Annotated in this window: 41 protein-coding genes, 1 tRNA gene and 2 pseudogenes (1 of these 44 running past the window's edge); 24 read left to right on the top strand and 20 right to left on the bottom strand. The window is 43.7% G+C overall.

What is annotated here, in order from left to right; translation table 11 throughout:
* A protein-coding gene (locus F6K52_RS02710; protein ID WP_293073678.1) for an AAA-like domain-containing protein crosses the window boundary here: on the bottom strand, positions 1-1,214 show its 5' portion. Its footprint begins 265 nt before the window's first position; only the first 1,214 of its 1,479 coding nucleotides appear in the window; it begins with the start codon at positions 1,212-1,214; the stop codon falls past the left edge of the window.
* A 408-nt stretch (positions 1,215-1,622) separates the two neighbouring features.
* Entirely contained in the window at positions 1,623-2,372 is a 750-nt protein-coding gene (locus tag F6K52_RS02705; protein ID WP_293073675.1) for a PEP-CTERM sorting domain-containing protein, read from the bottom strand.
* Between the two features lie 873 nt (positions 2,373-3,245).
* On the opposite strand from F6K52_RS02705, the gene F6K52_RS02700 reads away from it, so the two are divergent.
* Positions 3,246-3,458, top strand: coding sequence for a hypothetical protein (locus tag F6K52_RS02700; protein ID WP_071103629.1), 213 nt, complete (start codon positions 3,246-3,248; stop codon positions 3,456-3,458).
* Positions 3,459-3,801: 343 nt separating this feature from the next.
* Here F6K52_RS02700 and F6K52_RS02695 read toward each other — a convergent pair whose 3' ends face one another.
* Positions 3,802-5,877, bottom strand: coding sequence for an elongation factor G (locus F6K52_RS02695; RefSeq protein WP_293073670.1), 2,076 nt, complete (start codon positions 5,875-5,877; stop codon positions 3,802-3,804).
* A gap of 374 nt (positions 5,878-6,251) precedes the next feature.
* Here F6K52_RS02695 and F6K52_RS02690 point away from each other — a divergent pair, with 374 nt between their 5' ends.
* Positions 6,252-7,265 (top strand): tetratricopeptide repeat protein, encoded by a 1,014-nt coding sequence (locus F6K52_RS02690; protein WP_293073667.1) that lies wholly within the window; start codon positions 6,252-6,254, stop codon positions 7,263-7,265.
* 991 nt (positions 7,266-8,256) lie between these two features.
* Here the strand turns inward: F6K52_RS02690 and F6K52_RS02685 are convergent.
* Positions 8,257-8,436 (bottom strand): hypothetical protein, encoded by a 180-nt coding sequence (locus F6K52_RS02685; protein ID WP_293073665.1) that lies wholly within the window; start codon positions 8,434-8,436, stop codon positions 8,257-8,259.
* A 180-nt stretch (positions 8,437-8,616) separates the two neighbouring features.
* Positions 8,617-8,814 carry a hypothetical protein gene (locus F6K52_RS02680; protein WP_293073662.1) on the bottom strand — a complete coding sequence of 66 codons (198 nt, stop codon included), beginning with the start codon at positions 8,812-8,814 and terminating at the stop codon, positions 8,617-8,619.
* On the opposite strand from F6K52_RS02680, the gene F6K52_RS02675 reads away from it, so the two are divergent.
* Positions 8,790-10,742, top strand: coding sequence for a hypothetical protein (locus tag F6K52_RS02675; RefSeq protein WP_293073660.1), 1,953 nt, complete (start codon positions 8,790-8,792; stop codon positions 10,740-10,742). The two genes, F6K52_RS02680 and F6K52_RS02675, sit on opposite strands and share 25 nt — an antisense overlap.
* Positions 10,743-11,011: 269 nt before the next feature.
* Here the strand turns inward: F6K52_RS02675 and F6K52_RS02670 are convergent, their stop codons facing one another.
* The 3 genes from F6K52_RS02670 to psaA form a co-directional block, all read right to left on the bottom strand.
* Positions 11,012-13,513, bottom strand: coding sequence for a bifunctional serine/threonine-protein kinase/ABC transporter substrate-binding protein (locus tag F6K52_RS02670; RefSeq protein WP_293073657.1), 2,502 nt, complete (start codon positions 13,511-13,513; stop codon positions 11,012-11,014).
* 651 nt (positions 13,514-14,164) lie between these two features.
* Positions 14,165-16,381: a photosystem I core protein PsaB gene (gene psaB / locus F6K52_RS02665; RefSeq protein WP_293073655.1), complete on the bottom strand. Its 2,217-nt coding sequence runs from the start codon at positions 16,379-16,381 to the stop codon at positions 14,165-14,167.
* Positions 16,382-16,556: 175 nt separating this feature from the next.
* On the bottom strand, positions 16,557-18,779 hold the full coding sequence (psaA, locus tag F6K52_RS02660) for a photosystem I core protein PsaA (RefSeq protein ID WP_293073653.1): 2,223 nt from the start codon (positions 18,777-18,779) through the stop codon (positions 16,557-16,559).
* 683 nt (positions 18,780-19,462) lie between these two features.
* Here psaA and F6K52_RS02655 point away from each other — a divergent pair.
* Entirely contained in the window at positions 19,463-21,139 is a 1,677-nt protein-coding gene (locus F6K52_RS02655; protein WP_293073651.1) for a hypothetical protein, read from the top strand.
* A gap of 516 nt (positions 21,140-21,655) precedes the next feature.
* The gene (locus tag F6K52_RS02650; RefSeq protein ID WP_293073648.1) at positions 21,656-22,192 is read left to right on the top strand and encodes a retropepsin-like aspartic protease; all 537 of its coding nucleotides are present in this window, start codon (positions 21,656-21,658) and stop codon (positions 22,190-22,192) included.
* On the opposite strand, the gene F6K52_RS02645 is transcribed toward F6K52_RS02650, so the two are convergent.
* On the bottom strand, positions 22,170-25,073 hold the full coding sequence (locus F6K52_RS02645; RefSeq protein ID WP_293073646.1) for a VIT domain-containing protein: 2,904 nt from the start codon (positions 25,071-25,073) through the stop codon (positions 22,170-22,172). The genes F6K52_RS02650 and F6K52_RS02645 overlap by 23 nt on opposite strands.
* Before the next feature lie 139 nt (positions 25,074-25,212).
* Positions 25,213-25,401 (bottom strand): CPXCG motif-containing cysteine-rich protein, encoded by a 189-nt coding sequence (locus F6K52_RS02640; RefSeq protein ID WP_293073643.1) that lies wholly within the window; start codon positions 25,399-25,401, stop codon positions 25,213-25,215.
* A 221-nt stretch (positions 25,402-25,622) separates the two neighbouring features.
* Here F6K52_RS02640 and F6K52_RS02635 point away from each other — a divergent pair, with 221 nt between their 5' ends.
* Positions 25,623-26,093: a GNAT family N-acetyltransferase gene (locus tag F6K52_RS02635; RefSeq protein WP_293073640.1), complete on the top strand. Its 471-nt coding sequence runs from the start codon at positions 25,623-25,625 to the stop codon at positions 26,091-26,093.
* Positions 26,094-26,139: 46 nt separating this feature from the next.
* Positions 26,140-26,322: a hypothetical protein gene (locus tag F6K52_RS02630; RefSeq protein WP_293073638.1), complete on the top strand. Its 183-nt coding sequence runs from the start codon at positions 26,140-26,142 to the stop codon at positions 26,320-26,322.
* A 202-nt stretch (positions 26,323-26,524) separates the two neighbouring features.
* Here F6K52_RS02630 and F6K52_RS02625 read toward each other — a convergent pair whose 3' ends face one another.
* Positions 26,525-28,042, bottom strand: coding sequence for a serine/threonine-protein kinase (locus F6K52_RS02625; protein WP_293073635.1), 1,518 nt, complete (start codon positions 28,040-28,042; stop codon positions 26,525-26,527).
* Between the two features lie 775 nt (positions 28,043-28,817).
* Between F6K52_RS02625 and F6K52_RS02620 the strand changes: the two are divergent.
* Positions 28,818-29,097, top strand: a pseudogene (locus F6K52_RS02620) (RNA-guided endonuclease TnpB family protein); the annotation flags it as partial.
* Between the two features lie 160 nt (positions 29,098-29,257).
* Here the strand turns inward: F6K52_RS02620 and F6K52_RS02615 are convergent.
* Positions 29,258-30,022 carry a cyclase family protein gene (locus F6K52_RS02615; protein WP_293073632.1) on the bottom strand — a complete coding sequence of 255 codons (765 nt, stop codon included), beginning with the start codon at positions 30,020-30,022 and terminating at the stop codon, positions 29,258-29,260.
* A gap of 317 nt (positions 30,023-30,339) precedes the next feature.
* Here F6K52_RS02615 and F6K52_RS02610 point away from each other — a divergent pair.
* Positions 30,340-31,597, top strand: a pseudogene (locus F6K52_RS02610) (transposase).
* A gap of 554 nt (positions 31,598-32,151) precedes the next feature.
* A complete protein-coding gene (locus F6K52_RS02605) occupies positions 32,152-33,219 on the top strand; it encodes an NAD-binding protein (protein ID WP_293073630.1) in 1,068 nt (355 codons plus the stop codon).
* Here F6K52_RS02605 and F6K52_RS02600 read toward each other — a convergent pair.
* Positions 33,208-33,330 carry a hypothetical protein gene (locus F6K52_RS02600; RefSeq protein WP_293073627.1) on the bottom strand — a complete coding sequence of 41 codons (123 nt, stop codon included), beginning with the start codon at positions 33,328-33,330 and terminating at the stop codon, positions 33,208-33,210. The genes F6K52_RS02605 and F6K52_RS02600 overlap by 12 nt on opposite strands.
* A gap of 101 nt (positions 33,331-33,431) precedes the next feature.
* Positions 33,432-33,779, bottom strand: coding sequence for a hypothetical protein (locus tag F6K52_RS02595; RefSeq protein ID WP_293073624.1), 348 nt, complete (start codon positions 33,777-33,779; stop codon positions 33,432-33,434).
* A 223-nt stretch (positions 33,780-34,002) separates the two neighbouring features.
* Here F6K52_RS02595 and F6K52_RS02590 point away from each other — a divergent pair, with 223 nt between their 5' ends.
* The gene (locus F6K52_RS02590; protein WP_364415746.1) at positions 34,003-34,272 is read left to right on the top strand and encodes an element excision factor XisH family protein; all 270 of its coding nucleotides are present in this window, start codon (positions 34,003-34,005) and stop codon (positions 34,270-34,272) included.
* A gap of 14 nt (positions 34,273-34,286) precedes the next feature.
* On the opposite strand, the gene F6K52_RS02585 is transcribed toward F6K52_RS02590, so the two are convergent.
* On the bottom strand, positions 34,287-35,294 hold the full coding sequence (locus tag F6K52_RS02585) for a glycosyltransferase (RefSeq protein ID WP_293073622.1): 1,008 nt from the start codon (positions 35,292-35,294) through the stop codon (positions 34,287-34,289).
* A 542-nt stretch (positions 35,295-35,836) separates the two neighbouring features.
* Here F6K52_RS02585 and F6K52_RS02580 point away from each other — a divergent pair.
* Positions 35,837-38,776, top strand: a complete 2,940-nt coding sequence (locus F6K52_RS02580; RefSeq protein ID WP_293073619.1) for a tetratricopeptide repeat protein — start codon at positions 35,837-35,839, stop codon at positions 38,774-38,776.
* 121 nt (positions 38,777-38,897) lie between these two features.
* On the top strand, positions 38,898-39,422 hold the full coding sequence (locus F6K52_RS02575) for a calcium-binding protein (RefSeq protein ID WP_293073617.1): 525 nt from the start codon (positions 38,898-38,900) through the stop codon (positions 39,420-39,422).
* Positions 39,423-39,554: 132 nt separating this feature from the next.
* Here the strand turns inward: F6K52_RS02575 and F6K52_RS02570 are convergent, their stop codons facing one another.
* Positions 39,555-44,723, bottom strand: a complete 5,169-nt coding sequence (locus F6K52_RS02570; RefSeq protein WP_293073614.1) for a tetratricopeptide repeat protein — start codon at positions 44,721-44,723, stop codon at positions 39,555-39,557.
* A 71-nt stretch (positions 44,724-44,794) separates the two neighbouring features.
* Here F6K52_RS02570 and F6K52_RS02565 point away from each other — a divergent pair, with 71 nt between their 5' ends.
* Both F6K52_RS02565 and F6K52_RS02560 read left to right on the top strand, forming a co-directional pair.
* Positions 44,795-45,121 carry an element excision factor XisI family protein gene (locus F6K52_RS02565; protein ID WP_293073611.1) on the top strand — a complete coding sequence of 109 codons (327 nt, stop codon included), beginning with the start codon at positions 44,795-44,797 and terminating at the stop codon, positions 45,119-45,121.
* A gap of 7 nt (positions 45,122-45,128) precedes the next feature.
* On the top strand, positions 45,129-46,469 hold the full coding sequence (locus tag F6K52_RS02560; protein WP_293073608.1) for an FAD-binding oxidoreductase: 1,341 nt from the start codon (positions 45,129-45,131) through the stop codon (positions 46,467-46,469).
* A 20-nt stretch (positions 46,470-46,489) separates the two neighbouring features.
* Here the strand turns inward: F6K52_RS02560 and F6K52_RS02555 are convergent.
* Positions 46,490-46,563, bottom strand: a tRNA-Val gene (locus F6K52_RS02555).
* A gap of 300 nt (positions 46,564-46,863) precedes the next feature.
* Between F6K52_RS02555 and F6K52_RS02550 the strand changes: the two genes are divergently transcribed.
* The 3 genes from F6K52_RS02550 to F6K52_RS02540 all read left to right on the top strand — a co-directional run bounded on the left by F6K52_RS02550 (position 46,864) and on the right by F6K52_RS02540 (position 48,553).
* Entirely contained in the window at positions 46,864-47,367 is a 504-nt protein-coding gene (locus F6K52_RS02550; protein WP_293073605.1) for a DNA recombination-mediator protein A, read from the top strand.
* 43 nt (positions 47,368-47,410) lie between these two features.
* A complete protein-coding gene (locus F6K52_RS02545; RefSeq protein ID WP_293073602.1) occupies positions 47,411-47,821 on the top strand; it encodes an MAPEG family protein in 411 nt (136 codons plus the stop codon).
* 240 nt (positions 47,822-48,061) lie between these two features.
* Positions 48,062-48,553, top strand: coding sequence for a YajQ family cyclic di-GMP-binding protein (locus tag F6K52_RS02540; protein WP_293073599.1), 492 nt, complete (start codon positions 48,062-48,064; stop codon positions 48,551-48,553).
* Positions 48,554-48,778: 225 nt separating this feature from the next.
* Here F6K52_RS02540 and hemL read toward each other — a convergent pair whose 3' ends face one another.
* On the bottom strand, positions 48,779-50,086 hold the full coding sequence (gene hemL / locus F6K52_RS02535) for a glutamate-1-semialdehyde 2,1-aminomutase (RefSeq protein ID WP_293073597.1): 1,308 nt from the start codon (positions 50,084-50,086) through the stop codon (positions 48,779-48,781).
* A 305-nt stretch (positions 50,087-50,391) separates the two neighbouring features.
* Between hemL and hisIE the strand changes: the two genes are divergently transcribed.
* The 3 genes from hisIE (at position 50,392) to F6K52_RS02520 (ending at position 52,278) form a co-directional block, all read left to right on the top strand.
* On the top strand, positions 50,392-51,042 hold the full coding sequence (hisIE, locus tag F6K52_RS02530) for a bifunctional phosphoribosyl-AMP cyclohydrolase/phosphoribosyl-ATP diphosphatase HisIE (RefSeq protein WP_293073594.1): 651 nt from the start codon (positions 50,392-50,394) through the stop codon (positions 51,040-51,042).
* 139 nt (positions 51,043-51,181) lie between these two features.
* Positions 51,182-52,075, top strand: a complete 894-nt coding sequence (locus F6K52_RS02525) for a DUF4351 domain-containing protein (RefSeq protein WP_293073591.1) — start codon at positions 51,182-51,184, stop codon at positions 52,073-52,075.
* Positions 52,076-52,146: 71 nt separating this feature from the next.
* Positions 52,147-52,278, top strand: coding sequence for a hypothetical protein (locus F6K52_RS02520; protein WP_293073588.1), 132 nt, complete (start codon positions 52,147-52,149; stop codon positions 52,276-52,278).
* Positions 52,279-52,339: 61 nt separating this feature from the next.
* Here F6K52_RS02520 and F6K52_RS02515 read toward each other — a convergent pair whose 3' ends face one another.
* Together F6K52_RS02515 and F6K52_RS02510 are read right to left on the bottom strand one after the other, a co-directional pair.
* Positions 52,340-53,125 carry an SDR family NAD(P)-dependent oxidoreductase gene (locus F6K52_RS02515; protein WP_293073585.1) on the bottom strand — a complete coding sequence of 262 codons (786 nt, stop codon included), beginning with the start codon at positions 53,123-53,125 and terminating at the stop codon, positions 52,340-52,342.
* Between the two features lie 27 nt (positions 53,126-53,152).
* Complete coding sequence (locus F6K52_RS02510; protein ID WP_293073582.1) at positions 53,153-54,133, bottom strand: SDR family NAD(P)-dependent oxidoreductase; 981 nt, start codon at positions 54,131-54,133, stop codon at positions 53,153-53,155.
* 157 nt (positions 54,134-54,290) lie between these two features.
* On the opposite strand from F6K52_RS02510, the gene F6K52_RS02505 reads away from it, so the two are divergent.
* The 3 genes from F6K52_RS02505 to F6K52_RS02495 form a co-directional block, all read left to right on the top strand.
* A complete protein-coding gene (locus F6K52_RS02505) occupies positions 54,291-55,733 on the top strand; it encodes an NAD(P)/FAD-dependent oxidoreductase (RefSeq protein ID WP_293073579.1) in 1,443 nt (480 codons plus the stop codon).
* A gap of 71 nt (positions 55,734-55,804) precedes the next feature.
* On the top strand, positions 55,805-56,674 hold the full coding sequence (locus F6K52_RS02500) for a DUF4351 domain-containing protein (protein WP_293073576.1): 870 nt from the start codon (positions 55,805-55,807) through the stop codon (positions 56,672-56,674).
* Between the two features lie 149 nt (positions 56,675-56,823).
* The coding region (locus tag F6K52_RS02495) for a DUF4351 domain-containing protein (RefSeq protein WP_293073573.1) at positions 56,824-57,671 on the top strand (848 nt) is incomplete at its 3' end.

Raw genomic sequence — 57,671 nt, 5'->3', positions numbered from 1 at the left:
AGTTCTTCTAGGGTCAAATCCTGTCGCGCCAGATAATATAACGCTAGACGTAGTAAATAGGGATGACCAGCTACTAACCACATCAGCTGGGCTAGATCTCCAATGGAGAGATTGAGTTCATGACGCTGGGCTAAATCCTGAACCTGCTCCCAACTAAATGAAGACAACTGAATCGGCAATCCTACGGTAAAAGGGGATTGATGGATAGTTAGGGGTAGATAAACTTCTGTGGAGTTAACCAGCACTAGCCGAAGTTTTTGCCAGATCTTGCTATCTTTGGCTTCTTCATACCAAGAGCGTAGCAGAGGTAAAAAGTCTTGAGCAATTTTGGGATACTTGAAAATCTCATTAACTTCATCTAATGCCAAAACAATAGGACTGTCTATTTGTTCGAGCAGATAGTCTTGGAAATAGGTGGTGCAGCTCACTTTACTACCCAAATCCTCATGCCAATAATCATCCAGCATAGGTTTTAGGTTCAGCTTGCGGGTGACATTGTAGGCTAGCCAGCGCAAAAATTTATCTAGGTTAGTGAGAATTTCAACATCCACTCGCTGAAGGTTCAAACGCACAGTTTGGTAACCCTGAGTTTCTGCATGAGCTAGAATCCTGACCATCAGGGATGTTTTACCCATCTGTCTGGGTGCTTTAATATGAATAAAAGCTCCTGGTTTAACAATCTCTTCGTAACACCTAAATTCATAGGGGACTCGCTCGACATAAAATCGGGAAGTTAAAGGAACTCTTCCTTCTGGTAATTCCAACTGCTGGGATTGGTTATTGAGGATTTGGGATTTGGGATGGTTCGCATCAGCAACATTTGATATCCGTTGCTTAGCTGTAAATTCTACCTTCCCTTTTTCATAAGGCTCTAGTCCCTGTTTTAATACGCCAATCCGCTCCTGATTATGACTCGATGCTTGATTGACCTGTCGTCTTTCAAGTACACTGCGGAAGTTGGTTTTACTGACTTTTTCCCCTAGTGCTTCTGAGAAAGTTTTCCATAATTTAGGGGCAACGGTCTGCTTGATATAACTTGCTGAATAGCCTAACTCTTGAGCGATCTGGTCATAGGTTTTTCGTTGCCCTTGCCAGGATTTTTGCAAAACTGCTCTTTGAATATCACTCAGATATTGCCCTGTGTTGGAAAACACTAATTGTTCAGCAAATCCTAATCCTTCCTGAATATCGATCAGGTATTGTAAGTTAAGCATGGCTATATACTTTGCACCCTAAATGATTCTTGGCGGCTAACCTGAGTGTGATATAACCATAGAAAACTGCTAGACTACCGGGTCAGTAATCAAAATTATGGGTAGAACCCAACCAAACGATCATTACCCTTTTGCTGAAATCCTAATTGCTTCGTTCTTTGGCTTCGCCTACTTCGTTATTCAAAATGATTAATGTCTCGATGGGGTAGGAGCTAGTCAAGAGTTCGGTGTGTTATATCAAATCCATTAGCCTACATTTTTAGTAAGGCTTACCAAAGTTTGCGATCGCGTTTGCAGAAGGTATGGCTTAGGTATAGATTATGTACACTATATAGCAGTTCTCAATACCCAATTGAGAACTGCTATAGAATAATTTTCTGAGATTGCTAATTTATTAAAACGGTGAGCTTAGGCTTGTTGTTTCTTCTTGCCCTTGAGGGTTGCACCAGCACCGAATGCACCCACTGCCAGCAGACCTAGCACTGAAGCCGGTTCAGGGACAGATGTACTGTCTAGATTTCTAGTTTCTACGTTTAATGTAAATTGTCCCACCATGTCCAAGTAACGATTTGAACCTATACTATACGGACTAACACGGTCTTTCTCTTGAACATCTGATGCTTGATAGATATAGTCAGTGAGTGTCACAGTTGTTAAACCATCGATAAAGGACAGAGTTCCTGAGCCTGGTACAATACTGCCATCCAGTCCCCGAGTTGAACCACTACTATTGGCTGAAAAGCCTGGATCAGAGTCAGTGGACTTGGCTAAGGCTCCAAATACTGAAATCCCTGGATTGGAGATTTCTCCATTGAAAAACAAATTCAAACCGTAATGACTAATATTAGCAAGAGAGCTTCTCCCATCACCATAAATTGTAAATGTATGGGTACCTTTTGTTAGTTCAAAGTCGATGTTGCGAGTACTTGGGTCATTAATGAATTCACCGTCTTCACCATCGCTGGTAACGAACAAGTCCCAATAGTTATCACCAGCACGGCTATTCCAAACAGCTAAACCTGTACTTCCTGATCCATTACTCGCAAATTCACTCAGTCCACTTAAGCTTATTGCTTGTGCGCTGCTGGTAGTTCCTAATGTGACTAAGGTTAGGCTGGTGGTAGCAACTGTTAATTTGGTAAGTAATTTTTTAGTCATTCTATTTTTATCAGTCTATTTTTATGAGTGTTTTTATCAGGCTAAGGGGAGAGAGAGGCTAATCTTAACGGGGCTTATTTGGGGACATTTAACTGAATTAGTTATTTTCAGTATGTCAATTCATATCAAAAAATAAAATATCTAAAAGTTCGTATAACTTCTTAAGTTGGTTCAATTTGGTAAATCTCGATAAATTACCAAATTTTAAATTAACGAGTTAGCGAATTAATAAATAAGATTAAAGTTGGCGTTTGCGTTAGCTAAAGGTATGATTTATGTATAGGTTGTGTATAATATTCCGTAAAGCCAAGCTAAACTCAATGGCACTCCAATTGCCCTGAGATTAAGCTTGATAGCTTGATAGCTTTAATAGCAAAATCAAGCGAACGCGCCCCGCGTGGCCTACGGCCAATCGCTCTACTCCGACTCCACAAGAGATTGGCTTCATCGTTGCCAGGGTTTGCTGCTGTAGCACCATGGGATGGGACCTAGAAGCCGCTACTTGAGGTGCATCTTGAGGTGAATCAAACCAACCCCAAGAACCCCAAGGTTGGAGAATTTAGGCAAGTATCCGAAAATCCCATTCTCGATCGTGTAGTCTCTAGGAGAAAAATCTGGGATCAAGTTCTGCTAATTGGCAGTTTTGGATAATGCTAGGTAAAAAATTGAGTTGACCTATATTGGTCAAAGGTTTGCACTAATTGCATCTATCTGTCTGACCCTACTCATGCACCAGCACCGATGTTTCGGTATATATCGAAAATTATCAAGAAAACTATCAAGAAAACTATCAAGAAAACTATAACTGCCATATTTTCCATAACCCTGATGCTAGGTTAGGCAATTATGGCGGAAAATGTTGAGGTAATCATTATGCTTATACCCTTATCTATGACTTTAATGATAGCCTCAGTAGCCATTTACCTTTGTGTTAAGACTACTGAGGAAATCGTCAAAGTTGCTGCAGCTATAACAGCCTTACTCTGTCTGTTTGTCAGCCTATTTTTTGTTCCTTGGCCAATCAAACTACTGATTTTGATAGTTCCGTTTATTATTGAAAAACTCCAGCGGGTAGCCTCTCGCTAGGGATTAGCCATGATAGGTAATGATTGGTTTAACCTTTAAGTACTATAGTAAGTATTCAGCCGTTGGCCTTTGGCCACGCGTGCGCGTTCAGCCGTTGGCCTTTGGCCACGCGTGCGCGTTCAGCCGTCAGCTAATCAACGGTCGGTAGTAAACAAGCTTACGGGCTGGTAAGGTTGGTTGAAGAAAATCTCTGCTTGTTTTACTCATCCGACTCCGTTCAGTTAAAGCGCCTGCTAGCTGATAGCTGATAGCTGACGGCTGAATGCTTACGTACTATAACTATTAACCATTAACCCAACACCATTAACCTAACTCCTAACAGCTAACCCCTAAAACTATTAACCTAGCTCCGACCATTACCATTACCATTACCATTGGCAGTGGTTGCCAGCACCCGATCAGCTAGCTTACCTGGCACTTCCTGGAGATGGTCATAGGTCCAATTAAAGAAACCGATCCCTAGAGTAAGCGATCGCAATTCCATGATCAAGTTTTGCATTTCTGCTTGGGGGATATAGCCAGAAACACAATCCCATCCTGTCCAATCAGAACAGGTCTCATAGCCGAGGATTTGACCCCGATGACCGGTGATCAATTGCAGCATTTTAGAGGTGAATTCCTGAGGTGCATAGACCGCAACAGACATAATTGGCTCAAGTAACATTGGCTCACAATTGGGCATGCCACCGGTCATAGCTAGCCGTGCTGCTTGTTTAAATGCCTGTTCCGAACTATCTACCGAGTGGTAAGAGCCATTGGTGAGAGTAACAGCCACATCTACCACTGGGAAGCCTAAGGGTCCGTGGGACAAGTACTCCTTTACTCCGATCTCCACACCAGGGATATATTGCTTTGGCACCACCCCACCGACAATGCTTTCGGAGAAATTAAACCCTTCACCCCGAGACAAGGGTTGGATATCAAGGTAGACATCACCATATTGCCCATGACCACCACTTTGGTGCTTGTAGCGCCCGTGAGAGGTAGTGGATTTGCGGATACTTTCTTTGTAAGGCACTCGCGGTAAGTGAGTGGTCATCGGTAAGTTGTATTTGCGGCTCATCCGGTCTAGAGCAACCTGAAGATGAATATCTCCCTGTCCCCATAGGATGATTTCGTGAGTGTCTCCATGTTGTTCCCACACCAGAGATGGGTCTTCTTCCAGGAGCTTGGTTAAGGCACCACTGAGCTTAACCTCATCTTTGCGCTTCTGAGGAGTAATGGCTAACGCATAGACTGGTTTGCTTGCCTCAGCTATTGGTAATTTCATCTCTGGATTACCCGTATCCGTGGTCAGGGTGTGACCAGTTTTAATACCCTCTAAGCGTCCCAGGGCAACGATGTCACCAGCAGATACTTGGGAAACTGACTGAGTGTGGTGACCAAACATACGGTATAAGCCTCCGGCGCGGACACCATTAAAGACCATGCCATCGGTTAGTGTACCTTGCCACACTCGCACTAGGGAGAGTTTTCCACCTTGGGGAGTGTAATAGGTTTTGAGTACCTGTGCCACCGTGCTTGATTCATCACCAGCAATGTCCCGACGCTCAGCGGTGCTTTCTGGAGTTGGTGCTTCCCGCAGTAGGGCATCGATCAAGGGGCGAACGCCGTAATCTTGCTGAGCAACACCCATAAATACAGGTACAATCAAGTCGGCACCCAATTCCATCTTCAGGTCTTGGACAATTTCTTCTTGGGGTGGCTCAATTTCTTCTAGTAGTTCTTCGAGGAGGTGGTCGTCAAAATCTGCTAAGGTTTCTAGTAATTCTGTGCGTGCTTGCTGTTCTGCCTCTTTCAATGACTCTGGCAGTGGTATCGGATCAGCTGGGGCATCAGGATGGTAAAGATAGGCTTGCTCGGTGACTAAATCAATAAATCCGGTGAGGTGTTCTCCCTTACCAATGGGGTATTGGTGCAGTACTAAGGGGCGAGTGGAAACTGAATTGAGGGCATCAAAGACGGATCGTAAGGAGTTACCATTAGCATCATCGGTCAACTCAAACCGATCCATTTTGTTAATAAAGAGTAAGTGGGGGATTTCCCAGTCGTCGAGAAATTTCAATAAGGGTGCTAAGGTCAGGACGCGATCGCTTACTGGTTCACAAACCACGACAGCCGCATCCACACCAACTAAGGCGTTGTAGGTTTCTTGAGCAAATTCAATGGAACCGGGACAGTCTATAAAATTGAAGCAGATATCTTGATACTCGGTGCTGGCGGCAGTTACCTCCACACTCATTTGGCGTTGCCTGGCCTCGGTGGCATTATCACCGACGGTGTTGCCTTCCTTTACTGTGCCTTTGCGAGAAATGGTACCAGTAACGGACAACAAACTTTCGAGTAGAGTGGTTTTCCCACTGAGATACGGACCAACAATAGCCACATTACGGGTGGCTTTACACACTTTGCCGTTCATAATTTACCCCCAAATTATTTCAATTGGACTTATGCATTGAAGCGGAGCATTAAGGGGATGGTCGGGTAGGGAGGTGAGTTTGTTAAAACATGCCATGTCAACGCTTCTCTTACCTAATCATTTTACCTAATTATCTCCTGACTACTGATTTATGCATAAGTTTTGTTGAGATGGGATCAACGTTATCTGGTTGTGAGATTAGCTTAATTTGGTCTGATCTAGATCGAACTTGCAATGTCTTGTAATGTAAACTACTAAAACTGTTAAGTAAGATAACTCTAGGTCACTAATTTTCAAAAAATATGAATACACGTAACAACTATAAAAAAAAATGTTTCAAAAATCTTAAGCGAAATTTGTTCCCACTCAACTTAATGTTTGTTAACAGAAAAGTCACTGCCAGAGGCTATTTCTGCCTAGGAGTTAGTTCGCTGTTGGTGCTGACACAGCCACTAGTTTCCTATGCTCTAGGGGTTAACCCAGATAACATCAATGATTCACCCGAGAGACTGAGTAGACATCATCCCCTTACTCGCCCTTTCGGTTACAGTACTAGACTAATCGCTCAGTCTCAGTATCTACCAGCACTCAAACCCACTCAACCGGCAGCCCTTGAGCAACTTAATCAAGGACTGGCATTAATTCAACAGAGTAAGGTACTTGAAGCGATTGTGGCGTTTGAAAAGGCAGCCCAACTGAATCCCAAGCTAGCACCAGCACACTACAACTTGGGTCTAGCATTGCGGCAGGTTGGTAAATTGCAGGCGTCAGCCGATGCCTTTTATCAGGCAACCCAGACCGATCCAGAATTTGCTCTAGCCTTTGCTAATTTAGGGGCTGCCCTGTTGGAAGGAAAGAATTTGTCTCAGGCACGGGAATACCTAGAAAGAGCTCTGGAACTAGACCCATTACTCGGTGTTGCTCACTATAACATGGGTCTAGTTATGTCCCAGTTGCGAACACCCCAACAAGCGATCGCGTCATTTAAACAAGCAATGCAATTTAGCCGTAATGCTCCCGAACCGGCATATCATTTGGGACTGATTTATAGGCAACAGGACAAGCTAGAGGAAGCAAAAAAGGCGTTTGAGCAAGCGATCAAAATCAATCCTAAATACCCCGAAGCCCACTACAATATCGGTGGAATTTTATTTAGTCAGAGAGATTTGGATGGTGCTCTGGCAGCCTTCCAGCAAGCAGCGGTAGCTAACTCGAATTACGCTAATGCGTATTATGCTGCTGGTGTAGTATTTCTGCGCCAAAACCGATTTAGTGATGCTCTGCAAGTCTTGCAGTATGCTAGAGACCTTTACAATAGCCAAGGTAATCCCCAGTGGGGACGTAGAGCTGAGCAATTGATGGAGCAAGCCCGTAATTCTGGTTTTTAGTGGGGTTTGTACCATCAGAACTGGTTAGCTTTGACGACTCCCCACAGATAAAACAGATAAATCGGGAGCGTTGCACCTGTAGAGAGATGATTTATGGAGATGGGGAAGATGAGGAATAATCCACCCATTCTCCTGCTGATTTTTATCACGTCTCAATTAGGATTTATTGAACCGATTTTTTCTTATTTATTGAACCGGTTTTTTTTTAGTGTTTTTTAGGGGGAGCTTTACAGAATATTTTTAATTATAAAAAAAACTTTAATAAAAATTAAACAAATATTTATTTATAGTAAAAGTATCCAAAAAATTAAAATTATTATTTCCTGAATTTATTATTAGTGGTATTTTAACGATTTTTAGAAAAATTTGATAGATATTGTTTTAGTTGCTAAAAAAAAATAAACAATATTATATCACCTTTGCATTTGACTGATAGGGCTACCAAACTTAAAAAGCTGAAAATTGATTTTCCTTTATATGGAAAACTTTAGGTATTTCCCAGGCCAATACTAGTATAGTTTGAATTTTTTACAGATTATTAAAAGTGTAGTAACCTTGGGAGACTTTGAGTTGAGTGGATAAGACTGGGTAGGGAGGGTTAGCCTAATCTAGATATTATCAAACCCCGATTCCTACTCCCCACTGCGCTCTCCTTCAATTACGGTTAAGACTACAGCATACTATAACTCATAAAATTTAGCCACACTGAATACAAAAAACCCCTGATGGGCGGTTGGGTGCCCCAGGGGGATGCAGCAAAAGGTTAAAACTACCATATACAAGAGTAATCGGAAATAATAGTAAACCGTATCCGCAAAATCTCGGAAATCTCTCAGCCACTCGCAATAATGGCCTACGAATAATTACGTACTTGCCTTATCCATGCTTACTATAGGTTTGTTGTCTACTAATATCCACAGCCATCTGAGAAACCAGTAACTTGGGTCGAACTAGGAAACTCGCTCCTATTCCACACCTAGTTCAGGGAATCTCAACGGAATTGAGTTGCTTTGAGGGCAAATCCGACTCGAAGGGCGTGTTGCATGTGCTTTACCCTTTGGGGTTTTCCAGCGTTTCGATCCTGGCGATACAACTTGTCTAAGCTAAGAATGAACAGAGTGAGTATGATTAATGTAGTGGCCAAATTGCGAGCAAATACTAAATCAAACATGACTATATCCTGAATTTATCAATCCCTGGGCGTTCTGAGCCCCATTGCCCATGATTAAAAATTGTGAAGTGCCGATGTTTAATTTAGGGTTGACGCTCAGGTGTACAGTGTTGGTTCTTGTGTAAGAATTGAGAGCAATCGCTACAATTGGTGAAATCTGGTGAAATCTCGGAAATCTCGTCACTTACTAGTAGCTTCTTTTGTCGGGTGGCTGAATCTTCCCATGAATAGCAGTAGAGTGGGCATCCTGCCTGCCCGAAAATAAGCATGAAACTGGCAAGATGCCAGTTCTACCCAAGATGCCAGTTCTACCCAAGATGCCAGTTCTACCCAAGATGCCAGTTCTACCCAAGATGCCAGTTCCACCAAGATGCCCATTCCACCTCACTGTTAAAATCATTCCATTATTAAGCAATGCTTTCTTTGTCGCTGGTGCTGTCTTGGGCTGTACCCACCAAGTTATATCGACCACACCAGCGCTACAAGCTAAACCAGTGATTAGCAGATCTGTTGCTGATCTAATTCAGATTGAACCCTTACCGATTGCGACCAAGTATAGGAATCAGTGGACTCCTGAATTGGAATCAGAATTCTGGGTGCGAGCTAACCAGGCGATTCAGTACTACGGTGGTAAAGGTTATGGCAACAACTATGGGGAAAATGAGAAGCGGTCTTATCCCTATGCCATGTTTGATTTTATTGTTGGCAATCGGGAGAAAGCCCTAGAGTTTCTGCAATCAGAAGATGCCCAAGCTAAAGATAACCAACACACTGAGGGTATTGACTACTATTACGCTTTCACCCTCAAGGGACAAATCCGAAAATACTTCTTCTTTGGGCAATTTCTCGACCCGAGCTACAAACAGCGAATGTTTGACGGTGCCAAAACCTGGACAGAAACAGACCCCAAGGGACGTCCTCACCCCATTTATGGTAAGGGAAAAGGTGGTGATGGTTGGGGACCGGATGTGCGAGGAGGTTGGGTGGATGGACGCAACACGGACAATCTCCGGGCAATGCGAGAGATTTCCGTTTATCTGATGGCGGAGGAAACCGGAAATGAACAGACTAGGCGTCTGTATAAAAAGAAAATTCAGCGCTATGTCTGGGCGCTCTACAACATTGGTATGGGAGAGTGGGATTCAGAGACTTACCATGGCCACACCTTTGCGGCTTACCTAAATCTCTACGACTTTGCGAAGGAGCCGGAGGTGAAACAACTGGCCAAAGCAGCTCTAGATTGGATGTCAGCGGCGGCAGCAGTGAAATATTATCGAGGTGGTTTTGGCGGACCGACCAAGCGGGATTACGGCAAAAGTAATGTAGTCTACGGGGCCAGTGCTGCCCGTCTATTCTGGCTTTATTTTGGAGATGTTACCTTAGTCAATCCTAAGCCAGAACGGGATGTAATTCACGTAATTACTAGCGCCTATCGACCTCCCCAGGCGGTGGTAAAGTTAGCTCGTAAGCAGTTTCAGAAACCTGTGGAAATCCTGGCTAGTAAACCGGTCTACGAAAATTGGAAACCTGGAGGTGAGGATAAACCAGGATATTGGGAAACGACCTTCTTTGGTCATACCTATCAGTTGGGGAGTTTGGCCGGTGAGTTCCCCGCTGGTGATGTCGGACCATTCAAGCTAATGGCATACAATCAAAAGCGGGGTGTGGATTATTTTGTTGCTAATACTGGTGGTGATTGGGTGAAACCAGGAAAACATCAGGGAGACCAAGTTGGGCAATACCGTAACCTAGTTTTGTGGTTAAGACCAGCAAAGGATAGACCATTCTTTTTCCAATTGCCTAAGACGGCTCAAGCAGAAATAGAAGACGGGATTTGGTTCTTTAAACTGGAGAAAACTTGGTTAGCGATTCGCTCGATTAATTTAGATACCTATACTGAGGTGGTTATACCGAACCAGAAATTTGCCAAGCTCTATAGTCAGGAAAAAACTCTGAAGGCAACACCCCTAGGCAATAGCTATGCTGGCTTTGCTCTAGAAGTGGGAGAAGAGGAATCTCATGGTAACTATGAGGATTTCAAACAGGCAGTTAAGAAAAAAAGTCAGTTAGATTTACGTGAAATTGACCTAGGTAAAGTGGAGTGGATTGGTAGCACTGGTGAGAGTATTGAACTGACCTACAATCCTAAAAATGACTTGCCAATTCTGACCCGAAATGGGAAAGAACATGACTGGTCAAAACACCTTGACCTGTACAAACCAGTTAATGGTAATGAACCGATTTCTCTAGGTTGGAAAATAGGTAATCTCCGGGTTGACGCAGGGGATTCGGTGTTTCAAAATTGAGTATTAAGTGTTGAGTGTTGATGGCTGAATATCCACTCAGAGGATGTCTGAAACCAATAGTCACCACTTCAATGGTCATACAAATCATTTTTGATTAACGGTTGATTATATAATTCATTATTCTGGAGTTTAGACTAACTGGATTTGAGTCTAAACTCCAGTTTAAATCGGTCTAATTTGTTCAATTCAATAAGTATTATACATTATACAATTAATACACAGTTATACTACAATAATAGTAAGCTATTAGCTAACTAAAACTCCTAAAACTAATTAGAGGGTATGGGCAGGAAATCGTAACCGCTGGAAGTGTTCTGATTCGGAATAATTTTTACTAGTTGGACTGAACCATTGCGATCGCCTGAACGCAAAAACCGAATTGAACCAGATACTCCAGGTGCTACAAAGTCTGAGGCTGAGAGGGCTTCTTGAACACCAGCACGAGTAGGATTACGTTTCAGGGCTTCTATCAAAGCCTGGGTTCCATCGTAAGCCATGGCTGTGCGCCAGTTAACCTCGGCATTCCAAAGGGCTTTGGATTTACGGACAAAGTCTGACTGAGGGTTGCTATCAATATCCCAAAAAACAGCTACCACCATTTCACCAGCGTTTTCTGAACCTTTCTCTAAAGTTTTGGGAGAATACATTACATCTCCTCCCAACAGACTTAGACGTTTACCATTGACCTTAACAACCTCCAAAGCTTGATCTAGAACTGCTGGGTTAGGAGCTAAAAATAGCACCTGTGCTCCCCGCTCAATCGCTTGTTCTACAAGTGTAGCAGGATTAAAATCTGGATTGGAGATGTCAATCTCATCAACAACTTGTGCTCCTCCTAGAGAAACCGCTGTGACAAATTCAGTTCTGAGAGACTTGCTGTAGTCACTCTTAGAATTATAGAAAACCGCTGCATTCTGCTTTTTCAACTGGGTGAGCATGTAGTTAGCTAAGGCTCTGGCTGAAAACGCATCATTTGGCACTGAGCGAAACACATAGGGGCTAAAGTTTGACAACTTTACGGAAGTACTAACAGCAGAGATAGCTGCTAGTTTACCGGAATTATATACTTCTCCTGCGGCTAAGGTTACACTGCTAGCGGAATGACCAATTACACCTAATATTTCCGGATTGTTGACCAATTCTGACGCAATTTTTTTAGCAGTATCGGGATTTTGATCATCACTGGTAATAGCTACTTTAAGGGGTACGCCATTAATTCCCCCAGTTTTATTTATTTCATCTTGAGCTTGAGCAACGCCACGCAAAATTGCTAATGTGCCATCGGGGTCAGTAGCAATCGGTCCAGCGACAGCAATAGTATAGGATTTCTGATTACCAATACGAGAATTATTGAGATAAATTAGAGTTTCAGGAGCGTTGGGATATTTCCGAATTGCTGCTTCAAAGTTATTCATGGCTTTGTCATAATCACGAGCAGCCATGGCTTTCATACCCTGTTGTTTGGCAGCTTGAAATTGCAGATTTGGAGTGCCTACCTCTTCTGTTTTAACTAGGGACTTTTCTCCAAAGCTAATTCGAGCTTGAATATTACTCTGATCAGGTATTGAAGTTGGAGTAATTTGAGGATTCGTAGCAAAAGGTGATGGGTTGGCTGACTCCGTAGTATTGGGAGTGTTATTAAATAAAAATAACCAGATTAAATAGATAAGGATGCCAATAAAAGTAGTGGCGACACCGATGGGGAGCAATAACCGACGAGGGTTTTGAGAGCCAACTCCCGAAGACTGAGACCCAGCAAACGGTTGCGCCGATGAGGCTGCTGTTGCCGAAAGTTGAGATGGTGGTAATGAAATATCTGTGGGTTGAGGTTGCCCAGACTGTGGTATCGATGGAATCCCTGTTGAGGGGACTGAAGAGTGCTGTTGCGGAACTAGTGTCGGTTGTATTATTGTCGGCTGTTGTACTGATTGCTGTTGTGGTAATGAGACTTGTGGGTATGACTCAAGAGCCTGTAGAACCTCTGTGGCAGACTGATAACGTTCCCTAAAATGGTAGCGCACCATCTTAGAGAGAATCCACTTTAAGTCATCGCTGATCTTTGCCCAAGGTTCCCAAATCACTTCTCCAGTATTAGGGTCTTCTTGAATTTGATTAATCGTTAAGCCAGTTACGGCCTGGATAGCAATCATGCCAAGACCATAAATATCACTGTTGGCACGAGGATTACCTCTACCTTGTTCTGTGGACATATAACCAGGGGTTCCAACGGCGATTGTGCCACTGACTTGATGGTTGGGTCCGCGAATTTGCTTGACTGTGCCGAAGTCAACTAAAACCAGCTTATTGTCCCGATGTCGTCGGATGATATTATCGGGCTTGATATCACGATGGATAACTCGATTTTGGTGGATAAAGCTGAGAGCTCTCAAGACTTCCTGAAGCATTTGACGAACTTGGCTTTCAGACCAGCTTTGACCAGGTTTTATTTCAGTGCTGAGGGTGTTTCCTTCAATAAACTCTTGAACCAGGTAAAACTCTTCATCTTCCTCGAAGTAAGCTAAAAGCATCGGAATTTGGTCATTCTTCCCCAGTCTCTCTAGAGTTTCGGCTTCAGTTCGGAACAAACGTCTGGCATTTTCCAAGGATTTGGGATGATTGGTAGGTGGCTTCAGTTGTTTGATAACGCACTGGGGATTAGTGGGTCGGCGAGTATCTTCGGCAATGTAAGTTTTTCCAAACCCACCTTGGGCTAAGGTATCAATTACTCGATAACGCCCATCAAGTAAATCATTGGGCTTTAGGTCTTTCATAAAAATTTTGAAGCTTCAAAAGGTGTCAATTCTGATATAACTTAATAGAACATATCCAGCTCAAACCAAGAATCAAGGTTTTAGCCAATAGGGAACTTCGGATCACCTACGGATCACAGAATTACATAGGTTTTACACTTCTGGATGGATAAGTCCTGTACTTATTTATCTATCTGCCAATCCTTTATCATTTATGAACAGTAGCAGCGACCCCCTGACGACCTCGCCCTCTCACTACTCAGTACTACGTAGGAGATTGCATGGCAGGATTTAAGTAGAGCAGAGTTACCTGATTCTGGGGGAATCAGTAACAGAGCCAGATAGTTGTTCATTTAAATGATTCACTAGTTGTCTTTTCTATACCACATTTTATAGTTTTTGTCAATACTATTTTCCCTGATAATCACTGATATGTGATATAGCGCTATAGTTTTGCTACTGCTAAGCCATGGAATTTTATTCAGTAGACCTAAAACTGACGAAATAATCAAGGTTTCAGCGGTTGTTTACCTGTTCCGAATCTGCGTTCCCGTAGCATGACAAGCAAGTCAATCGCTTTTGGTAGACAACAAAAAATCCCCCACCGGAAGGTAGGAGATTTAAATTAATTACCTACAATTTAAATACCTAAAAAGCTAGTTTCAGCAACCATTAGCCAAATGCACCAGCTGTCGAGGCAATCAAGAATGCGGCGTAGGTAAGTATATAACCTACCGTGAAGTGGGTTAAACCAACCAGACGAGCTTGAACGATGGACAGCGCAACAGGCTTATCCTTCCAACTAACCAAGTTAGCCAGAGGAGTACGCTCGTGTGCCCAGACCAAGGTTTCGATTAGCTCTTGCCAGTAACCACGCCACGAGATCAGGAACATGAAACCAGTTGCCCAAACTAGATGTGCGAAGAGGAACATCCAAGCCCAGACAGACAGGTTGTTGGTTCCAAACGGGCTGTAACCATTGATCAACGGAGCAGAGTTAGCCCACAGGTAATCCCGGAACCAGCCCATGAGATAAGTAGAGTTCTCATTGAACTGAGCCACGTTACCTTGCCAGACGCACAGATGCTTCCAGTGCCAGTAGAAGGTCAACCAGCCTAAGGTGTTGAGCATCCAGAACATGGCGAGGTAGAAGGCATCCCAAGCAGAGATGTCGCAAGTACCACCACGGCCAGGACCATCACAAGGGAAGGCATAACCGAAGTCCTTCTTGTCGGGCATTAGCTTGGAACCACGGGCATCCAGCGCACCCTTGACTAGAATCAGGGTGGTGGTGTGCAAACCTAGAGCGATCGCATGGTGTACCAAGAAATCGCCAGGACCAATGGTCAGGAACAGGGAGTTAGCTCCGCTGTTGATGGCATCCATCCAGCCAGGTAGGTAAGCTGCACCAGCGCCAGCAGCTAAGCTATCGGGATTGGACAGCAGAGTGTCAAAGCCGTATAGCAGTTTACCGTGAGCCGCTTGGATGAACTGAGCAAATACTGGCTCAACCAGGATTTGCTTCTCGGGGGTGCCGAAAGCAACCACGACGTCGTTGTGAACATAGAGTCCTAAGGTATGGAAACCTAAGAACAGAGTTACCCAGCTCAGGTGAGAAATCAGAGCTTCTTTGTGTTCCAGCATCCGGGCTAACACATTATTCTTATTAGCCTCTGGGTCATAATCCCGCACAAAGAAGATAGCACCATGAGCGAAGGCTCCAACCATCAAGAAACCAGCAATGTACTGATGGTGAGTATACAGTGCTGCCATCGTGGTGTGATCCTTGGCTATGAACGCATAGGACGGCAGCGCATACATATGTTGGGCTACCAAGGAACAGACCACACCCAAACAAGCCAGGGCTAACCCTAACTGGAAGTGGAGAGAGTTGTTGATGGTGTCATATAGACCCTTGTGACCCTCACCTAACATGCCTCCAAAGGGAGTACTTGCCGGGGGATTGTGGGCACTATGAATCTCCTTGATGCTGTGACCAATACCCCAGTTGGTGCGGTACATATGACCGGCAATGATGAAGATCACTGCGATCGCCAAGTGGTGATGGGCGATATCGGTCAACCACAAGGACTCAGTCTGGGGATGGAAGCCACCCAAGAAGGTCAGAATCGCTGTCCCTGCACCGTCAGAGGTACCAAAGATATGTCCAGCGGTATCTGGGTTCTGGGCATAGACTCCCCAATTCCCGGTAAAGAAAGGTCCTAATCCAGCTGCATGGGGTTTGACACTCAGGAAGTTATCCCAACCAACCCGCTGTCCGCGAGATGCGGGGATAGCCACGTGAATCAAGTGACCTGCCCAAGCTAAGGAGCTAACACCAAACAAACCTGCCAAGTGGTGATTCAGCCTAGACTCTGCATTCTTGAACCAGCTCAAGCTGGGGCGGAATTTAGGCTGTAAGTGCAACCAACCTGCAAACAGTAATAGGGATGACAACAATAACAAGAACATGGCACCACCATGCAGTTGGTTATTGGTTGTCATACCAATGGTGTAAAACCAGTGGTAAACACCGGAATAGGCGATATTTACCGGGCTAGAAGCACCAGCTTGGGTGAAGGCATCAATTGCCCCTGAGCCAAATTGGGGATCCCAAATCGCGTGGGCGATGGGCTTAACAGTTTCAGGATCTTTAATCCACTCTTCAAAGTTACCTTGCCAGGCTACGTGGAACAGGGTGCCAGACGTCCACAAGAAAATGATTGCAAGATGGCCGAAGTGAGAAGCAAAAATCTTTTGATATAGATTCTCCTCGGTCATGCCATCATGGCTTTCAAAGTCATGGGCTGTGGCAATCCCGTACCAGATTCGACGTGTTGTCGGATCTTGAGCGAGGTCCTGGCTAAATTTTGGAAATTTTGTTGCCATATGCTTTTAAGGAAATTCTCCTCGCTGACCTATGAGACTTATGCAATCATGCTGCTCATTGTTTTTTCTTAATTAACCCCCTGGAACCGAAGTTCCAGGTTGCTTAGGGTATCGACAGGCGAGACACAGGTTATGGTATCCCACTCAAGGTTTCGCATCGATTCCTGGTAAGCAGTTATCCCACTGACAGGATTCGTGCTATGAAGAATGACCAGGTAACGACGATTCCTCCCAGGAGGTAGTGAGCTACCCCTACAGCCCGACCCTGAGTGATGCTCAGAGCACGAGGCTGAATCGATGGGGCTACTTTCAATTTATTATGAGCCCAAACGATGGATTCGATCAGTTCTTGCCAGTAACCACGACCACTAAATAGGAACATCAGGCTAAAGGCAAAGACGAAGTGACCAGCTAGGAACATTATGCCGTATGCCGACAGAGCTGAGCCGTAAGATGTGATTACATTTGAGGCTTGTGCCCACAAAAAGTCCCGTAACCAGCCATTGATGGTGATTGCACTTTGGGCAAAGTTGCCATTGGTAATGTGAGACACAGTCCCATCTGGGAATACTGTTCCCCAGACATCAGATTGCATCTTCCAGCTGAAGTGGAAAATAACCACAGAGATGCAGTTATACATCCAGAACAAGCCTAGGAAAACATGATCCCAACCGGATACCTGGCAGGTACCGCCACGACCTGGACCATCGCAGGGGAAGCGGAAGCCTAAGTTAGCTTTATCGGGGATCAGACGTGACGAACGGGCAAACAGTACCCCTTTGAGCAGAATTAGTGCAGTGACATGGATGGTGAACGCATGGATATGGTGAACCATAAAGTCCGCAGTACCCAGCTCAATCGGCATCATTGCCACTTTACCGCCTACTTCTACCATGCCTCCGCCAAAGGCATAGCTAACTGTTTCCAAAGCATTGGGAGCAGTTCCTCCCGGCGCTACGTTGTGGATGTTTTGAATCCACTGGGCAAAGATTGGCTGTAGTTGAATCGCCGTATCAGAGAACATATCCTGAGGACGACCCAAAGCCCGCATTGTATCGTTGTGAATGTAAAGACCAAAGGAATGGAAACCTAACCAGATACACACCCAGTTCAGGTGAGAGATAATTGCATCGCGGTGACGGATCACCCGGTCTAGTAGGTTGTTCACATTCTTGGCTGGGTCATAGTCCCGCACCATGAAAATAGCACCATGGGCTGCGCCTCCGACAATACAGAAGGCACCAATCCACATATGGTGGGTGAATAGGCACAGCTGAGTACCATAGTCTGTGGCAAGGTACGGATACGGAGGCATCGCGTACATATGATGAGCCACAATTATGGTCAGGGAGCCTAGCATGGCTAGGTTAATCGCTAGCTGGGCATGCCAAGACGTAGTCAGGATTTCATAAAGACCTTTGTGTCCTTCGCCAGTGAACGGACCCTTATGAGCCTCTAGAATTTCCTTCATGCTATGACCAATACCGTAGGTATTACGGTACATGTGGCCAGCAATGATGAACAGTACTGCTAGAGCTAAGTGATGGTGAGCGGTATCTGACAACCACAATCCACCGGTTACTGGATTCAGACCACCATTGAAGGTGAGGAAGTCAGAGTAGACGCCCCAGTTCAGGGTGAAGAAGGGGGTTATGCCCTGAGCAAAACTGGGATAAAGATCTGCCATAAAGCTCTGATCGAATAAGAACTCATGGGGCAGTGGAATCTCACTAGGAGCCACCCCAGAATCCAAGAGCTTGTTGATGGGCAAAGACACATGGATCTGGTGACCTGCCCAACCCAGGCAGCCGCAGCCCAGCAGCACGGCTAAGTGGTGGTTCATCATCGACTCCACGCTCTGGAACCATGACAGTTTCGGAGCTTTCTTGTGGTAGTGGAACCAGCCAGCAAATAGCATCAGGGCTGCCATTACCAGACCACCAATAGCTGTTGCGTACAGTTGGGTGCTATTGGTGATACCGGAAGCACGCCACAGCTGGAAGAAACCAGAGGTGATTTGGATGCCGTGGAAGCCCCCACCAACATCGCCATTCAAAATGCCTTGACCAACCACAGGCCAAACCACTTGAGCACTGGGCTTAATAGTAGTGGGATCACTCAGCCATGCTTCGTAGTTGGAAAAACGAGCACCATGGAAGTACATGCCGCTCAACCAAACAAAGACAACGGCTAGGTGACCGAAGTGTGCACTAAAAATTTTCCGAGAAACGTCTTCTAAGTCACTGGTATGACTATCGAAATCATGAGCGTTAGCGTGAAGGTTCCAAATCCAAGTGGTGGTTTTGGGACCTCTCGCTAGGGTTCGATCAAAATGACCTGGCTTACCCCACTTCTCAAAAGAAGCTGGTACCGGGTCTTTATCGACCTCGAGTGGCATGAGGAATCTCCTCTCTAGACAAGGAACGACTAATACCCCTAGGGGAGTTTTATTTTTATGGGTAAGAAAGCATTTTTTTAATCACTGCTTTCTAACGGAAGCAAGGACCTGTTCTGAATTTACGTCAAAACGGATACCTCCCTTAGAAGATAATAGGTCTTGCTTCAGGCGCTTTTTGAATTCAGTTAAAAATAGTTAACAATTTTTTGGATAATCGTTAACTATTTTCAATTAGCAGTATCAATAGGTATACCACTGTTTGTGTCTAAGCCGCCATCACAACAAATCAAAACTAACTATAGAAAAAATCAATGATAATTTATTCAAAATGTTACAAAACGTAAAGAAATGCTAAATATTTTAAAAAAAGTGTCCCCAATCTATACAGACGACCCTCAAAGGTTGAACGTCTAGGGATATTGTTAATAGAGAAGCGGAATATTTATAAAAAAGCGGAAGACTTGAAACAGGGGTGCGACCCCTGGGAGATCCCCTAACCAAGAGAACGGGCACCAAGAGGGAAAAAGTTATAACAGACTTGATCATCCTGCCAATAGGTAACCCCAACGCTCATAGACCAACACCATTAGACAAGCAGCAAGACTAGAGGTCAACCTGTAAGTTAAGATTAAAGGCTGGTGATCAAAGGAGATGGCTTGTTGGGTAGGAACAGCCAGATAATCATGGTGAAAAGACTTTTTTTCTTCCTAATCACAACGATTTTAGTTTGGGGTCTGGTGGCCTGTGGAAGCGATCGCATCAAGACATCGAAGCGGTTTGGCATCGATGCCAGCTCCCAAACCAACCAAGTTAATCAGTTATCAGAAGTAGGGCCACCCCTAGCTATTCAAGAACTTAGTGAGAGCCTAGAGGCTTACCAGCCTCAAGTCATCATTGTCAGACCTGGTGATGACATGGTGCTTGAAGATACAACAGTATCAGTGAAATTTCAGGTTCAGGACTTGCCAATTTTCCAAGATCCCGATCTAGGCATAGGTCCTCATCTGAACGTCATCCTGGACAACCAACCTTTCCAAGCCATCTATGACCTAGACCAACCTCTAATCCTAGAGGATTTATCCCCTGGCACCCATACCTTGCGGGCATTTGCCTCTCGCCCCTGGGATGAGAGCTTTAAAAATGAAGGTGCCTATGCCCAGACCACATTTCATATCTTTACTAAAACTGACGAGAACAACCCAGATCCAGCCCTGCCACTGCTAACTTACAGCGTTCCAAAAGGGGAGTACGGAGCAGAGCCGATTTTGCTGGACTTCTATTTGACGAATACCCCCTTGAGTAATACCCCTCCCCAGCTAGTGGCTCAAGACAATCTCGATGATGATAGTGTTGATTGGCATATTCGGGTTACTGTGAACGGTAAAAGTTTCCTACTCGACCGTTGGGAATCGATTTATCTGACAGGGTTTAAAGAGGGCAAAAACTGGGTAGAGTTAGAGTTTCTCGATGAACAGGGCAACCCAGTCAAGAATGTTTTCAACAACAAAGTACAGGTGATTAACTACCAGCCTAATGGTGAAGACACCCTTTCCCAGCTAGTACTAGGTCAACTCTCAGCTGAGGAAGCTGGTGGTATTGTAGACCCGAACTATCAGCCACCGCCAACTCCAATACCTGTACCAGAAGAGACAGCAGCTCCAAGTCCATCACTGACTAATTCAAAAGAAACTACAGAGGAATACACTACATCACCAGGGGAATTAGCCCCTACTGAAACAGAGCAAATACCAGAACTAGAGGAATCTGTAACACCCAGTGAACTGCCAATAATTCTGGAGGAAGCAACCCCTGAGGTTGAGCCCAACCTACCTGAGCTGGAAACAACTTTGGAAGCAGAAGAGCTGGTTCCTGCCAGTGAAACCCCAGCACAAGTTGAGGAAGCAACTACTGGGACTGAATCAGTAAATCCTCTACCTGAACCGTCAGAAAAGCCAAAATTAAACATCTGGAGTCGCTTTGGCAGTTTCTTCGGAGGTTCCGCTGTCACCCCTAGCCCCTCACCTGAACCGCTAGAGGAACTGGACATTACATCAGAGGAAGCTGTGGTAGCACCAAGTGAATCTGAGTCCACTACTGTTGTTGATGAGATATCGGAACAAACCGCAGTAGAGACCGACGAGTCTGAGTCCACTACTGTGGTTGAAGATAGTTCTGAACAACCGGCGGTAACACCAAGTGAATCTGAGTCCACTACTGTTGTTGATGAGATATTGGAACAACCGGCGGTAGCACCAAGTGAATCTGAGTCCACTACTGTTGTTGATGAGATATTGGAAGAATCGGCAGTAGAGACCGGGGAGTTTGAGTCCACTACTGTGGTCGAAGATAGTTCTGAATAACCAATAGTGGCAACATTTGAGTGCGATCGCACTATCACAATAGACAGTTAGCCCATTGCTAGCTCAACTGTTTGAGCATCGGTCAGCAATCCCTAACCCAGTGGGGATTGCTGACCGATGCTCAATGTGCAGCTGGCGCTGGCTCCCCTGTTCCCTTCCTGCATCAATTTCAGTACTGAAATCGATTGTTATCACTTCCTTTATTAAGTTTTTTTGTACTGGTGCAAGCTCTCAGTTGTTATCACTTGCTTTATTAAGTTTTTTTGTATTTGTGCAAGCTCTAAGTATAACTCCCCAAACTTTTGCCGATAAGGAGCCAACAACGATTCCCTATCTGCTAGTTTATTTATTCGGTATTAGCTATAAACTCTATCTATAAACTCTATCTAAGAGTAGTTTCGGTTTAATAGTTTCCCTGGGTAATCTAGGATTAGGCGATAATTACCGATTCAGCCTTTATCCTTCATCTTTACTAAAAGTTTGTACTAATCAAAAATACTGGAGTATATAAATCAGGTGAAACCCTATTTACCAATCCAACTATTAACAACATTATTTGTAATCACAACCAGCACCATGACTCCTGCTGTTTCTAACGCTCAAATCGATTTACCCTGTTTCATGCGGGATGCCAATGGCAATCTGATTGACCTTGGCAAACTTTGTGGCATATCAAAACAAAACAGTTCAGGCGTGATTACAATCCCGATCAAACGCCGAGTCTATAACACTCCTGTAATTGATGTGACTTTTAATGGTAAACGAACCTTTGAAATGGTGGTTGATACAGGAGCATCCGTCGTGACAATTACCCCAAAAATGGCAAAAGCTTTGGCATTGAAGCCAGAAGGAACTGCCACGATGGATACAGCTAATGGTACAGTCGATGTACCCCTGGGTCGCTTGGGCTCCGCTGCCGCAGGAGGTATTGTGGCTAACAACCTACTGGTTGCTGTTAGTCCATCCCTGTCAATTGGACTGCTAGGACACAATTTCTATCAAGATTATGATCTGACGATTAAGCAAGATGTCATTGAGTTGCACCTTCGTTAATTCGTAAGGTTAAACACACGCTTTTGACAGAGGTTTCGGGAACTCGCCAACAAGAAAGCGATCGCTTAATCAAATCAATCATTTGGGATTCCGTCAGGGTAGAGGCTGCTTCATCCCACATCACCCTGATCACGCGACCTCTACGCACTAGGAACTCGAAGACAATTTCACCAGCTACCCCTAGGGGTAGGTTCAACCGTTGCAGATGTTGGGTTAAACAAGTTGTCCCTATTTCATCTAATCCCTTAACTCTGACCAACTGTAACCTGTGATGGCTGATTGCCGCTGAGCTTAATATCTCTGACTTCACCTTTTGAATCAATCTAGGACAGACCAAGGTCAATTCAAAGTTATCTGGTGATTGATTGGCTAAATAGTCCTCAGTGATAATTTTTGATGTCTGATGGCTATAACAGGGATTATCATTATGATTTTTTTTATTCTGAAGTGTCTTAGAAGTAATATAATCCTGAGGGATAATTTCTGATGCCTGATGGCCATAACAGGGATTATCATTATCATTAATTGGCTTAGATTCTTGGTACCTGTTTTGCCTATACTCTGACTGTTGAATCCAAGCTTTGGTTTTAACCCCCAATTTCCTATATTCACTTATTGGTAGGGCAGACCTTGGCATAGGAGAAGACCAGGCGTTGGGAGAAGACAAGGGAGAGAGGGAAAACAGTAAAGATCGGTTGATCTTAGAGTGCTTCCGTGTCGCCTTTGTCCCCTGGTCATCAGGCAATAATTTGGAATTGATGTCAATTCCTGCTTGTCTCCTGCTCTCCTTATCCCCTGCTCTCAACCCTGAACGCCACTTCTGTAGCCTGAGTTTATCTTCAATTGCACTAGCAAAAGTACTTTTGATCATGCCTTCCCAGTTAACTCCTTCTGGGATTGTTACTGGTACTTGCATGGAGATGAGGTGGCTTTCTCCTGCAACCGCTACCTGATCACTGACAGCCACAAAAGCGGTGTACTGGCACAATAGTTGATAACTCAACGCTGTTTCCGTAACTGCCTCTACCCCAGCTTTAGTTTCACAGCTCAACATTTGCTGCATCAGGTGTTTAATCCTTGCTCTACCCCACAGCTGGGCAATGGCTGGATTGTTGGCTTGATCAAAATTGAGGTTAAATCTTGTCTCGTAGTAACTACCATCCGCCCTAGTACCGGTAATCCTGAGAGTACCAGTAGGGGTTGTTGGCGTAGCGTAGCCTTTTGGCCAAGGTTGGTTTGGGGTTAAGGTTGAAAGTTGTTTGGTTGAAAGTTGTTGGCCTGTAGCCTTCGAGTCCGATAGGTTATTCTCCAAACCTTTAACCTTTAACTTACTAACCTGCAACTGTTCTGCCTGGAACTCTTGAATCGGAGAAATGCGTCCACAGATAACCAAAGGCTGCTGGGTAAATAGATCCGGAGTGGGATTGGGATAAATTATCGCTTCCCCTGCGCCTTCCCAAGTAACGTGAATATTGGTTAGCACTGGGTTATTAATTTGACGGAAAAACTGTTCCGCTACTGCTTCAGTTGGTTCATCTTGACGCACGATTCTAGCTATTCCCCGTCCAATTTCAGCTAAGCGATTGAGCAGAAAGCGGTTCGGAGAACTGCCGACACCAAAGCTATAGATGCGATTTCCAGGTTTAAGCTGTTGCTGTACTTCTGCTAGTACCTGATTCTCATTGCTAATGTAGCCATCACTTAGCAGTACAATACTCCGTAGTCGTCCCTCTGGTGCAGCCGGTAACTTGAGCAAGTTACGAATACCTTTGAGTAAATAAGTACCACCGTTGGCTTTTAATTGATTGATGTAGTTAATCGCCTTTCTACAGTTTTGGGGGGTATTCGATAAGGGTTTGGTGGATAGCTGAGTAGCAGTATCTGAAACATCAATAATGGTAAAGGTATCCTTGGGATTGAGTCCATTAATAAACCGACGCATCAATTCCTGAGACTTTAGCAGAGGATCCCCCATTTGAGAACCAGAAGTATCGATCACGAAGACCACATCCTTTGGCACAATCTCATCGGTGCTATAGTCCAACGCGGGGATAAGATACACAGCAAAATGATTGCCCCTTTGATCTGCGTGGGTAAGTACTGTTGTATGAGTATGCTCCTTGGCAATCCCATAGCGTAGAATCAGGTCTTTGTTGGGAATCGTATCTTCCTGACTCAGTTTGAGCTGCAGGATTTGCCCCTGTTGTTCAATGTTAATCTGATGGGAGGTAGAATAAACCTCTGTAATTGCTACTCCAGCGTCAATCTCGACGGTTACTCCAATGTCATGACCTGAGCGAATGTCTGGCGGAATCAAGGGTGGAGTGATCCGGGAAGCATCGGGAACGAAGTCAGTATCCCCACTCTCATCAATGGGAGTACCAGGGATGAAACGGGGGCCAACTACCATTGGGAAGACAAATTCATAATTACCCCCCTGGAACTGTAGCTGATCGGTATAGCGAAGGGTTACCTCAATTTGCTCCCCTGGTTTAATGTGAGCTAGAGATTGAGTAAAAATATTATCCCGTTCTTGCTCTAAGAGTCCCGCAGTCCGCCCCTGACTGCAAGCTTCCTCGTAGATAGTTTGAGCGTCTTCCCGTTTTTTGATATTGCCCTCAATTATGCGATCGCTTAATTTAATCTCCATCTCATCCACCGCCGCTTGATCCGGTAGTGGAAATATATAGACCGCTTCTAAGGGTTCGCTGAAAGGATTATCAAAGGTCTGTGTCACCTCTACCCGTGACAGGTGACCGGTAATTTTGGCGTAAACGTCTGTATGTTTGAGAGGAAATACCGAATGTTGCTCCTCTTCGTTAACGTATAGTCCCCCTAGCAACTGCTTGGAGCATAATAGTGCATGAGTGGGCATGGGCATTTACCTTAAGATTGAGCAAATGGGTGAGCTTCGCTACTGTCCCTATCAGTAGCAAGGTCTTGGGTAGACGCACCATGCTAGCCACAAATGTAATGATAAATCCTTACCAAGAGTGAACTTGGCTCAATCTGCTTTTTAGTTAGCCATCATAATCGCTGTCAATCTCAATATCGAGAGTTTCTTGATCCACCCTTACATACAAAATGTTTGGACGACAGCACACTTGACAATCTTCGATATAGGATTGCTGTTCACCAGCGCTTAGATCTACAAAGGTCAAAATGGTTTCACCACAATAGGCACAGGAATATTGAGCAGTATCTTGCATTCACTCACAATTTTCTTTGAGTGTAGCAATAATTGTATTGGGTCAGGGCTGACAGAGATCACAACTGACCTATGAAATCGGTAACTGATAAATTTACAGACTGACGGTCTGTTGTGGAGTGCTTTGTTTTTGACTGGTTTGTTGTTCAGGTTTGATGGTTGACGATTGAGGGTTGACGGTTGATGGTCAACCATGAACAAAAATTCAATTTACAGCAGCTGATGACTAAACCATCTCTATCGTTACCACCAGGATGTATTTTCCGCCCTGCCTGTGCCAAGGATACCTGGGCAATTCTTAAATTAATTCTGATTGCTAAACTAGAGCCTACCCAGTTACGTTGGACCCAGTTTCGGGTGATTGAATTTGAGGGGCGTGTGGTGGCTTGTGGACAATTGCGCAAGTTTCCCGATGCCCAAGAATTGGGGAGTTTGGTTGTGGCACCTAAGTGGCGCAATCAGGGCTTGGGGAGTTATCTAATGGAAAATCTCATCAAAGAGGCAACTCAGCCTCTTTATCTCGAATGTATGGGTTGGCTGACGCCATTTTACAACCGTTTCGGTTTTGTGTCAGTATCCTGGCAAGACTTACCAAAATCCCTTAAATTTAAGTTTGGCTTGTCCAAACTAGCCACTACAGTATTCCGTATTCCTCTATCCATCATGATCTACCAACCAAAGGATGAAGGATGAAGGCACCTTAAGTAGCTTGGCCAAAAGTTAAGGTTGTTGGCCTAGCGTGGCCAATGGTGGTTTCCTAGGCAAACCTGTCTCTAGTCGTCGCTATTTAATTGAACATACTCATGAACAGGTATCCGATGTACTCAATCCCATTGCCCACGTGGAGGTGATGCAAAATATTCCCTCTCAGGAAAAGCACGCTATTGTTCCCTACCTCTCACATTTTTTATGTCATCAATGAGCTGAGTCCTGAATTCTGAATTCCTGAATTTCGCTATTAATTGGTTTTTAATTTTGCCTTCAACCTTTAACATTGGCCTTAAGGCCGTAGGCCACGCTACGCGAACAACTTTCAACCTTTAACCTTTAACCTTTAACCTTTAACCTTTAACCTTTAACCTTTAACCTTTAACCTTTAACCTTTAACCTTTAACCTTTAACTTTCAACCTTCTGCATTTGGTGATGAATCACTAGATTTGATATCTAACCAAGCTCGGATTTCTTCAGCTAACCAATTTAATTCAGCTTCTGGTAATTGTTCGCCAAAGATGTAGGTTTGGGATTTTTGACCAAAGGGTGATGGTCTTTCTACCTGAGTAGTGATCGCAATCCCCCGATGGTATCTACCTTGTGCATCCCGATAGGCAGTAATATAAACTTCTTTAATTTGTGAGTTTTCTCCTCGATCCCATTTTTTGCGGCTCAAGGATGCCTTAGTAATTTCAAATTTTTTGTTATCAAAACAAATACGAACTGCCTCAGAAAAGTCTTTTTCTGAGTTTAATGATGTTATCCACATCACTAAAAAAATAGGGATAGCTAAAGGCAGTAATGATACTGGAATTGCTAATAAAATTACTAATATTTGAAGAATAAGGTGCTTAAATAAATCCAGTAAAATTGCGACAACTACTCCCAAACCAAGACCAACTAATAACCGGCGTTGCCTAGACTTTTCTAAGGTCTTGAAGCGCTGTAGTGAGTAAGAAAATACGCCCTTTACCACCCCTCTAGCTCGTTTTAGGGCATGTTTGAGGGGTTTCATCACTATCATTTCCCAGTGGGAGGGGATATCAATGATCAGTTGTTCTGCTGATTTATGGATACGGACAACAGTGTCTGGCAGACCAGTTGGGGGAGTGTTGTTTGATGGAACCACTGGGTTAGTGTATAGCGCTTCAGTAGCTTGTTTAGCATCACTAAAGCGGCGCTCCACAGCTGGTTCTGTAATTTTCTCTAGCCAGGTCACCAAGCCAGGCTCAACAGTAGAACCGAGTAGTTGACGAAATTGAATCCGCAAATTTTCCTGAGGTAACTCAGCAGGTGCCACTCCAGTGAGCAGTTCAATCAAGGTCACCCCTAAGGCATACAAATCAGAAGCAGGCACAGCTTGACCCCCGAACTGTTCCATGGGAGTATAACCATAGGTTCCCACCACTGTAAATGTGGCACCCGCAGTATTTGGTTTAGCCTGCACTGCTCCAAAATCGATTAAATATACCTGCTCGTCCTCACCCCAAATTAGATTGCTTGGCTTGATATCTCGGTGTAAGACTGGGGGGTTGAGCTGATGTAAGTACTGAAGAATTTCTAAAATATCAGCTGCGATAGTATTTACCTGCTGCTGAGAGAATCTAAACCCTTGGGACTGTTGCTGTTTCAGGGATAGACCAGGAATATACTCCTGAACCAGTCCAAACCACAGGATACTTTCATCGAGGGAAAAATAATCCCGATACTTGGGAATCCGAGGATGATCCAGTTGTTTGAGAACTTGGGCTTCCCGCTCAAATAGTTTCAAATCGTCCCATTGTACGGGACCACCTAAAGCCAAAAGCTTGACTACGACTTGCGTGTCAGATTCGGAATCCTGTGCTAGCCAAGTCTGGCGCACTGGATTATCATTCAGCTGCTGCTGGAGGTAATAGCGATTTTGGAGGACTTTCCCAGATTCTAGCATAGTTTAGTAGGCGTTGAAGCCAGTTCTTTTACTATAGCTTTTGGTGAATACAACTTACTATAAAGAAAAACCCTTGTGAATAAGAGCAATCAACCATGTCCTGTAGCAGTTACAGAAGTATCGGGGTTGTTGCTAATAGATTGTTTATCAAAAAATTATGATTCCCCTAAATCCCTCTGCCTGAGTAACCCCCTTGCGTCTTCTTTAAAAATGCAGAGCTGTTTCAAAGGGTGCTAGGGAGGATATAAAAGACAGGAAGATATCAGTTGTTAAAAATTGCTTTATACACAGTCTATATTAACTATAATAGTAAGTAGGTCATAGGTAACTTTATTATAAATCATAATTACAACAATAAATTTACCATTATTATTCATAAAAAATATTGCTTATAGTTTTTTATTGTCATTACAATAAAAAATAAAAAAATTGATTAAAATTTGCTATTGTCTTGAGAAGGCACAACAAAATTAATTGGCTTTAATAAAGCAAGTTTAGACTCTGGATAGTGTATTTATATAAACAAACCGTTTTGGGGATAAGTATGAAATTATAATGACAGGAACAGAAATCCATCAATCACCCTCACGGTTATTCAGTTTTTAAGGCGCGAAACCTTGCGACTTGTCGCTAAGTGTGATAATTTCCTTGAGTGCTTATCGATACTGATTTAAAGCGAGCAAATCCCACACCATTTACCCCAAAATAACCTCTGGGGAGTGTTGTAATTTGTTTTTACCTGGTAGTCGATGNAGGTGATGCGCGAGTGTTGGTTATGGAGTTCAAGGCTGTCCTAAAAGAGCCTCAAAAGTTAGCAATAAATGAAGCTATTAGAACAGCTCGCTTCGTCCGGAACAAAGTACTTCGGTACTGGATGGACAATCGCGGGACAGGGAAGAAAGAACTCTATCGCTACAACACTCAGTTAAGGGATGAATTTAAGTTTGTTAAAGACCTCAACAGCCATGCTTGTCAAGCCTAATCGCGAGAACGTAGAGCGTGCCATTAAACGTTTCTTTGACAACTGCAAGAAAAAGGTTCCCGGGAAGAAAGGGTAACCACCCTAACCGAAATCTTACGAGTTCTACCCCACAGTGCTTTATCCTGTAAGTCTCACGGTCAATTGGAGAAGCCAAGAGCTGCTAAAGTGAAATCCCTAGATCAGATGGCTCCAAATCGGAGATACGGTTGATTCACACTGCTGGTCTGATCAAATCAATTCTCGATAATGCCGACTACCCGAGCCGGTCCAGCAGAGCCATTTTTGATCTTAAGGGGGAAGGCTGCAACTTTGAAGCCATGAGATGGTAGTTGATCAAGATTCGTCAGCCGTTCCAGTTGGCAGTATTCTTTATCAATCCCAACAAAATGAGCCGCCCAGAAAATATCGTTCCGCCCACTAGCTTTGGCTTGCTTAGCTTGAACTGGTAGAGGTACATCCCAACCCCAAGAGTCAATCCCCATGACTTTGATTCCCTGATCAATCAGCCAGTGTGTGGCCTCAGCACTGACACCAGATCCATGGGTAAAATAATCCGGTGTTCCTAAGCGCCGATCGTTACCAGTGTGGATTAGCACGATATCGAACGGCTTGAGTGTATAGTTAATCTTGTCGAGAGCTAATTTGACATCCTCGACAGTAATCGCCTCACCATGGTTTTTGTGGCGCATATCCAAAACTACGCCATCACGGTAACACCAGTCCAAAGGGATCTGGTCAATGGTCTTGGCAGGCTTCCCCCCGCAAGTTGGTGCGTAGTGCCACGGCGCATCCATATGAGTTGTGCCATGGGTGGAAAGCTTAATCACGTCATTGGCCCAACCAAGTCCTCCCCGCAGGTATTTCGGTGTAATCCTGAACAGCATCCAGATGGCTAATCGTCCAAATTTATGATTGTGGTAAGTTACCGAATTACGTGCCCACCAGGGAGTCCAGTCCTTGTCATTTTGCAAGGTATCACTGAGATCAATTATGGGCATAAGACTTTCCCAAAATTAGTCAAAATACTGCTATAGCCTAACAATCATACCAATACTTACGTGACTCCTGAAGCTGAAAGCCCCGTGTTTTTAAACCGGGTCAGAAGTTACCGCAAAAATAAGGCAGCCTTTATGGTTGGTCGGCTATGGGTAAAAGGGTTAAAACTTTATGATTAAGGCTGCCTTATTTTAAGGTTTCGTCTCCGGGATGAAAGCTCGTAGCGACTTTAGTCGCCGTGAGAAAAATATCGATAAATACTTGACACTTTTATGTAATTTTAATAGTATAAATATATATCAAAATAGCTCGAAAATTGGTGATTATTATAGAGTTCAAAGCCAAAGGCAAAGAATACCAATATTCAGCTATAGACGAAGCTATCCGGACAGTTAAATTCATCCGTAATAGCTGCATCCGTCTGTGGTTGGACAACAAAGGGACAGGGAAGAGTGACCTTAGCCGGTACTCCAAAATACTGGCAAAAGAATTCTCTTTTGCCAATGAACTGAACTCTACTGCCCGTCAAGCTGCATCTGAAAGGGCATGGTCATCAATTGTTCGCTTCTACGATAGCTGCAAGAAAAAAGTTCCAGGCAAGAAGGGGTTTCCTAAATTCCAAAAACGCGCTCGGTCTGTCGAATATAAAAAGTCAGGATGGAAATTATCCCCTGATAAGAAGTCGATAACGTTCACCGACAAGAAAGGGATTGACCTTCGGTCACGCTACGCGAACGGAAAACTTAAACTCAAGGGCAGCTGGGACTTGTGGCGCTTCGACAAGAAGCAAATCAAGCGGGTTCGGATAGTCCAGCGAGCTGATGGGTACTATGTTCAATTTTGCATTGCAGTTAACGTAAAAGAAGAACTACCCCATACTGGCGAAATAATAGGACTAGACGTAGGACTTAAAGAATTCTATACAGATTCTAACGGTCGATCTGAACCTAATCCCCGATTCTATAGAAAAGGGGAAAAGAGATTAAAGTTTTATCAACGTCGGGTTTCCCGGAAAAAGAAAGGCTCTTCCAACCGAAAGGAAGCAGTTAACAGATTAGGCAGGCAACATCTTAAAATAAGTAGGCAACGTGAGGAACATGCAAAGAGACTTGCACGTTGCGTAATCCAATCTAACGATTTGGTCGCCTACGTTCGCGAAGCGTGCCGTAAGGCAAGATTTAAGAGTTAAAAACCTGGTCAAAAACCATTGTCTAGCCAAATCTATTAATGATGCAGGTTGGTATCAGTTCAGGAAATGGTTAGAGCAATTTGGGGTTAAGTTTGGTCGGATAACTGTTGCAGTAAATCCTGCCTACACCAGCCAGCATTGCTCTGAATGTGGTGAAGTCGTCAAGAAATCTCTATCAACTCGAACTCATACCTGTAAGTGTGGATGCGAGCTTGATAGAGATCATAATGCCGCCATTAATATCCGAAATAGAGCTGTAAGTACGACGGGGCACGTCGGAACTTGGATTATTAATCCGAACGCTTCAGGAGATTTGGCCTCTACTGTTCTTGGTTCCGGCCAGGTTCAGCAAGTCGGATCGTTGAGTGAAGAATCCCCGCGTCTTTAGACCGGGGAGTGTCAAGGGATAGATTAACGAAATCTTCAAAAATGTGATAGCAAAGGAAACAGCGGATCTGGGAAGAGCGAATCTGGGAACAAAAATGCTCAAAATCCCTACAGGGATCCCTATAGGACTTACGCGAAGGTCCTGAATGTGGGATCCTCAAGAAGGACATCGAATTTTTCTGCCATGGTGCCAGTGGCCAGATTGTCTAGCTTAACAACACTCCTAAAGCCACTGAATTGGTGGGATTCACCATTCCACTAGAGAGTCAATTAAGGTAGTTGCATATTACTGGAGGAACTAATCAAAAGAGATTTCTACTGTGTAAGTAGAGACAGTTGGAAATCCGCAGATAATGTTTGACTTAACCTTTACTCGTAATTTAAGCGCTACACTAATTGTTGTGACTCTACTTAGCTTCAGTTTATCTACCGTGCGTCATCATCCCCAAACCATGACGAAACAAAAACAATTCACTCCAATTGGAAACGCGATGAGAATGGGTTTAGTCATCAAGGGTCAACAACTTCGCTACCGTTAATCGGGTGTATCATTAAATGATTAATTTTAAGGTCTTTGAACAAGCACGCCAAAAACATGCCCGCTCTGAAGCTATGCCATTTATGGCTGAGCTGAGACAACAGATGCGTTCCCATCAGCCTTATCAAGGATTAAGACTATTGCATCATATCCCCTTGACCATAGAAACTGTCTTTAAAGTTGAACCGTTACTGTTGGCTGGTGCAGAGCTTACGGTGTCTTGCCCTAATTTTATCGACCCTAACCCAGAAGCGGTGGAAATTTTACTCAGTGCTAATGTTGAGGTTAATCTGGAAGGGAATTTTGACGATAACTATGATATTTGTTTAGATCTTTATGGAGAGTTACCCACACTAATCACCCCTAGCCAGGGAGTGGTAGAGCTAACTAAACTTGATAACGATATCTATCAATCCTTAGATATTTCCTATCCCTTGATTTCTGTGGATGACAGTTCCCTAAAAAATATCGAAACGTTCTATGGCACGAGTCAAGCATTTGTCAAAGCATTCCACCAGTTAACTAACGAATTATTAGTGGATAAAAAATTGATAATTTTTGGTTGTGGAAAAGTTGGGAAAGGACTCGTTAATGAATTATTAGGCTTAACCAATAATCTGGTGGTTGTCGAGAAAAATTCTAAGATTTTGGAACAGCTGAAAGCTAGAGGAATCAAAGGGTTACAGGCTGATGACCTTGATGGCATTAGGGCAGCACTAAAGGAGGCTTTTTGTGTTGTGACCTGTACGGGAGTTAATGGAGTAATTTCTAAGGAGTATGACTTAGACAAGAAAGATTTTAGTGGTAAGTATCTTGCCAACATTGGCGCAGAAGATGAATTTGGTGATAACTTCTCAGAGGCAGACGTGCTTTTCAAAAAAGCTCCGATCAATTTTTCCTTAGCGGAACCTACTCCAGTTGAGACTCTTGACCCAGTATTCTATGCCCATAATATAGCCATTGACTTAATTTTATCGAAGGAATTGGAACCCGGTTACCATTCATTTCCTAGTCATCTTGCTCAGGAAATAGTAGAGAAATGGGGAAACTATCATGATCAAGATATAGCCTTTTTAAGGGAGTAGGGAGTAGGGAGTAGGGAGTAGGGAGTAGGGAGTAGGGAGTAGGGAACAGGGAGCAGGGAGTAGGGAGTAGGGAGTAGGGAGTAGGGAACGTAAGCATTCAGCTGACGGCACCTCAAGTAGCGTGAGCTAAAAGCTCACGGCTGACGGCACCTCAAGCAGCGTGCGCGTAGCGCATATGCTTACCTATAGTCTTTTAATAATTAATCCTGCCATCACCAGTTGCGATAATGTTCATAGTCCCAACATTCTCCCTGTTCCCAACTTCTTCCCGTTGCTTCACAGTTGTAGGAGTCATTAATCCAAGGAATACTGGTTGGGTGGGCGTCAAAAATTTTATTTTTAACAATAAAGTCATCATTTTGATTAAGTTTTGTTGTCTGACTTATATCTTTGATAAATAAGGATGATGGTAATAATCCAAATAGGGAAGATTTAATAGTAAAAAAAGAAAGACTCAATACTAAGCTTGAAGTAAGGTGAATGACTAAGATTTTTTTTGGTTTATTTTTAGTTTTAAAAATCCGGTCACCTGGTAGTTGATAAATAGATTTATAAACCATAAATAATAGTTTAGGTTTTTTTGATTTGAAATCAGCGTAGCACTTATCTGTTTACCAACAGGTTTATTTTAATGTTTAATTTCTGTATGTTTATGTATAACTTTTGTTTACGGTTGACCCTTGAAAGTAATCACCATAAGCATTTCAGTGATTCCACGTATAGATTATGGCAAGATGGCAAAATTGTGAAATGGAGGGATGATAAGATTATATTTAGTGGGTAATTACAATAGTATTTTTAGGATTCGGTGAATTAGATGATGATTTATGCACTCTCGAAAAAGACGGGTGGACGATTACGAATGACCCATTAATATTAGTGTTAGGGCAAACCCTATTGAAAGCTGATTTAGGAGCAGAAAAGTTTTTTGGTGCTGAGAAAGAAGGACGTAAAATTGCTGTGGAACTTAAAGGCTTCGAGTCTTCTTCAGTTATTAATGAACTGGAAAAAACCATGGGACAGCTTCAGCTTTACCAATGGGCTTTGGACTGATGCAATAGTTTCAGTTAGTACAAGCTAGATCCACCTACCAACACCGTTTCTCTAGCCTGAGCCATCACCCATTGCATCAACTGCTGCCACTCCGGTGACTTCCCTAACCCATCAGCATCAAACTCCCCGCCCCAATTCCTGGAAAACTCGGCAAAATTCTCTGCCCAATGTACTACTGTCTCCATGGGTAAATAAGGACTATAGGGCCAAGCCTGTTGTAAATACTTGATCATTTCCCTGGGATGTCCTGTAGTATATAAATACCAAGCAATCCAGACTAGGGTTCCATAGCGCACCTGATTTTCTAATAGACGGATTCCTGGTGGTAATTCAGCCTTTTGAAAGAAGTTGTCAATGGCTGCGGACAGGGAGCGAGCTTGAGGAAGTCCTTTGTGCATGGCACTTTGGTGATGTTGCCGATAGCCTACTGTTACCTGACGTAACCAAGCGGCAGGACAACCCTTGAGGGCTAACCGTAGCACGATTTCTGTATCTTCAGCGGGTGGAAACCTGGGGTCAAACCCGCCAACGGACTCTAGCCAATGGCGACGGAACATCATCGCACTAGGCAGGACTGGCTTCCACAGTAGCCAACTTTCTAAGTTTAATTCTGGTACTTTCTCCCATGGACGCACTGTCATCAGTGGCTTACCCTGGGCATCCACGCGATACCAACCACTATGGACAATTCCCAGGTGGGGTTGTGCTTCAAATACTGCTAACTGGGCAGCTAACTTACCTGGCAGAAAAAAGTCATCGGCATCAAGGAATGCGACAAATTCACCGTTGGCTAGTTTAATGCCATGGTTGCGGGCAAGGGAGACTCCTTGGTTTTCTTGATAAATGTAACGAATGCGTCCGCGATAGGCTTGCAACACTGATCGAGTCTGGTCTGTTGAACCATCATCAATTACCACTACCTCATAGGAACAGGCTTGTTGATTCAGCACACTTTCCACTGCTTCGCTAATATAGCGATCGCAATTATAAGTGGGAATTATTACACTGACTTGTGGTATCATTTACGACTCTCCCATCACCCGATTGAGCACTGCTATAGCCTTATATAGCAAAGGGAACAGGGAACAGGGAACAGGGAACAGCGAACGGGGAACAGGGAACAGGGAACTTCGGGACAAAAATTATCATAATTCCTACACTGATCCCTATAGTTATTAGCTTTTTTTATGTAACCAATATGAAGATTTAATGATCACAATGTAAAAAGTTTGCAAAAGAAGTTGGTTTTTCAAAAAAACTAGAGCGAAATAGTCGTTAAAATGTGAAAATTAACTTTTTTTGTTTATTGCTATATACTAATATAGGTAATCTCCAAGTTTAGGGAATGAGTAATAGTCATTACCTTACAGTCATTGAATTACAACTAACAAATTCCCAATAACCAGTTAGCAATTTTGTGTCCTTTGTTACGGTTATCTGATCTCGTGTTAACTAAAGGTTAATTATCAAAACTCTAACGGTTGAAAACTGCGATGCTGGCTGAACGCGGGGGATAGTTAAACTATTCATCTGCTCAAGCTAGTTCTAACCCCATAGCTGCCTAATGATCAAGGTTGAATCAACTTACCAACAAGTCAAGGCTTATTTAGCCAAGAAGCAATGGGGTCAAGCCGTTGCTTCGTGTCGGCAAGCTCTGAAACGGCAGCCTGATTCTGGGGAATTTAATTTCTTACTAGGCTTTGCCCTAGCTGCTCAGGGAAAGCAGAGGCAGGCAATTTCTGCCTATAGTAAGGCGGTGCAACTCCAACCGGAACGAGCTCAAACTCATGCCTGCTTAGGTGAGTTATATAGTAAACTCAAGGATCTCTCAAGAGCAGAATGGCATTATCAACAGGCTGTTTGGCTACAGCCAGGTCAGGCTGAGTACCATTACAATCTAGGAATCACGAGGCACAAGCTCTGGGAGTGGGATGCTGCAAAAGAAAGCTATCAGCACGCGATCGCTCTTAACCCCAAGTATGCTAAAGCCCACTATCACCTAGGAGTGTTGTATGGTCAACGGGGTCAGTTAGAGGAAGCCAGCAACAGTTATCGCCAAGCCATTACCAATCAGCCAGATTACCTCAGCGCTTATAATAATTTGGGCTGTGTTCTGTTCGAGCTAAAACAATTCGAGGCAGCAAAGGCGGTCTATCAACAAGGTATCGACCAACAAGGTATCGACCATAATCCTAAGTGGGGCACTCTGTATAATAACCTGGGTAAGGTGCTGCAAGCACAAGGTCAGGCAGGTCAGGCTCTGGTGGCATACAGTAGTGCGATTGAGTTAAACCCAGAGCTAAAATCAGCTTACTTAAATCTGGGTCGGTTATGGCAAAAGAAGGGGAATTATCCGATAGCAGTGCAGTATTTTGAAAGGCTGCTTAGGCTGGATCCAGAACAGATATTGACTTACAGTGAGTGCGCCAGCGCCTTGATGGCTCAGGGGAAACTAGCCCTAGCCTTTGACTATTTACGAAAAGCGATCGCATTGCAGCCAGCGTTTGTGGAGGCTTATTGCCAACGTGCTCAAGGTTTACCAGGCCAGGACATACTTGAGCGATCGCAAATTTATTGTTCTGGATTTATTGAGGCACTACGGAACAAAGAGGATACGTTTCAAGTCTGCCTTTACCTGTGGCAGACTTATCTGTATTTAGGGGATACCTTGTTTGAGTATGGTGCATCAAAGCAGGCGGAAAAGTATTACCAGAAAGCGTTACAGATTCAGCCAGACCAGGTTGAGTTGTATATACGGTTAGGGGATTGTTTAGCCGAGCAGCAGCGACTGGATGCAGCAGTAATGACTTATCACATGGGTTTAGCCTTGCAACCAGCTCATCCTCAGATTTATCTACGGTTAGGGGAAGTCTTGAGCAAACAAAAGCGGTTTCAGCAAGCCCTTGAATACTACGAAGCTCTCTGGGATCAACACTTAGAAGAGGGCAAGGTCAGCGGTAAGCTTGGTAGTCTCGGAGTCTTGCCGATAGATAACGTGCCGATAGATAACGTGCCGATAGATAACTATAGTGCTAAGCCTCTTAGCTCCCAACCTCCTCACCGGATCAAGGGCATTTATGAAGCGACCAGGGACTGGTATATGAGCACAGATTGCCATGGCTGCTACTACATAGAGGTACCTTGGTCAACCATCGATAAGGATTGGCAATATACGGGATCGAGGGACATTGAACGTTCTGCGAACCATGGTTTACAGGGCAATGGTTTCCCAAAGCATCTCAACACCATGTCCATGGTAGCGCCGCCAGCTTCTACCCTGGCTCCTATATCTGTTGAAGCCAGCCAGTCCCAGTCTCAATCCCAGTCTCAATCCCAGTCTCAATCCCAGTCTCAGTCCCAGTCTCAATGTGGCGGTGTTACCTGTAATCGATGTATGAGACGACTGTGTAACCAGTTTGAGTCCATTCATCTGGGCCATAGGGTCTATCAGTGTAACCCACCAGAAACACTGTCTGTGGATTCCCCTACTGTCTTTGTGGCGACTATCCCACAAGGACGGGCTTGGATTGCCCCCCAAAGCAGTTACTGGAAGATTTGTAATGGCATCGCTATCATTACCCCAGATGATTATTTGCTATCTGACGTCTCTCGAAATTACCCATGGTATTTACCTGGATGTGAGAATTACAACCCCAGAAACCATTTAATATTTAGTCTGGATCAGATGCCGCCGTTAGAGTACATAGATGGCACAGTAGCGGTTCTATCTGGACTGTCGGGAAATGGCTACTACCACTGGATGTTTGATGTGCTGCCTAGAATTGAAATCCTGCGCCGCAGTGGGATAGATTTGACTAATATTGATTGGTTTTTGATCAACACGCCACAGCAACCCTTTCAACAAGAGACCCTGAATTGCTTAGGCATTCCTGCTAAAAAAATTATCTCAAGCGATCGCTACCCCCATATTCAAGCCCAGGAGTTAGTCTTACCCTCCTTTCCTGGACATTTTGATTGGGTACCGAAGGGTACTATTTATTTCCTTAGACAGAGGTTTTTACCACAAGCTCTGGAATTAAAATACCCAGAGCGGATCTACATCACTAGAGCTCAAGCGAGACATCGACAAGTTCTCAACGAAAGTGAGGTCAAGGAGCTGCTATCCCAATTTGGTTTTATTACCATTGCCCTAGAAAGCCTGTCTGTGAGGGAACAAGTTGCTCTATTTGCTTCTGTAAAAGTAATTGTTGCTCCCCATGGCGCTGGTTTGACCAATACGGTATTTTGTCGCCCTGGCACTCAAATCATAGAACTAGTCTCACCCAGTTATGTTAGAACAGATTACTGGATTATTAGCCAACAACTGGGACTGAAACATTATTATATAAAAGGAGAAAATTTTGACTGTCAACCTATTCGCCAACTAATGTATACTAGCTCACTAACAGAAGATATATTAGTTAACCTAGATTCCCTTTATTCAGTAATGAAAATTACTGGTCTAAATCAGCTATGCTCAAGGGTATCTAACCAATCAGGATGAAAATAATGCCATTGAAAAAAAATATTTTAGACTAAAAAAAAATAATAGTGTGGCAAAAAAAACTGTTATAAATTATAGTTTATAGGTAATATCAACTAGGATAAAGAAGGAGTTATAGTAAATGTCTTCTATTGTTGCTGACCCAGATGTTGAAGTTATCCCAACTAACGAAGATGGCTTCGTGATTTTAGGACCAGAGGATCAAGAAAGTAATGTTCAGGGGAGCGATGGTCTAGATGTTATTCAGACTGGTGATCAAACCGATGACATTAGCGGTGGTGACGGGGATGATGTGGCGCTGGGTGGAGCCGGAGATGACCAAATCACTGGCGATGAAGGGGATGATGTGCTGCTGGGTGGAGAAGGGGATGATAACCTGATCATAGGACCAGGCACTGATGTGGCGATCGGAGGTCCTGGAAATGATACATTTACCTTCGAGTTCTTTGACGATCAACCGGATATTATTACTGAGTTTCAGTCTGGAGAAGATAGGATCGTGATTCCAGGGGTGAGTGACCAGACTAACGTGACTTACGATTCGATCACTGGTCAGTTAAAAGTCGATGGGAAAATCATTGCTCAATTGAGTACAGGTTTGGATCTTGAAATTAATCAAACTGACGATGGTTTTGAGATACTTTAGTAGGTCAGTAATCAGCAATCAGCTATTAGCAATCAGCAATCAGCAATTAGCAATCAGCAATTAGCAATCAGCTATCAGCTATCAGCTATCAGCTATTAGCATCAGTAATCAGGTTATGCTTGACATCACAGGCTAGAAGCCTGTGCCACGATCTTTGAGGTGCCTATCTTGTTTAGTTTTGTTGAACACAGCGTGGGTGGCTAGATGCACTACGGAATAGTCATTCATCTGATAAATGGTATCCCCATGAAACTGTTTATCGATGAATAGCTTAGTGTTGGGAAAGGTTTCTGCCAGACGCTCTACTTCCGGTTGAGTATACTGTAAGGCCGAAAAGCCTTTATGGGCTTTGGTGACCGCTGCGGCAAACACGTCTAACTGTGGTGTCGGTTTATTGTCTAGGGATGTTAGGCTCAGAGCAGTAATCTGATTAACTCTCAACCGCTCAATTAGCCATTGCTCACCATCATAAAGTGCCCCTAGGGGAATATAGCGCAATTTCCCATCAGGTGCATAAATTATAGTTTTGGCATTAGCTTTGGCTAAGTCCGCTTCAATGGGTTTAATTAGCCACTGGTATAGTTGCTCGGCGGGAGTTCTGGCATTACGGATCGGATTTACGAGGAGTCTGCTGAAGTTTGTAATCGCTCTTTCCAGGTCTTTTCGTTTTACCTTAACGGTGCGGCGAATTGGGGGAGCATAAGGGGTGACTAGGACTAATTCCAAACGGTCTTCTAATACTAGGGGATAGAGAATAACCGCATCCTGTTCCAATTGCTGGAGTTGTTCTCGTAAGCGTATATCATACTTCTTTAAGTCTAAGTTTTCTGCTTCTGTAGTTTCCCTCAATTTTGCCAAGCGCTTTTCTACATCTGGACTATTCAAAAAGTCTTGAAAGTCTTTGGTTAGCTGGGCTTGATTTTTCCTAAGTTGAATGATTCGCTGTTGCTGGGTTTGGGTGCGCTTATCCCTAACAATAGTTTCTAGTTCACTGAGTTCTTGACCCAGGGCAATGGCTTGGTCGATAATCGGTTGGGTACCTTTGATGATTTCCTGTTCTTCAGTCAGTTCTGTAATCCCATCAACGGTGTTATCATCCCCTCGCACATTACTGAGGTAATCCTGCAACTCCTGGACTTTCAGTAAATCCAGCACCCGTAGGGCTTCTAAGTTGCGATTTTGTTGGGTCAATAAATCAGCCAAGCGGCGATAGTCTTCAGCAACAGTGTTGGTAAAGGATTGTTGTTGTTCAACGGGAAGAACTTTTAAGTCTTTGCGGATCCCTTCTCGGACATTAACCGATTGTTTGAAGAAGGTAATCGCTAATTCCGATTGGTTTTGGGTATCATACAACTTACCGATACCAGCCAGAATTTGCCCTTCCCTTAAGCGAGTGCCAAGAGTTCTGGAAAGGGCTAAGGCTTGTTGATAGGAGGCTAAAGCCTGGGGATAGTTTCCTAGGTTAGTGTAAACTATTCCGATATTGTATAAGCTAGAGCTAATCCCGGCTTTGACACCAATTTTTTGATAAATTTCTAACCCTTGCTGATGATAGTCATTAGCTTTAGTATACTCTCCCAGTTTGTCATAAACTATTCCGATAGTAGTCAGGGTGTTAGCTTTCTGTAGGCGATTACCAATTTGTTGGGAAATAGCCAAGGATTGCTGATAAAATTGGAGAGACTTGGGGTATTGTTTCTGTTTTTGGTAAACTGTTCCGATGTTAGTTAGGGTTACCCCAATCCCTTCCTTATCCCCAATTTTATTAAAAATGGCCTGAGCTTTATTGAAGTAGTCTAAGCCTTGGGGATAATCTCCCAAATCCAGATAATTCAGCCCCATATAGTTATAGGTGCTGCCAATACCAGCCTGGTCACCAATCTCTTGACGAATGGCTAGGGCTTTTTGATGATACTTTAGGGCTTTGGGATACTTTCCCCAGTAACTGTAAACTGTTCCGATGTTGCCTAGGGTAGTAGCTTCTGCAGAGCGTACGCCTATTTCTTGTTGAATGGTTAAAGCTTGCTGATAATAGTCTAGAGCTTGGCTAAACTCTCCTTGGTCATTATTAACTGTTCCGATATTGTTGAGACTTATAGCAAGTCCCTCCTTGTCACCAATGTCTTGCTTAATTTCTAGGGATTGTTGAAAATAGTTTAAGGCTTTGGCATTGTCTCCCCGGCTACTGTAAACTATTCCGATATTGCTCAGGATAGTAGCTTCTTCGGAGCGCTCCCCTAGGTCTTGTGCAATCTCTAACGCTTTTTGGTAGTTTTCTAAAGCTTGAGCATACTCACCCTGACTATTGTAAATAAACCCAATATTATTGAGGGTAGTACCTTCCCCTGAGCGATCCCCCAAGTCTTTACGAATGGCTAGAGATTGCTGGTAGTATTCTAAAGCTTGATCATACTCACCCTGACTATTGTAAATAAACCCAATATTATTGAGGGTAGTACCTTCCCCTGAGCGATCCCCCAAGTCTTTACGAATAGCTAAAGATTCCTGGTAGTATTCTAAAGCTTGGTCATACTCACCCTGACTTTTGTAAATAAACCCAATATTATTGAGGCTAGTAGCTTCCCCTGAGCGCTGGCCAATCTCTTTAAAAATAGCTAGAGATTGCTGGTAGTATTCTTTGGCTCGGTCATACTCACCCTGACTTCTGTAAACTTCTCCAATATTATTAAGGGTAGTACCTTCCTCTGAGCGCTCACCAATGTCTTTAAAAATAGCTAGAGATTGCTGGTAGTTTTCTAAAGCTTGAGCATACTCACCCTGATTATAGTGAACTTGTCCAATATTATTAAGGGTAGTACCTTCCCCTGAGCGCTCGCCAATGTCTTTAGAAATAGCTAGAGATTGCTGGTAGTATTCTAAAGCTTGGTCATACTCACCCTGACTTTTGTAAATAAACCCAATATTATTGAGGGTAGTACCTTCCCCTGAGCGATCCCCCAAGTCTTTAGAAATAGCTAGAGATTGCTGGTAGTATTCTAAAGCTTGGTCATACTCACCCTGACTCTTGTAAACTAACCCAATATTATTGAGGTTAGTAGCAACGTTATGACGACTGTGATCGCCCAACTCTTGGTTAATCGCTAAAGCTTGCTGATAATAGTCTAAAGCTTGGCTATACTTCCCTTGGTTATCATATATCGCGCCAATGTTGTTGAATAGATTCGCAATTCCTATGGAATCGTTCAACTTTTCGCTAATGGTTAAGCCTTGCTGTAAGTAATCTAGGGCTTGATTGTACTTTCCCCAATTTCTGTAAACTAAGCTAATATTATTGAGGAGGGTTGCAGTAGCTTTCTGGTCATCAATGTCTTTAGCAATAACCAAACCTTGCTGGTAGGAATCTAGGGCTTGGTCATACTTGCCCTGAGATACATAAACTTGCCCAATAAAATTGAGAGCAGTTATTTCTTCAGAGCGGTCTTTGGTTTCTCGGGCAAGGGCTAGGAGTTGCTGATAATACTCCAGGGCTTGCTGATACTTTCCTTCCCTGATTTGAGCTAGTCCAAGCCCTACCAGGATACTTGCTTCAATGGAGGTATTGTTAAGTTTGCGGAAAATCTCTAAGGCTTGTTGGTAGTAGTCTATGGCTTGGTCATGGTTGCCCAATGCATAATAAGCTAGCCCAATCCTCCAAAGACTTACACCTTCTCCCGTGAGATTTTCAAGTTTTTTGGAAAGGGCTAAAGTTTGTTGGGAATAGTTTATGCTTTGCTGATACTTTCCCTGTTTGTAGTAAACCTGTCCAAGATTATTAAGGGTACTCAATTCCTGAACTTGATTCTTGACTTCCCGGTGAATAGCTAAAGCTTGCTGGTAGTAATCTAGGGCTTGGTCAAACTGTTCTTGGTTTTGGTAAAGTGTAGCAATATTACCAAGGGTGGTGCTTTCCGCAACCTGATTCTTAACTTCCCGGTGAATAGCTAAGGCTTGCTGATAATAATTGAGGGATTGGTCATACTGTTGCTGTTTATCGTAAACTAAGCCAATATTATTGAGCGTAATTCCTTCCAGCTTACCCTTACCGAGTTGGCGATGAATAGCTAAAACTTTCTGATAATAGTCAAGGGCTTGGTCATACTGTTCTTGCTTGCGGTAAAGGTAAGCAATATTACCAAGGGTGGTGCTTTCCGCAACCTGATTCTTAACTTCCCGGTGAATAGCTAAGGCTTGCTGATAATAATTGAGGGCTTGGTCATACTGTTGCTGTTTATCGTAAACCACGCCAATAGTATTCAGCGCAATTCCTTCTAGCTTACGCTTACCCAATTCTTTCCGAATTGCTAGGGATTCCTGGTAAACCTCCAGGGCTTTGACATACTCCCCTTTCTGGTTGTAAATCCCTCCAATCCAAAATAGAATATTCTGTTCTAATCCCCGAAAACCAGTTGGTTTAGTAATGGCTAATGCCAACTCCAGGGTTTCTAGCCCTTTATCCAATTCCCCTTGATTGTTATACAGTATTCCCTTCAAGGTCAGGGCTACACCTTCTCGTAATTGATAACCTTCTTCTCGACTCAGGGCATGAGCTTGTTCCAGAAACTCCCCAGCTTGGTTCAATTTCCCTGACCAGATATAAGCTGAGCCGATAACATTGAGAGCGTAGGCTTGATAGTAGCGTGCTAGAATGCGTTCGCGTAGCGGCTCTTTCAGAGCATCGCTTTTGCCAGTCTTACCTACTTCTTTGATAATACTCAGACCTTGCTGTAAGCTATCTAAGGCTTTGTCATACTCTCCTTGGGAGGAGTAAACTGAGCCAAGATTAACCAGAGCATAACCAATCCCAAGCTGATTACCTACCTCTTTGTTAATGGTTAGGGCTTGCTCCAACAACTCTAGAGCTTTAGGATAGTTTTCTTGACTTGAATAAACTGTTCCGATATGGGTCAGGGTTTCCCCTTCTTCCTTTCGCTCCCCTAGACCTTGACGGATTTTCAGAGCTTGTTGCAATACTTCCAGGGCTTTGGTTTCTTGAGATAATAGATTGTAAACTTGTCCTAGGCCATTAAGAGCTTTAGCAACACCTGTAGAGTTTCCCAATTCCCGATAAATCGTCAATACTTGTTGATAACTCTCCTTGGCTTGAGGCAACTGACCCTTAACAAACTCTAACCTTGCCCGATCGAATAACTGCTCCGCTTGAGTGGCTTGGTCTGGAGTCGTTTGAGCCACTGCTGGAGCAACTCCCAAATTTTCTGAGGCTAGGATCGGCGAGAGCAGGCAGAGTAAGGTAGCACTAGCGAGCTTGAAACAGAATACAGGAATAGTAGAGTAAGTACTCATTGACAAATCAGCCACTTGGTAGTTTCTTACTATATATCCTTAGGTGGTGGTACTTTTATGCGGATTTTACTATGGAGCGCTCACTAAGCTATGCAGATATTCTGAAAAAAACCCTACAAGAGGCAACTCGTGCCCAACCTCGCTTACAAGCAATTAAGCTTTATCCTGTTTGCGATCGCGATTCCGGTCATTTTCTGATTCTGGCTACAGGCTGGGATAAGCAACGCTGGATCAACTCCATTCTGTTTCATGCTCGCTTAGTCGATAGCCAAGTCATGATTGAAGAAGATAACTTCGAGGAAGGGTTAACCTCTGCTCTGATTGCCGCAGGTATCCCAGTAGAAGATATTATTTGTCAATGGGTTTCAATCCCTGCACCTACTTCCCAGACCTCCTGAACCTCAGATGACAACCTCCCAAGCTATTGACTGGAATTCCCTAGCGTCGGAACTTACCGGAATAGAAATTATTGATGACCCGACCAAAGTCGCTAAATTATCCCTAGACTACTACCACTTCAGTCCAGTACTGCAATCCCAGCTGAAGGATAAACGGGGGAATATGGTAGTTCGTCCCACTACGGTGGCGGAAGTTCTGGAAATAGCTAGGGTTTGCGTTAAGTACAAAGCTCCCCTAACGGTAAGAGGCTCAGGCACTGGTAATTATGGTCAGTGTATCCCCCTCAACGGTGGTCTGATTCTCGATACTACCCGCATGAATCAGATTAACTGGATTAAACCGGGTTTAGCTTCTGTTCAGCCAGGGGTGAAGCTAGCCGCCTTTGACAAAGAAGCTCATAAAATTGGCTGGGAATTGCGCATGGCTCCCTCTACCTATCGCACTGCTAGCATTGGTGGATTTATTGGTGGCGGCAGTGGCGGCATTGGTTCCATTACTTATGGAGCATTACGCGATCGCGGAAATCTTAATGCTGTCCAAGTCGTCACCCTCGAAGACCAGCCCCGTGTGATCGAATTACGGTCAGATCAGGTGCAGAAGGTGAATCACGCCTATGGCACCAATGGCATTATCACCGAATTAGAAATACCCCTAGGGCCAGTCTATCCTTGGGCTGAAGTGATAGTAGTCTTTGATGACTTTATGACTGCTGCTAGATTTGGTCAAGCCTTAGGTGATGCCGATGGCTTGATTAAGAAACTGATTAGCATTCACGCTTGGCCAATTCCATCCTACTTTGCTGCTCTCAGCAACTACCTTCCGGAAGCTAAGCACTGTGCCTTGCTGATGATCGCGGAATCTTCCCTAGAGCCATTCCAGGATTTAGTTCGGGAGTATGGTGGAGAGGTTACTTACCAGAAGACTGCCCTAGAAGCCAGTAAAGGAGTGAGCCTAGCAGAGTTCACCTGGAATCATACCACCTTACACGCCCGTAGTGTTGATCCCAGCCTCACCTATTTACAAACCTCATTTGTGAATCTGGAGCAGGTGGAGCATATGTATGAGCACTTTGGGGATGAAGTGATCATGCATTTAGAATTTATGCGAGCAGCAGGACAACTTATACCAGTGGGACTACAAATCCTTCGGTATAGTTCTGAGGAGCGTTTAAATGAGATTATTCGCTATCACGAAGAGTATGGCGCTATGATTTCTAATCCCCACACCTACATCCTAGAAGATGGGGGTATGAAAACCGTTGATATGGAACAGTTGCGGTTTAAGGAAATAGTTGATCCCTATGGATTGATGAATCCCGGTAAAATGCGAGCCTGGGAGCATCGGTAGAGTAAGGGGTTAAAGAAATATGGACACAACTGGATTCGAACCAGTGACCCCCACGATGTCAACGTGGTGCTCTAACCAACTGAGCTATGCGTCCAAACCATTCATTATGATAGCACATATTTAGAATATAGCAATTTTATTTAAACCCTATAGCAAAGGGAGCAGGCAGCAGGGAGCAGGCAGCAGGGAGCAGGCAGCAGGGAGCAGGCAGCAGGGAGCAAAAGATGTCCTAAGCTTTGCTTCGACTGCTATAGCAATTCTCAGGAACGTTTGAGGGAAATTGCCTATTGCCTATTCCCTATTGCCTTTCCTTGAAATTCTTTTGAAGGAGGACATGAGGGATGAGTTCTGCTAAAATGTCCTGGTCGTTCAGCCTTTACCAACATCTTTATCTTTGAGTCAACCAATAGAAACCGCAAGTATCGATACATTAGCCAAGGAACTCGCAGCCATACAGCAAACTGGTTCTAAGCGAATTGCCTTGTTGGGGTCACGTCACGTTCCTATCACCCATCAGAATCTAATTGAGATGATGAGCTATGCCTTAGTGCAAGCGGGTAATCGTCTGATTACCTCTGGTGCGACCGGAACCAACTTAGCTGCCATTCGAGGTGCTATGCGAGCCGATCCGTCCTTGCTAACGGTAATTTTGCCCCAAAGTCTTCAGCGACAGCCACTGGAATCCCGAAAATACTTGGAGAAGGTAATGCATTTGGTGGAAAACCCCCAAAATGATACCTTGTCTCTCGCTGAAGCTAGTGCCTTGTGTAATGCCGAAATTGTTGCGAGGTGTCAGCAGTTAATTTGTTTCGCATTCCATGATAGCCGTACCCTCCTCAACACCTGTAAGGAGGCGGAACAGCTAAACAAGGTTGTTACTCTGTTCTATTTTGATTAGTTGTGATTAATTGTGATTAATTTTGATTAGTGTGAGCTAGACTATGCATCTATCCGGTTCGGGAATTTTACTTTACTGTATTGTGGGGGCAACGGTTTTAATCTATCTACCATTTCTGGTAGTTGGCTACAGCCGCTTCAAACTAGGCTATGACCAAAGTGCTCCTCGCGCCATGTTTGATCAGCTACCGCCCTATGCCCAACGAGCAACTTGGGCACATCAGAACTCCTTTGAAACCTTTATTATATTTAGCGCAGCCGCTTTGATGGCCTATGTTACGGGTCAGAATTCAACTCTCGCCATCGGGTGTGCGATCGCATTTGTAATTGCCCGAGTCTTCTACTCGCTGTTTTACATTCTCGATATTCCCTTGGGGCGATCGCTGATGTTTGCCATCGGCTCTCTTTCGAGTGGTACTCTGTTTGTTCTGAGTCTAAGCAGCGTTAGTGGCTAGACGAGATCAAGTCCACATGCTTCGAGCCTTGATAGTTTTAGTTATTGGTCATTTGTCTTGAGAGCCACCAGGTTGAGCCACCTCCCCAAGACTATGGGCTTATCCAATACTGATGGAACCGGGCTTGATATCAATAGGTTTAAAAATTTTGTATAGGGTGCAACAAATTTCCATTTTGGTTTTAAGCTGTTAGGTAGTGAGTGACCATTGCTCACGGCCTACCGCTGACCGTTATTAATTATGGCTAGTACTTATTCTTTTGATATTGTTAGTGACTTTGATCGACAAGAGTTGGTCAATGCTGTGGATCAAACTATTCGTGAAATCAAAAGTCGTTACGACCTCAAAGATACAAAAACCACTGTCGAATTAGGAGAAGAATCTATCACCATCAATACTGATAGTGAATTTACCCTAGATGCTGTGCATACTGTTCTTCGTACCAAAGCTGCGAAACGGGAACTTTCGCAAAAAATCTTCGAATATGGTAAAATAGAATCAGCTAGTGGTAATCGTGTTCGCCAAGAAATCACCCTAAAAAAAGGCATCAGCCAAGAATATAGTAAAAAAATCACCAAATTGATTCGAGATGAATTTAAAAAAGTGCAAGCCTCGATTCAAGGTGATTCAGTTAGAGTAACTAGCAAATCTAAGGATGACTTACAAAATATCATCCAGCGGTTGAAGCAAGAAGATTTGCCAGTTGCTTTGCAATTTACTAACTATCGTTGAGTAAGTTATCAGCCGTCAGCCCTCAGCTGTCAGTGGTCAGCCGTCAGCCGTCAGCTTATTTTATTCAAAAGTCAAGTGGGGTGGCACAGGCTTCTAGCCTGTGATGTTACCCATAAGCTAACTGAGAGCTGAGAGCTCAGAGCTCAGAGCTGATAACTGAGAGCTGAGAGCTGAATGCTGTTCGCGTAGCGTGCGCGTAGCGCTTAAGCTGATACCTCTAGACTACTATGCTTTGATACTAGAGATGACTTCCTTCGCTGCTGCTAATGTGCGGTCAATATCGTCCTCGGTGTGAGCTAGGGAGGTAAATCCTGCTTCAAATTGTGAGGGGGCTAGGTAGATTCCACGCTCTAACATGCCCCGATGGAAAGCAGTGAATTTGGATGAATCAGAGGTTTTGGCATCATCGAAGTTGTGAACAGGAACACCAGTAAAGAACATGCCAAACATAGCGCTGATGTAACCACCAGTAGTTGCATGACCAGCATCTTTAGCAATTTGCAGCAGTCCCTCGGAGAGCTTTTTAGTAATAGTCTCTAGCTGTTCATAGGTACCCGGTTTCTTGAGTAACTCCAGGGTTTTAATGCCTGCTGTCATGGCTAGAGGATTCCCAGAAAGGGTTCCGGCTTGATACATTGGCCCTGCTGGTGCCACCATGGACATGATATCCTTTCGTCCGCCATAGGCTCCCACGGGCAAACCACCACCGATAATTTTACCTAGGGTAGTCAGGTCAGGAGTGATGCCAAATTTCTCTTGAGCACCACCGTAGGCAATCCGGAAGCCAGTCATCACTTCATCAAACACCAGTAGAGCGCCATGCTTTTGAGTCAGTTCCCGCAAGCCTTCAAGAAAACCAGGCACAGGAGTGATGAAACCAGAATTCCCCACCACAGGTTCTAGGATCACCCCACCAATCTCATTGGGATATTGCTCAAATAAAGCTTTAACTTCCTCCAGGTTGTTATAGGTAGCGGTTAACGTATTAGCAGTGGCAGACTTAGGAACACCAGGGGAATCCGGTAAACCTAGAGTAGCCACTCCAGAACCAGCTTGTACCAGCAGCATATCGGCGTGACCATGGTAGCAGCCGGAAAATTTGATAATTTTGTCCCGTCCTGTGAAGGCACGCATCAGGCGCAGCACTGCCATACAGGCTTCGGTGCCAGAATTAACAAACCGCACCATTTCAATACTAGGAACGGCCTCAATCACCATTTCTGCTAGCACATTCTCTAGAGCCGAGGGAGCCCCAAAACTGGTACCCTTGTCTAGAGCCTGGTGCAATGCCTTAATAACTTCCGGATGAGCATGACCGCAAATGGCTGGTCCCCAGGTACCTACATAGTCAATGTACTGGTTGCCATCTACATCCCAGATGTATGCTCCTTCAACTCGGTCAAATACAATCGGTTCTCCCCCCACTGATTTAAAGGCTCTGACTGGGGAGCTTACCCCTCCTGGCATTAGGTCTTTGGCGGCGCTGAAAATTTCTTGTGATTTGGTGGTTTTAAACGAGGTGGTAGTAACCAAAATAGTCTCCTTATATCAATAGTGTACGGGTTAGTTGAAAATAAGGTAAAAAACTCTAACCCCATTACCCCCCTTAAACAGGACAACAGGGAACTTCGGAATCAGGGAACTTCGGCTTAGGAGCAATACTGGACAAGAGATTATTATCCTATGGAGACTGATCCGTTTTCACTTTGTAAAGAAAGAATGCAGATTTACTGATCACTATTTACTGATCAATTGGATTCCAGGGGTGGTATCTTGTAGGGTGTATCTCATTAAAGCTGTTTGACCCGCTGGGTGTTTCAATCCGTTGCCCTAAAACTATGTCAGCATCTGAACCGACTTCCATTAGCCAAGCTATACCAGTTGACCAAATTCGCTACAACGATCAAGGACTAGTGCCAGCCATTGTCCAAGATTATCTAGATGGTACGATATTAATGATGGCTTGGATGAATCGGGAGTCATTGCAAAAAACCCTCGATACAGGAGAAACCTGGTTTTGGAGTCGCTCTCGTCAGGAATTGTGGCACAAGGGTGCTACATCTGGGCATTTACAAAGGATAAAATCTATCTGCTACGATTGTGACAGTGATGCTTTACTGGTGACGGCGGAACAAATTGGTGATCTTGCCTGCCATACCGGTGAGCGTAGCTGTTTCCATCTAGTGGAGGGTAAGAAAGTAGCCCCTCCAGCAGATACCTTGTCTCAGTTGTTTGAAATAATTTGCGATCGCCGTGACCATCCAGTAGAAGGGTCTTATACCTGTAAATTGTTTAAGGGTGGAGATAATAAGATTCTTAAAAAAATTGGGGAAGAAGCTGCAGAAGTGGTAATGGCGTGTAAGGATGATGACCCGGATGCGATCGCATCTGAAGTAGCGGACTTGCTCTACCACAGTCTAGTGGCTATGGCTTACCATCAGGTTGATGTACGGGATGTTTATCGCAAATTGCAACAGCGCCGTCGATAGTGTTGGTGATTGAGAAAAAGGGAATTGGTAATTGGAGCAGATTTTGCTCACAGGGGGAAGCCAAAAGCATAATCGCGTACGCTTTTTTTAACCAAATCCTGTAAACTGGCCCAGGTACTGTTAACCATACATAACTACCTTGGCTTACGATAATATATGTAAATATCTCGCCGAAAACTACCCAGCTGATTTGGTCAGGTGGCTTCATGGTATTGATGTGACTGAAATATCAGTGCTCAAAACTGAGTTAAATACCGAACCGATTCACGCGGATTCCTTAACACTGCTGCAAACGGCTAATCAAATTTTGCAGTGGGAATTTCAAACCCTGCCAGCTTCCAAGCCATCCCTACCATTGCGGATGCTAAAGTATTGGGTCAGACTAAGAGAAAAGTATAACTGTCCTGTTGAACAGGTCGTGATATTTCTGAAGTTCACCACCTCATCTAAAGTTTATACTAACCAGTTGCTGGAGAGTAACACTAGCCATCGCTATCGAGTAATCAGGATGTGGGAGCAAGACCCTGAGCTATTTTTGGCAAATCCCGCCTTATTGCCCTTTGCCACTCTGGCATTCAGTGAGTCTCCTAAACAATTATTAGAGCAAGTGGCGGCAGAAGTGGATAGGATTGAAGAACCACTAGCTTTTACTAACATATCCGCTTGTACCCAGTTACTAGCTGGTTTGCGGTTCGACCAACGGTTGATCACAGAATTATTTCCGGAGGACGTGATGCAAGAGTCTGTAATTTATCAGAAGATAATTCAAAAAGGACATAAACTCGGTTTACTTGAAGGAAAACGGGAAGGTTTACTCGAAGGAAAACGTGAAGGTTTACTCGAAGGAAAACAAGAGGAAGGTTACTCAATAGTTATACGTCAACTGATCCGTCGGTTTAGGAGTGTTGACGACCAGCTACAACAGGGGATTAAAAAGCTTTCTGTTGCTCAATTGGAGGAGTTGAGTGAGGCGCTGTTGGATTTTGAGACCATCACAGATTTAACGGTATGGTTGGCATCCCATCAGCAATAAACCGGATGCGTACACATCAAAGCTCAGTGCCATGCTCCCACACTTCCTACCCACACTTACTAGGGTAGGAAGTGTGGGCTTCTCGCACCACCCAACCCTTGCTCGTCCCTATTCCCTATTCCCTAAAACACCATTTTTTTCCTGTTCCCTATTCCCTATTCCCTGCTCCCTGCTCCCTAAAAGAAAGTACCTTACCCAATTAAAAAATGGTATAAATCCTATACATTGGCTTTGGTTTCCGGTTGAACCCATTAAAAATCCAGTTTAAAAAATCCAGTTTAATAATTGGGGAAAAAAACGTTTAATAACTGAGATACTTTTTGCCATTCCATCAGGACAAACTTCAGGTTTATTATCAATAATTGCTTGAATTGTTTGCCCTATAACCTTAGCCGGATCAGTTATTATATAGTCCGGCAACTCCTGATTTTCTTTAGCAAGGGTTCCATACTGTTCGCACTGGAGAATGGGAGTACGGCTGTAAAAGGGATAAACAGCTGTAACCTTGACGTTATAAATTTTAACTTCATTTAAAAGTCCTTCGCTGAATCCTCGCAACCCGAATTTACTAGCAGAATAATGAGCCATGCCAGCGGGTGCCACCCAGCCAGCAGTAGAGGAAATGTTAACGATGTGACCTTGGCGACGCCTAATCATATCGGCGGCAAATAGAGAACTTAATCGCATTGGTGCCAGCAGATTTACCTGCATCAGCCTTTCCCATGTTTCTGCAGGCACTTCGTCCATGCGACCAAAAAGCCCAATGCCAGCATTGTTGATCAAAATATCGATTTCTATTTCCAGGTCTTTAACCTGGCTATAAAGGGTTTCGCATCCTTCACGTTCAGAAAGATTAATTTCTAAAAGGGCAAGTATATCCCCAGTTTTAACCTTCCGTTGAATAGCTTCGGCACGCTCTTTAAGAATAGTTTCATCAAGATCTGTGAGGATCAAACGGCTACCAGCTTCTAATAATTGTCGAGTCAATTCCTGACCGAATCCACCGGCGGCACCAGTGATTAGTACCACAGCTCCATGGAGATTGCTCATCTAATTGTTCTCAATTTTTGCTATCGGTTAAATTTTAGGAGATTGGAGTATTCCCCATAGTAAGAAAAACCAGGGTAAATTAATGTTAGGTATCAGCGACGCATATTTTATTAATGGTGGCCAAAACATTGGAGCTATAAAACGCAGAGAGCGTAGTGATACCGGACGTAACCCGTCTTTATCGAAGAGATCATAGTGCTCAGCCAGTTCTGCGACAACTCGAACGCGGCCTGTAAAGCTCATTACAGTTGGGTCTGCAGCAAGGGCAGCAATAACGCGCCCCGTTAATAAAGGAGTTTCCCAATTATAGCCTTGAGAGATCAGTCGGCTTTGCTGATTACCTGGTTTATCTTCTGCCATTTGCAAAGCCAAACTGGAAATATGTTCGGTACCAACTATGCCTGGCCAAATCGAAAGGGACGTCACATTATATGGCTTGAGTTCAACAGCCATATCAGCAGCCAGTCGATCACAAGCTGCTTTACCCGCTCCATAGGCAGCACCAAAGATGTAAGACATGCCGCCCCAAGATGAGATGGTGCAAATCAGCCCCTGCTGACGCTGAATCATCAGTCGAGCTGCAAAAATACTGGCAATATAATGGCTGCGGAGACCGACATGATTGACAGCATCCCAAAGATTCTCAGGGCATTCCCAAAATGGTTTTTCGTATCCATCCTTCAATGCCTGCACTCCTGAAAAGGCATTATTGACCAGCAAATCCAGTTGTCCATTCTGCTCGTCTTGAATCCGTTCAAAGAGTAAGCGCACTTGTTGGTCGTCGCTATGATCTACCATTACCGGAATACAAATCCCACCAGCATCTTGCACAGCTAATTGGGTTTCCCTAAGACTACCGGAAACTCCCTCTGTGATATTGGAACTGTCGAGACTACGACCAGTAATATATACCGTAGCACCGGCCTCGCCAAGGCCAATCGCAATTCCTTTACCAATACCACGGCTGGCACCCGTGACTAAGGTTATTTTACCTTCAAGGCTTCCCATAATTGCTTTTTTGAATATTGAAGTTAATATATATTACCATTAGAGTGAAATTTTATGGGTTATATTTTATCTATACATCAATTAGTTTTAAATATCAGTATTAAATTAAATAACAAAACAAATAATTGCCATTAACTATCCTCTTAACATCGAAAAAATGCAAGTAATTATTATCGGTGCCGGTATGTCTGGTATCTGCATGGCTATTAAACTTAAAAAAGCCAAAATAAATTTTGTTATACTAGAAAAATCCTCTGGACTTGGAGGGACTTGGCGGGATAATAACTACCCAGGATGTGCCTGTGATATTCCCGCTCATTTATATTGTTACTCTTTTGAGATGAAACATGATTGGAACCAAGTTTATCCCTCTCAGCCAGAGATATTGAAATACTTAGAACACTGCACACGTAAATACAATATTTATCCCCATATCCGTTTTAATCAAGAGGTTATTAACGCCCATTTCAATGCCCAAAATTGCCTCTGGTATGTTGAAACAGCTGAGAATAAAACTATAACAGCTAACATACTGATTAGTGCCTGGGGAGGTTTAAATTTACCCAAACTACCGAATTTGGCTAGCTTGGAAACCTTCAAAGGAGTCTCGTTTCACTCAGCTAGATGGAACCACAGTTTTGATTTAACTGATAAAACGGTGGCAGTTGTAGGAACTGCCGCCAGTGCAGTTCAATTTATCCCAGAAGTTGCCAAAAAAGTAAAACAACTATTCATTTTTCAAAGAACTCCTAACTGGATTACTAACCGAGACGATAGTACTTATTCAGCCCAGATGCAATGGTTTTTTAAGAAGTTCCCTATTCTGATGCAACTGCACCGGGGATTACTATACTTACGTAATGACTTAATCAGTTTTCCTCTATTCACTACTGGAAGTTTTATTAGTAAGTACTTACGAAAACAATTGGAAAAACGCATACACCAAGAAATTGATGACTCCCGAGTACGGGATGCGGTGATGCCTAGCTACCAACCAGGTTGTAAACGAATTTTAATTAATAACGATTTTTATCAAAGCCTAAATCAAAAAAATGTAGCATTGATTACAGATAAGATAGAAAGCATAACTAGTGATAGTTTGGTTACCGAACTAGGAAAAGACTATAAAGTTGATGCTATTATCTATGCTACAGGATTTAACTCTTTGTCCTACAAAAAAATAGATATACGTGGTAAAAACAGAGAGACTATAGCGGAGATATGGGGCAACGAACCAGAAGCGTATCTTGGTATTTCTGTTCCCAATTTTCCTAACTTTTTTAGTCTTTTAGGACCGAACACTGGTTTGGGTCATAGCTCGGTAATCTTAATGGTAGAGTGCCAAGTTAATTATATTATTGGCTGCTTGAATAAAATGCTCACAGAAGACTGGAAATCTCTGGAAGTTAAGGAGGAAGCAATGAAACGTTATTATCAGGATTTATGGAAAACTATGGAAAAGAGGGTGTGGACAAAAGAAAACTGTATGAGTTGGTATCAAAATAAAGATGGCAGAGTATTCGCTTTGTGGCCTGGTAATACTATCCAATATTGGTGGGCTACAAGAAAACCAATTTTTGATGACTATATTTCTACCTAGCTTAGTTGCTTAGGTTTTTTTGACCAAATCCTGTAAACTGGGCCAGGTACTGTTAACCACAGATAATTACCTTGGCTTACGATAATATCTGTAAATATCTCGCCGAAAACTACCCAGCTGATTTGGTCAAGTGGCTTCATGATATTGAAGTTACTGAAATATCGGTGCTCAAAACTGAGTTAAATACCGAACCGATTCACGCGGATTCCTTGACGCTGCTGCAAACCCCTAATCAAATATTGCAGTGGGAATTTCAAACTCTACCAGCTTCCAAGCCATCCCTACCATTGCGGATGCTCAAGTATTGGGTCAGACTCAAAGAAAAGTATAACTGTCCCATAGAGCAGGTGGTGATATTTTTGAAATTCACTCGCTCTCAAAAAGTTTATACTAACCAGTTGCTCGATACTAACACCAGCCATCGCTATCGAGTAATCAGAATGTGGGAGCAAGACCCTGAGCTATTTTTGGCCAATCCCGCCTTATTGCCCTTTGCTCCTCTGGCATTGAGTGAGTCCCCGACAAGATTATTAGAGCAAGTGGCGGCAGCAGTAGATAGGATTGAAGAACCACTAGCTTTTAGTAACATATCCGCTTGTACCCAGTTACTAGCTGGTTTGCGGTTTGACCAAAGGTTGATCACAGAATTATTTCCGGAGGACGTGATGCAAGAGTCTGTAATTTATCAGAAGATAATTCAAAAAGGACATAAACTGGGTTTACTCGAAGGAAAACGGGAAGGTTTACTCGAAGGAAGGCAAGAGGAAGGTTACTCAATCGTGATACGTCTGATCACCCGTCGGTTTGGTAGTGTTTCTGAGCAGCTACAACAAGGGATCCAAAAGCTTTCTATAGCTCAATTGGAGGAGTTGAGCGAGGCGCTGTTGGATTTTGAGACAGTCACCGATATAGCTGTGTGGTTGGCATCCCATCAGCAATAAAAAAAGCGATGCTCTCAAAGAGCCCCAATCGCGTTAGCGATTGACCTTGGCCAAAAGGCCACGCTACGCGAATGGTCACGCTACGGGAACGCTTTTTTTGACCAAATCCTGTAAACTGGCCCAGGTACTGTTAACCATAGATAACTACCTTGGCTTACGATAATATCTGTAAATATCTCGCCGAAAACTACCCAGCTGATTTGGTTAGGTGGCTTCATGGTATTGAAGTTACTGAAATATCAGTCCTGAAAACTGAGTTAAATACTGAACCGATTCACGCCGATTCCTTGACCCTGCTGCAAACCCCTAATCAAATATTGCAGTGGGAATTTCAAACCCTACCGATTTCCAAGCCATCTCTACCATTGAGAATGCTCAAGTATTGGGTCAGACTCAAAGAAAAGTATGATTGTCCCATAGAGCAGGTGGTGATATTTCTGAAATTCACTCGCTCTCAAAAAGTTTATACTAATCAGTTGGTCGATACTAACACCAGCCATCGCTATCGAGTAATCAGAATGTGGGAGCAAGACCCTGAGCTATTTTTGGCAAATCCCGCCTTATTGCCCTTTGCTCCTCTGGCATTGAGTGAGTCTCCAACAAGATTATTAGAGCAAGTGGCGGCAGCAGTGGATAGGATTGAAGAACCACTAGCTTTTACTAACATATCCGCTTGTACCCAGTTACTAGCTGGTTTGCGGTTTGACCAAAGGTTGATCACAGAATTATTTCCGGAGGACGTGATGCAAGAGTCTGTAATTTATCAGAAGATCATTCAAAAAGGACATAAACTGGGTTTACTCGAAGGGAAACTTGAAGGAAGGCAAGAGGAAGGGTACTCAATCGTTAGACGTCTGATCACCCGTCGGTTTGGGAGTGTTTCAGACCAGCTACAAGAGGGAATCCAAAACCTTTCTGTTGCTCAATTGGAGGAGTTGAGCGAGGCGCTGTTGGATTTTGAGACAGTCACAGATTTGACAGTCTGGTTGGCTGAGCA

The organism is Moorena sp. SIO3H5, from assembly GCF_010692395.1.
Taxonomy (GTDB): Bacteria; Cyanobacteriota; Cyanobacteriia; order Cyanobacteriales; family Coleofasciculaceae; genus Moorena.
This window is presented reverse-complemented; position numbering and strand designations above follow the sequence as displayed.

Excerpts from the sequence above, each read along its gene's own strand:
- F6K52_RS02680 (WP_293073662.1), bottom strand. The coding sequence starts at position 8,814 with ATGGGCATCTTGGTGGAACTGGCATCTTGGGTAGAACTGGCATCTTGG.
- F6K52_RS02690 (WP_293073667.1), top strand. The coding sequence starts at position 6,252 with ATGTTTGTTAACAGAAAAGTCACTGCCAGAGGCTATTTCTGCCTAGGA.
- F6K52_RS02540 (WP_293073599.1), top strand. The coding sequence starts at position 48,062 with ATGGCTAGTACTTATTCTTTTGATATTGTTAGTGACTTTGATCGACAA.
- F6K52_RS02705 (WP_293073675.1), bottom strand. The coding sequence starts at position 2,372 with ATGACTAAAAAATTACTTACCAAATTAACAGTTGCTACCACCAGCCTA.
- F6K52_RS02685 (WP_293073665.1), bottom strand. The coding sequence starts at position 8,436 with ATGTTTGATTTAGTATTTGCTCGCAATTTGGCCACTACATTAATCATA.
- F6K52_RS02640 (WP_293073643.1), bottom strand. The coding sequence starts at position 25,401 with ATGCAAGATACTGCTCAATATTCCTGTGCCTATTGTGGTGAAACCATT.
- F6K52_RS02575 (WP_293073617.1), top strand. The coding sequence starts at position 38,898 with ATGTCTTCTATTGTTGCTGACCCAGATGTTGAAGTTATCCCAACTAAC.
- F6K52_RS02505 (WP_293073579.1), top strand. The coding sequence starts at position 54,291 with ATGCAAGTAATTATTATCGGTGCCGGTATGTCTGGTATCTGCATGGCT.
- F6K52_RS02515 (WP_293073585.1), bottom strand. The coding sequence starts at position 53,125 with ATGAGCAATCTCCATGGAGCTGTGGTACTAATCACTGGTGCCGCCGGT.
- psaA (WP_293073653.1), bottom strand. The coding sequence starts at position 18,779 with ATGCCACTCGAGGTCGATAAAGACCCGGTACCAGCTTCTTTTGAGAAG.
- F6K52_RS02605 (WP_293073630.1), top strand. The coding sequence starts at position 32,152 with ATGATTAATTTTAAGGTCTTTGAACAAGCACGCCAAAAACATGCCCGC.
- F6K52_RS02625 (WP_293073635.1), bottom strand. The coding sequence starts at position 28,042 with ATGCTAGAATCTGGGAAAGTCCTCCAAAATCGCTATTACCTCCAGCAG.
- F6K52_RS02595 (WP_293073624.1), bottom strand. The coding sequence starts at position 33,779 with ATGGTTTATAAATCTATTTATCAACTACCAGGTGACCGGATTTTTAAA.
- F6K52_RS02700 (WP_071103629.1), top strand. The coding sequence starts at position 3,246 with ATGCTTATACCCTTATCTATGACTTTAATGATAGCCTCAGTAGCCATT.
- F6K52_RS02645 (WP_293073646.1), bottom strand. The coding sequence starts at position 25,073 with ATGCCCATGCCCACTCATGCACTATTATGCTCCAAGCAGTTGCTAGGG.
- F6K52_RS02565 (WP_293073611.1), top strand. The coding sequence starts at position 44,795 with ATGGAGCGCTCACTAAGCTATGCAGATATTCTGAAAAAAACCCTACAA.
- F6K52_RS02615 (WP_293073632.1), bottom strand. The coding sequence starts at position 30,022 with ATGCCCATAATTGATCTCAGTGATACCTTGCAAAATGACAAGGACTGG.
- F6K52_RS02675 (WP_293073660.1), top strand. The coding sequence starts at position 8,790 with ATGCCAGTTCCACCAAGATGCCCATTCCACCTCACTGTTAAAATCATT.
- F6K52_RS02670 (WP_293073657.1), bottom strand. The coding sequence starts at position 13,513 with ATGAAAGACCTAAAGCCCAATGATTTACTTGATGGGCGTTATCGAGTA.
- F6K52_RS02585 (WP_293073622.1), bottom strand. The coding sequence starts at position 35,294 with ATGATACCACAAGTCAGTGTAATAATTCCCACTTATAATTGCGATCGC.
- F6K52_RS02545 (WP_293073602.1), top strand. The coding sequence starts at position 47,411 with ATGCATCTATCCGGTTCGGGAATTTTACTTTACTGTATTGTGGGGGCA.
- F6K52_RS02570 (WP_293073614.1), bottom strand. The coding sequence starts at position 44,723 with ATGAGTACTTACTCTACTATTCCTGTATTCTGTTTCAAGCTCGCTAGT.
- F6K52_RS02560 (WP_293073608.1), top strand. The coding sequence starts at position 45,129 with ATGACAACCTCCCAAGCTATTGACTGGAATTCCCTAGCGTCGGAACTT.
- F6K52_RS02695 (WP_293073670.1), bottom strand. The coding sequence starts at position 5,877 with ATGAACGGCAAAGTGTGTAAAGCCACCCGTAATGTGGCTATTGTTGGT.
- F6K52_RS02510 (WP_293073582.1), bottom strand. The coding sequence starts at position 54,133 with ATGGGAAGCCTTGAAGGTAAAATAACCTTAGTCACGGGTGCCAGCCGT.
- F6K52_RS02635 (WP_293073640.1), top strand. The coding sequence starts at position 25,623 with ATGACTAAACCATCTCTATCGTTACCACCAGGATGTATTTTCCGCCCT.
- hisIE (WP_293073594.1), top strand. The coding sequence starts at position 50,392 with ATGTCAGCATCTGAACCGACTTCCATTAGCCAAGCTATACCAGTTGAC.
- psaB (WP_293073655.1), bottom strand. The coding sequence starts at position 16,381 with ATGGCAACAAAATTTCCAAAATTTAGCCAGGACCTCGCTCAAGATCCG.
- F6K52_RS02580 (WP_293073619.1), top strand. The coding sequence starts at position 35,837 with ATGATCAAGGTTGAATCAACTTACCAACAAGTCAAGGCTTATTTAGCC.
- F6K52_RS02655 (WP_293073651.1), top strand. The coding sequence starts at position 19,463 with ATGGTGAAAAGACTTTTTTTCTTCCTAATCACAACGATTTTAGTTTGG.